At 75.0% G+C, this 54,379-nt stretch carries 55 protein-coding genes and 1 pseudogene (1 of these 56 cut by a window edge); 25 read left to right on the forward strand and 31 right to left on the reverse strand.

What is annotated here, in order from left to right:
• Positions 1-292: 292 nt before the first annotated feature.
• The 3 genes from ACZ34W_RS22260 to ACZ34W_RS22270 form a co-directional block, all read right to left on the reverse strand.
• Entirely contained in the window at positions 293-2,545 is a 2,253-nt protein-coding gene (locus ACZ34W_RS22260) for a restriction endonuclease (protein ID WP_465606686.1), read from the reverse strand.
• A gap of 554 nt (positions 2,546-3,099) precedes the next feature.
• Entirely contained in the window at positions 3,100-3,786 is a 687-nt protein-coding gene (locus ACZ34W_RS22265) for a hypothetical protein (RefSeq protein WP_465606417.1), read from the reverse strand.
• Between the two features lie 65 nt (positions 3,787-3,851).
• Positions 3,852-4,103, reverse strand: a complete 252-nt coding sequence (locus tag ACZ34W_RS22270; protein ID WP_329486008.1) for a hypothetical protein — start codon at positions 4,101-4,103, stop codon at positions 3,852-3,854.
• Between the two features lie 224 nt (positions 4,104-4,327).
• Here ACZ34W_RS22270 and ACZ34W_RS22275 point away from each other — a divergent pair, with 224 nt between their 5' ends.
• Positions 4,328-5,254: a hypothetical protein gene (locus ACZ34W_RS22275; RefSeq protein ID WP_465606420.1), complete on the forward strand. Its 927-nt coding sequence runs from the start codon at positions 4,328-4,330 to the stop codon at positions 5,252-5,254.
• Between the two features lie 83 nt (positions 5,255-5,337).
• Here ACZ34W_RS22275 and ACZ34W_RS22280 read toward each other — a convergent pair whose 3' ends face one another.
• From ACZ34W_RS22280 to ACZ34W_RS22300, 5 genes are all read right to left on the reverse strand, one after another.
• Positions 5,338-5,640, reverse strand: coding sequence for a hypothetical protein (locus ACZ34W_RS22280; RefSeq protein ID WP_329486006.1), 303 nt, complete (start codon positions 5,638-5,640; stop codon positions 5,338-5,340).
• Positions 5,637-5,801 (reverse strand): hypothetical protein, encoded by a 165-nt coding sequence (locus ACZ34W_RS22285; RefSeq protein WP_329486005.1) that lies wholly within the window; start codon positions 5,799-5,801, stop codon positions 5,637-5,639. Before ACZ34W_RS22285 ends, ACZ34W_RS22280 begins: the two co-directional genes overlap by 4 nt.
• A gap of 162 nt (positions 5,802-5,963) precedes the next feature.
• Positions 5,964-6,701 carry a succinate dehydrogenase/fumarate reductase iron-sulfur subunit gene (locus ACZ34W_RS22290; protein ID WP_329486004.1) on the reverse strand — a complete coding sequence of 246 codons (738 nt, stop codon included), beginning with the start codon at positions 6,699-6,701 and terminating at the stop codon, positions 5,964-5,966.
• Positions 6,698-8,641, reverse strand: a complete 1,944-nt coding sequence (locus ACZ34W_RS22295) for a fumarate reductase/succinate dehydrogenase flavoprotein subunit (protein WP_465606688.1) — start codon at positions 8,639-8,641, stop codon at positions 6,698-6,700. Before ACZ34W_RS22295 ends, ACZ34W_RS22290 begins: the two co-directional genes overlap by 4 nt.
• Positions 8,641-9,345: a succinate dehydrogenase cytochrome b subunit gene (locus tag ACZ34W_RS22300; protein ID WP_465606423.1), complete on the reverse strand. Its 705-nt coding sequence runs from the start codon at positions 9,343-9,345 to the stop codon at positions 8,641-8,643. The genes ACZ34W_RS22295 and ACZ34W_RS22300 overlap by 1 nt, the downstream gene beginning before the upstream one ends.
• 107 nt (positions 9,346-9,452) lie before the next feature.
• On the opposite strand from ACZ34W_RS22300, the gene ACZ34W_RS22305 reads away from it, so the two are divergent.
• The 3 genes from ACZ34W_RS22305 to ACZ34W_RS22315 all read left to right on the forward strand — a co-directional run bounded on the left by ACZ34W_RS22305 (position 9,453) and on the right by ACZ34W_RS22315 (position 13,558).
• Positions 9,453-10,385, forward strand: a complete 933-nt coding sequence (locus tag ACZ34W_RS22305) for a LysR family transcriptional regulator (protein ID WP_465606425.1) — start codon at positions 9,453-9,455, stop codon at positions 10,383-10,385.
• A 330-nt stretch (positions 10,386-10,715) separates the two neighbouring features.
• A complete protein-coding gene (locus tag ACZ34W_RS22310; protein WP_465606428.1) occupies positions 10,716-12,518 on the forward strand; it encodes a protein kinase domain-containing protein in 1,803 nt (600 codons plus the stop codon).
• Positions 12,519-12,613: 95 nt separating this feature from the next.
• Positions 12,614-13,558, forward strand: coding sequence for a hypothetical protein (locus ACZ34W_RS22315; RefSeq protein WP_465606430.1), 945 nt, complete (start codon positions 12,614-12,616; stop codon positions 13,556-13,558).
• A 21-nt stretch (positions 13,559-13,579) separates the two neighbouring features.
• On the opposite strand, the gene ACZ34W_RS22320 is transcribed toward ACZ34W_RS22315, so the two are convergent.
• Positions 13,580-14,257, reverse strand: coding sequence for a TetR/AcrR family transcriptional regulator C-terminal domain-containing protein (locus ACZ34W_RS22320; RefSeq protein WP_465606432.1), 678 nt, complete (start codon positions 14,255-14,257; stop codon positions 13,580-13,582).
• Between the two features lie 81 nt (positions 14,258-14,338).
• Between ACZ34W_RS22320 and ACZ34W_RS22325 the strand changes: the two genes are divergently transcribed.
• Positions 14,339-15,112, forward strand: coding sequence for a DUF4386 domain-containing protein (locus tag ACZ34W_RS22325; RefSeq protein ID WP_465606434.1), 774 nt, complete (start codon positions 14,339-14,341; stop codon positions 15,110-15,112).
• Here ACZ34W_RS22325 and ACZ34W_RS22330 read toward each other — a convergent pair.
• Positions 15,100-15,468, reverse strand: a pseudogene (locus ACZ34W_RS22330) (hypothetical protein); the annotation flags it as partial. The gene ACZ34W_RS22325 and the pseudogene ACZ34W_RS22330 sit on opposite strands and share 13 nt — an antisense overlap.
• Before the next feature lie 187 nt (positions 15,469-15,655).
• Between ACZ34W_RS22330 and sigJ the strand changes: the two are divergent.
• Complete coding sequence (gene sigJ, locus ACZ34W_RS22335) at positions 15,656-16,591, forward strand: RNA polymerase sigma factor SigJ (protein ID WP_465606436.1); 936 nt, start codon at positions 15,656-15,658, stop codon at positions 16,589-16,591.
• A gap of 66 nt (positions 16,592-16,657) precedes the next feature.
• Here sigJ and ACZ34W_RS22340 read toward each other — a convergent pair whose 3' ends face one another.
• From ACZ34W_RS22340 to gcl, 3 genes are all read right to left on the reverse strand, one after another.
• Positions 16,658-17,146, reverse strand: coding sequence for a glutathione peroxidase (locus ACZ34W_RS22340; RefSeq protein WP_329485994.1), 489 nt, complete (start codon positions 17,144-17,146; stop codon positions 16,658-16,660).
• A gap of 41 nt (positions 17,147-17,187) precedes the next feature.
• Positions 17,188-17,769, reverse strand: coding sequence for a pyridoxamine 5'-phosphate oxidase family protein (locus tag ACZ34W_RS22345; protein ID WP_465606439.1), 582 nt, complete (start codon positions 17,767-17,769; stop codon positions 17,188-17,190).
• 232 nt (positions 17,770-18,001) lie between these two features.
• Positions 18,002-19,780, reverse strand: coding sequence for a glyoxylate carboligase (gene gcl / locus ACZ34W_RS22350; protein ID WP_329492016.1), 1,779 nt, complete (start codon positions 19,778-19,780; stop codon positions 18,002-18,004).
• A gap of 1,040 nt (positions 19,781-20,820) precedes the next feature.
• On the opposite strand from gcl, the gene ACZ34W_RS22355 reads away from it, so the two are divergent.
• Both ACZ34W_RS22355 and ACZ34W_RS22360 read left to right on the forward strand, forming a co-directional pair.
• Complete coding sequence (locus ACZ34W_RS22355) at positions 20,821-22,443, forward strand: SulP family inorganic anion transporter (protein WP_465606441.1); 1,623 nt, start codon at positions 20,821-20,823, stop codon at positions 22,441-22,443.
• Between the two features lie 151 nt (positions 22,444-22,594).
• A complete protein-coding gene (locus tag ACZ34W_RS22360; protein ID WP_329485991.1) occupies positions 22,595-22,891 on the forward strand; it encodes an MTH1187 family thiamine-binding protein in 297 nt (98 codons plus the stop codon).
• A gap of 66 nt (positions 22,892-22,957) precedes the next feature.
• Here ACZ34W_RS22360 and ACZ34W_RS22365 read toward each other — a convergent pair whose 3' ends face one another.
• Positions 22,958-23,434, reverse strand: coding sequence for a DoxX family protein (locus ACZ34W_RS22365; RefSeq protein ID WP_329485990.1), 477 nt, complete (start codon positions 23,432-23,434; stop codon positions 22,958-22,960).
• 242 nt (positions 23,435-23,676) lie between these two features.
• On the opposite strand from ACZ34W_RS22365, the gene ACZ34W_RS22370 reads away from it, so the two are divergent.
• On the forward strand, positions 23,677-24,267 hold the full coding sequence (locus ACZ34W_RS22370; RefSeq protein WP_329485989.1) for a TetR/AcrR family transcriptional regulator: 591 nt from the start codon (positions 23,677-23,679) through the stop codon (positions 24,265-24,267).
• Between the two features lie 104 nt (positions 24,268-24,371).
• Here ACZ34W_RS22370 and ACZ34W_RS22375 read toward each other — a convergent pair whose 3' ends face one another.
• Positions 24,372-24,563, reverse strand: a complete 192-nt coding sequence (locus ACZ34W_RS22375) for a hypothetical protein (RefSeq protein WP_329485988.1) — start codon at positions 24,561-24,563, stop codon at positions 24,372-24,374.
• Between ACZ34W_RS22375 and ACZ34W_RS22380 the strand changes: the two genes are divergently transcribed.
• Positions 24,562-25,887 carry an MFS transporter gene (locus tag ACZ34W_RS22380; RefSeq protein ID WP_465606444.1) on the forward strand — a complete coding sequence of 442 codons (1,326 nt, stop codon included), beginning with the start codon at positions 24,562-24,564 and terminating at the stop codon, positions 25,885-25,887. The two genes, ACZ34W_RS22375 and ACZ34W_RS22380, sit on opposite strands and share 2 nt — an antisense overlap.
• Entirely contained in the window at positions 25,884-26,645 is a 762-nt protein-coding gene (locus ACZ34W_RS22385) for an SDR family NAD(P)-dependent oxidoreductase (RefSeq protein WP_465606446.1), read from the forward strand. Before ACZ34W_RS22380 ends, ACZ34W_RS22385 begins: the two co-directional genes overlap by 4 nt.
• Positions 26,646-26,737: 92 nt before the next feature.
• On the opposite strand, the gene ACZ34W_RS22390 is transcribed toward ACZ34W_RS22385, so the two are convergent.
• Positions 26,738-27,007, reverse strand: coding sequence for a helix-turn-helix domain-containing protein (locus ACZ34W_RS22390; protein WP_329485985.1), 270 nt, complete (start codon positions 27,005-27,007; stop codon positions 26,738-26,740).
• 78 nt (positions 27,008-27,085) lie between these two features.
• Between ACZ34W_RS22390 and map the strand changes: the two genes are divergently transcribed.
• Entirely contained in the window at positions 27,086-27,853 is a 768-nt protein-coding gene (map, locus tag ACZ34W_RS22395; protein ID WP_465606691.1) for a type I methionyl aminopeptidase, read from the forward strand.
• Between the two features lie 33 nt (positions 27,854-27,886).
• On the opposite strand, the gene ACZ34W_RS22400 is transcribed toward map, so the two are convergent.
• Together ACZ34W_RS22400 and ACZ34W_RS22405 are read right to left on the reverse strand one after the other, a co-directional pair.
• Positions 27,887-28,888, reverse strand: coding sequence for a hypothetical protein (locus tag ACZ34W_RS22400; RefSeq protein ID WP_465606449.1), 1,002 nt, complete (start codon positions 28,886-28,888; stop codon positions 27,887-27,889).
• The gene (locus ACZ34W_RS22405; protein ID WP_329485983.1) at positions 28,885-29,892 is read right to left on the reverse strand and encodes an SPFH domain-containing protein; all 1,008 of its coding nucleotides are present in this window, start codon (positions 29,890-29,892) and stop codon (positions 28,885-28,887) included. Before ACZ34W_RS22405 ends, ACZ34W_RS22400 begins: the two co-directional genes overlap by 4 nt.
• Positions 29,893-30,073: 181 nt before the next feature.
• Here ACZ34W_RS22405 and ACZ34W_RS22410 point away from each other — a divergent pair, with 181 nt between their 5' ends.
• Together ACZ34W_RS22410 and ACZ34W_RS22415 are read left to right on the forward strand one after the other, a co-directional pair.
• On the forward strand, positions 30,074-31,114 hold the full coding sequence (locus ACZ34W_RS22410) for a hypothetical protein (protein ID WP_465606692.1): 1,041 nt from the start codon (positions 30,074-30,076) through the stop codon (positions 31,112-31,114).
• Between the two features lie 210 nt (positions 31,115-31,324).
• On the forward strand, positions 31,325-33,682 hold the full coding sequence (locus ACZ34W_RS22415; RefSeq protein WP_465606451.1) for a transglycosylase domain-containing protein: 2,358 nt from the start codon (positions 31,325-31,327) through the stop codon (positions 33,680-33,682).
• 71 nt (positions 33,683-33,753) lie between these two features.
• On the opposite strand, the gene ACZ34W_RS22420 is transcribed toward ACZ34W_RS22415, so the two are convergent.
• The 3 genes from ACZ34W_RS22420 to ACZ34W_RS22430 all read right to left on the reverse strand — a co-directional run bounded on the left by ACZ34W_RS22420 (position 33,754) and on the right by ACZ34W_RS22430 (position 36,163).
• A complete protein-coding gene (locus ACZ34W_RS22420; RefSeq protein ID WP_465606454.1) occupies positions 33,754-35,025 on the reverse strand; it encodes a glycerophosphodiester phosphodiesterase in 1,272 nt (423 codons plus the stop codon).
• 187 nt (positions 35,026-35,212) lie between these two features.
• Positions 35,213-35,488, reverse strand: a complete 276-nt coding sequence (locus tag ACZ34W_RS22425) for a hypothetical protein (RefSeq protein WP_329485980.1) — start codon at positions 35,486-35,488, stop codon at positions 35,213-35,215.
• A 126-nt stretch (positions 35,489-35,614) separates the two neighbouring features.
• Positions 35,615-36,163, reverse strand: a complete 549-nt coding sequence (locus ACZ34W_RS22430) for an RBBP9/YdeN family alpha/beta hydrolase (protein ID WP_465606456.1) — start codon at positions 36,161-36,163, stop codon at positions 35,615-35,617.
• Positions 36,164-36,420: 257 nt separating this feature from the next.
• Between ACZ34W_RS22430 and ACZ34W_RS22435 the strand changes: the two genes are divergently transcribed.
• The 3 genes from ACZ34W_RS22435 to ACZ34W_RS22445 all read left to right on the forward strand — a co-directional run bounded on the left by ACZ34W_RS22435 (position 36,421) and on the right by ACZ34W_RS22445 (position 39,210).
• Positions 36,421-36,987 carry a DJ-1/PfpI family protein gene (locus tag ACZ34W_RS22435; protein WP_465606458.1) on the forward strand — a complete coding sequence of 189 codons (567 nt, stop codon included), beginning with the start codon at positions 36,421-36,423 and terminating at the stop codon, positions 36,985-36,987.
• 340 nt (positions 36,988-37,327) lie between these two features.
• Complete coding sequence (locus tag ACZ34W_RS22440; RefSeq protein ID WP_465606460.1) at positions 37,328-38,569, forward strand: serine hydrolase domain-containing protein; 1,242 nt, start codon at positions 37,328-37,330, stop codon at positions 38,567-38,569.
• A gap of 98 nt (positions 38,570-38,667) precedes the next feature.
• Positions 38,668-39,210 (forward strand): gamma carbonic anhydrase family protein, encoded by a 543-nt coding sequence (locus ACZ34W_RS22445; RefSeq protein WP_359809896.1) that lies wholly within the window; start codon positions 38,668-38,670, stop codon positions 39,208-39,210.
• Positions 39,211-39,273: 63 nt separating this feature from the next.
• Here ACZ34W_RS22445 and ACZ34W_RS22450 read toward each other — a convergent pair whose 3' ends face one another.
• Positions 39,274-40,494: an MFS transporter gene (locus ACZ34W_RS22450; protein WP_465606463.1), complete on the reverse strand. Its 1,221-nt coding sequence runs from the start codon at positions 40,492-40,494 to the stop codon at positions 39,274-39,276.
• Between the two features lie 268 nt (positions 40,495-40,762).
• On the opposite strand from ACZ34W_RS22450, the gene ACZ34W_RS22455 reads away from it, so the two are divergent.
• From ACZ34W_RS22455 to ACZ34W_RS22470, 4 genes are all read left to right on the forward strand, one after another.
• Entirely contained in the window at positions 40,763-40,999 is a 237-nt protein-coding gene (locus ACZ34W_RS22455) for a DUF2277 domain-containing protein (RefSeq protein WP_329485973.1), read from the forward strand.
• Positions 41,000-41,097: 98 nt separating this feature from the next.
• Positions 41,098-41,334, forward strand: coding sequence for a DUF6296 family protein (locus ACZ34W_RS22460; RefSeq protein WP_329485972.1), 237 nt, complete (start codon positions 41,098-41,100; stop codon positions 41,332-41,334).
• A gap of 103 nt (positions 41,335-41,437) precedes the next feature.
• Positions 41,438-41,722 (forward strand): DUF427 domain-containing protein, encoded by a 285-nt coding sequence (locus tag ACZ34W_RS22465; protein WP_465606466.1) that lies wholly within the window; start codon positions 41,438-41,440, stop codon positions 41,720-41,722.
• A 36-nt stretch (positions 41,723-41,758) separates the two neighbouring features.
• Positions 41,759-42,652, forward strand: coding sequence for a hypothetical protein (locus ACZ34W_RS22470; protein ID WP_465606468.1), 894 nt, complete (start codon positions 41,759-41,761; stop codon positions 42,650-42,652).
• Between the two features lie 79 nt (positions 42,653-42,731).
• Here ACZ34W_RS22470 and ACZ34W_RS22475 read toward each other — a convergent pair whose 3' ends face one another.
• From ACZ34W_RS22475 to ACZ34W_RS22495, 5 genes are all read right to left on the reverse strand, one after another.
• Complete coding sequence (locus ACZ34W_RS22475; RefSeq protein ID WP_465606470.1) at positions 42,732-43,088, reverse strand: hypothetical protein; 357 nt, start codon at positions 43,086-43,088, stop codon at positions 42,732-42,734.
• Between the two features lie 108 nt (positions 43,089-43,196).
• A complete protein-coding gene (locus ACZ34W_RS22480) occupies positions 43,197-43,358 on the reverse strand; it encodes a hypothetical protein (RefSeq protein WP_329485968.1) in 162 nt (53 codons plus the stop codon).
• 286 nt (positions 43,359-43,644) lie between these two features.
• Positions 43,645-44,865 carry a cytochrome P450 gene (locus ACZ34W_RS22485; RefSeq protein ID WP_465606472.1) on the reverse strand — a complete coding sequence of 407 codons (1,221 nt, stop codon included), beginning with the start codon at positions 44,863-44,865 and terminating at the stop codon, positions 43,645-43,647.
• A gap of 281 nt (positions 44,866-45,146) precedes the next feature.
• On the reverse strand, positions 45,147-45,386 hold the full coding sequence (locus tag ACZ34W_RS22490) for a ferredoxin (RefSeq protein WP_465606474.1): 240 nt from the start codon (positions 45,384-45,386) through the stop codon (positions 45,147-45,149).
• A 178-nt stretch (positions 45,387-45,564) separates the two neighbouring features.
• Positions 45,565-47,136 carry an ATP-dependent DNA ligase gene (locus ACZ34W_RS22495; RefSeq protein WP_465606476.1) on the reverse strand — a complete coding sequence of 524 codons (1,572 nt, stop codon included), beginning with the start codon at positions 47,134-47,136 and terminating at the stop codon, positions 45,565-45,567.
• A gap of 321 nt (positions 47,137-47,457) precedes the next feature.
• On the opposite strand from ACZ34W_RS22495, the gene ACZ34W_RS22500 reads away from it, so the two are divergent.
• From ACZ34W_RS22500 to ACZ34W_RS22510, 3 genes are all read left to right on the forward strand, one after another.
• Positions 47,458-47,625, forward strand: coding sequence for a hypothetical protein (locus ACZ34W_RS22500; RefSeq protein WP_465606478.1), 168 nt, complete (start codon positions 47,458-47,460; stop codon positions 47,623-47,625).
• 151 nt (positions 47,626-47,776) lie between these two features.
• Complete coding sequence (locus ACZ34W_RS22505; protein WP_465606480.1) at positions 47,777-48,769, forward strand: CAP domain-containing protein; 993 nt, start codon at positions 47,777-47,779, stop codon at positions 48,767-48,769.
• 121 nt (positions 48,770-48,890) lie between these two features.
• On the forward strand, positions 48,891-50,492 hold the full coding sequence (locus ACZ34W_RS22510; RefSeq protein WP_329485962.1) for a sigma-70 family RNA polymerase sigma factor: 1,602 nt from the start codon (positions 48,891-48,893) through the stop codon (positions 50,490-50,492).
• 49 nt (positions 50,493-50,541) lie between these two features.
• On the opposite strand, the gene ACZ34W_RS22515 is transcribed toward ACZ34W_RS22510, so the two are convergent.
• Together ACZ34W_RS22515 and ACZ34W_RS22520 are read right to left on the reverse strand one after the other, a co-directional pair.
• Positions 50,542-50,793, reverse strand: coding sequence for a hypothetical protein (locus tag ACZ34W_RS22515; protein WP_329485961.1), 252 nt, complete (start codon positions 50,791-50,793; stop codon positions 50,542-50,544).
• Between the two features lie 50 nt (positions 50,794-50,843).
• Entirely contained in the window at positions 50,844-51,056 is a 213-nt protein-coding gene (locus ACZ34W_RS22520) for a hypothetical protein (RefSeq protein WP_329485960.1), read from the reverse strand.
• 408 nt (positions 51,057-51,464) lie between these two features.
• Here ACZ34W_RS22520 and ACZ34W_RS22525 point away from each other — a divergent pair, with 408 nt between their 5' ends.
• Entirely contained in the window at positions 51,465-52,565 is a 1,101-nt protein-coding gene (locus ACZ34W_RS22525; protein ID WP_465606483.1) for a baeRF3 domain-containing protein, read from the forward strand.
• 481 nt (positions 52,566-53,046) lie between these two features.
• On the opposite strand, the gene ACZ34W_RS22530 is transcribed toward ACZ34W_RS22525, so the two are convergent.
• Positions 53,047-53,979 carry a hypothetical protein gene (locus tag ACZ34W_RS22530; protein ID WP_465606485.1) on the reverse strand — a complete coding sequence of 311 codons (933 nt, stop codon included), beginning with the start codon at positions 53,977-53,979 and terminating at the stop codon, positions 53,047-53,049.
• Positions 53,966-54,379: the 3' portion of a SigE family RNA polymerase sigma factor gene (locus ACZ34W_RS22535; protein WP_465606487.1), read on the reverse strand. Its footprint extends 108 nt past the window's final position; the window shows 414 of its 522 coding nt (coding positions 109-522); the start codon falls outside the window, past its right edge; the stop codon is at positions 53,966-53,968. Before ACZ34W_RS22535 ends, ACZ34W_RS22530 begins: the two co-directional genes overlap by 14 nt.

Below are 54,379 nucleotides of genomic sequence, written 5' to 3' on the forward strand. Positions count from 1 at the left end.
GTCGAGCGCGACGACGCGGGTCTCCCCGTCCCCGTAGACCTTGTTGAGGCCGGTGGCGCGGGCGGCCGCCCGGCCGGTACGGACGGCGGTTGCGGACATCGTCACGGGGAACTCCTGCGGGGACGGAACGGGATGATCGGGTTCCGTTCAATCCTCCCAATCCGTTCCGGTCCGAAGTGTCGCCCGCGGGTACGGCCGCCCCCCGCCGTCCCGACGGTCCGGCGGGGGGCCCGCTCCTCCTCAGGTATGACCTCGGTCCCTGAGGCGCCCGGGCGCCCCGCCGTCCGGCGGATCACTCGACCGCGACGCCCCAGTGCTGGGCGAGCCCGGCCAGGCCGCCCGCCACCGCTGTCCCGGCCGGGGTGAACTGCCAGTCGCCGCCCTTGCGGTGGAACGAGCCGATCACCAGGGCGCTTTCCGACACCCCGCCGGTGACGGCCGCCCAGTGCGCCGGGCCCTCGGCGCCGGGACCGAACGAGGCGGTCAGGGCCAGCCCGTGCACGTAGCCGAGCGGCAGCGCGGGCGACTCCTCCTCCTCGGTGGAGACCGCGACCACCACTTCGTCCACCCCCGCCGCCACCCGGCCCAGGTGCAGGCTGAGTTCGGCCTCCCGGGCGGGCTCGCCGGGGACCGAGCGGGTGGGATGCAGACGGACCGCGCCGTCCGGGTCCTGCGGGTTGTTGAAGAAGACGAAGTGCTCGTCGTCGAGCACCCGTCCGTCGGCGCAGAGGAAGGCGGAGACGTCGAGCTCCACGGCGTCCCCGCCGGCCGTGCGGCTCTGCCAGGAGAGCCGCAGGAGGGTCGGACGCTCGTCCGGCTCGGCGCCGTCGGCCGGGGCGGGTGAGCCGTGGCCGGCTGCCCGACCGGCCCCGGGACGGCCGCCGTTCGCGCCGCCGCCGTTGCCGCCGCCGTTCGCGTCACCGCCGTCACCGCCGCCGTTGCCCTCGCCGTTCGCGCCGCCGCCGAGCCGGCCGCGCAGGCCCTGCTCGGCCAGCAGCTCGACCAGCTCCGGCCCGCTCACCAGCGTCAGCGGCTTGTTGCGGATGTACTCGTAGGAGCCGGGGCCGAAACCGGCCGTGGTCACCAGGATCCCCTTGATCGCACCGTGGTGGCGCACGGTGGAGTCGAGGTCCCGGACGGCGGTGGGGGAGACCGTCGAGCGGTAGCGCTTGGCCTGGATGACGATCCGTCCGCCGGTCACCGGGTCGAGGTCCTCGGCGACCACGTCCACCCCGGCGTCCCCGCTGCGTGCCGTGGTCATCACCCGGAAGCCGCGCAGCCGGAACAGCTCGGCGATCAGCTCCTCGAACTCGATCGGGTCCATCTCGAAGAGGTCCGGCTCGTCCTCGCCGCCCTGACCGGCGACGTTGCCGCCGACCGTCTCCGGCAGCCGGTCCGGCCGGACCTCGTCCAGCCGCTCCGGCCGGGCGGACAGCACGCCGCCGAGCCCCTGGAAGCACTCCACGGCGGCCACCCGGTCCAGCGCCAGACCCGCGAACTCGGACCGGTCCACGGTCACCGTCGACAGGAAGCGCTCGGCCTCCCGGCCGGTCGCCGGGTCGATGCCGCGCACGAAGCCGTTCAGCACCACCGACGCCAACGTGCCGTCCGCGTCCGCCCGGAACAGCTCGGCCACCACCCGCAGCGCGCTCTGCGCCAGCACCTCGCGGTAGAGCGCCTTGCGCTCGGTGGCCGGCCGGGCCACCTCGGCCTCCCGGTCGTCCGACTTCACGTACCGCACCCGGCCGGCGGCCGGGACGACGTCCGGGCCGGGCAGCTCCCAGTTGACGACCAGTTGGCGGGTCGACGCCTCCCAGGCCGCGACCAGCCGGTGCGGGAACCCCTCCGGCCAGCCCGCCGAGGCGTACAGCACGGCGGTGAAGTACTCCTGCACCGCGTCCGGTTCGCCGTCGCGCAGCCGGCGCAGCAACTCCTGCGTCCGGGAAGCCCGGTCCTCGTCCTGGCGGCGGTGCTGGGCCGCCCAGTCGAGGTACTGCCGGTGGTACTCGGCGAGCCGGCGCTGCCGGTCCGCCTCGGCCGCCTGCGCCGCGTACCAGTCCTGCTCGAACCGGGTCCGGGCCTGCGCCACGTACTGCTCGTACTGCTGGCGGACCCCCGGGTTGCGGGCCTGGGCGGGGGTCGGCGGCGGCACCTGGTAGTCCGCCTGATCGGGCATCGGCACCGGCTCGCCGAGCCGGCCCGGTTCGAAGGGCGGCAGCGCGGCGGGTGCCAGCAGGGCCTGCGGGCTGAACGCCGGCCGCCCCAGGCCTGCTGCCAGCAGTCCCTTCAACTCCTCGACCCGGTCGTCGAGTTCCGCCGTCCGGCGGGCCGCCTCCGCCTCCCGCGACTGCTGGTACGCCCGCACCGCCTCGCGCTCGCCCCGGGCGGCCGCCCGCTGGATCTCGCGCTCCTCGCGTTCGCGCCGCCGCTGCTCGGCCGTCTGGGCGCGCCACCGGGCTTCCTCCCGGCGCTGTTCCTGTCGCTGCGTCTCCGCCCAGACCGCCAGTACCCCGTCGTTCCGCCGCCCCGCCACCGTCCACCCCATTCGCTTCACGCCCGGCCGCGCCCGCGCGCCGCCTCCCGGCCGCGTCGTCGCCGCGCCCGCCACAATAGAACGTGGACGGGTGAACCGGCCAAGCGCCCATGACCTGCGACGGCGTCCGGCGGGGCCCGGCGTCGTCCGGCCACCCGGACGACGGCCCTTGCGACGGCGTCGCGGGCGAGGAAGTGCCGGTGGGCGTCCGGTACTCGCCGAAGCCGAACTCCCGCCCGGCCGCCGGGCGCAGCCCGTGGTCCGACCGGGCACAGCATCGCCTCCGGGCCGGTGCGGCTGCCGACGAAGTCCCGGTGGATGGCCGCCGGTGACCCCGCTTCCACGTCGTCGGCTACCCCGCGTACGCCTCGCCGGCGCTCCGCGGCTCGGCGGGCTGCTCGGAGACGACCCGGAGCGGCACGATGCCCCCGTGCGGCGCGCCGGGGCGGACCGATCGGTCGACGGTGGCCGGACCGTGGGCCTCGACCACCTCGGCGCCGGTGTCTCCGGTCGGCTGCCGGCTCCGTGCGCGGCGCCGACCCCCGGCGGGGAGTGACGTGGTGGGGCTACCCGCCCGGGCGGACCGTCGCGTCCCAGCGCCAGTCGGTGCGCCGGGGGCGGCCGGGGAGGTCGCCGCGCCCGGTGGCCCAGAGCAGGGTCGGCCACGGTCCGGCGGCGCCGTCGGCCGGCACGTCGGGGAAGAGCCGGGCGAGGGTGCGCCGGCAGACGTCCGCCGGAGGCTCCCAGGCGAGGCCGAGCCCCTCGGCGACGTCGTGCAGGTGGACCAGCGTCTCCACCAGGCTCATCGCGGTGAACCCGGCCGGGTCGGCGAGGCCCCACGGGTGGTAGGCGCGGGTGTCCGGCGGGGCGGTGCGCGCCATCGCGACCATCAGCGCGCCGCTCGCCTCCAGCACCTGGACCAGCCCGTCCGGGCCGCTCTCGGGCTGCGCGTAGACGAAGCTGTTCGGCGCGCCCGGGGACAGCCGGACCGACCGGAACGGCACGTAGCGGCCCCGCGGCGGGTCCTGGGGGCCGAGCTGGGCCGCGTAGGCCAGCAGGTCGTCGGCCAGGTGCTCGACGGTGGCCCAGCAGTCCCAGCTGAGCGTTCCGGCGGGCCGGGACCAGTCGGCGTCCTCCGGCACGCCGCGCAGGGTGGCGGCGGCGAGCCGGAGGACGAGCGCGAGGTCGTCGGCGGTGACCGGGCCGGGGGCCGGGTCGGGGGCGGGGTTCGGCCCGTGGGCGCTGTCGATCATGGCGCCGACCGTACCCCGTGGCGCGGTCCCGCTGGCCCGTGCCCGGGTGCCCGCGGGGAGCCCCGTCAGGCCGTGAGGGCGTCGGTGAGCCCGGCCAGGACGGCGCACACGTCCCGGGCGGCGGCCCGCATCTCCTCGCTCTCGCCGGGCCGCCGCACGAGGTCGGCCAGGATCAGCAGAGCGGCCCGCACGGCGCCCACGGGGACCTCGACGGTGCGTAGCGCGTCCAGTGCGTCGGCGGCCCGCTCCGCCGCGCTGCTGTCCCACGACTGCGTCAGTTCCACGGCCCGCGGGGTGCCTTCGGGGGGAGTGGACACGACGTGCAGGGCACGGGGCGGGTTCGTATGGCTCATGCCCGGAGCAACGACGGCGGGGCCCGGCCGGATGCCACGCGTACGGGTGATCACCGCCCCGGGCGCCGGGGCGGGTCGCCCCGAGGGGGCCGTCGTCGGCGCGCACGGGCGGACTGTCGGAGGGAGCGGGTAGCCTCGCTGGTTCGGACGGATGGACGGACGGGTGAGCCGGTGACGGGAGGGTGAGCGTGAAGGTGCCGCAGCAGGCGGGCGGCGGGTGGGTCTCCACCGGCCTGCACTGGCGCGACGGGCGGCCGGTGCTCCGCGCGGTCCACGGGCACCGGGTGCACGAGCGGGTGGTGGTGCCCGGGGCGGAGATCGGCTGGCTGATCGGCGGGCCGCGCCGCTGCACCGGCGCCCTGCTGGTGGGGGCCACCGAGCGCACGCCGTGCCCGCACCACGCCGTCATCGACCCGGACGGCGGCGCCGTGCAGTGCGCCGCCTGCCAGAGCGTCGACCGCGGGCTGGCGCTCGCCCGGGACCAGATCCTCGACGACGGGCGCACCTACCGCCTCTACCTCGCCTGGTTCGGCGAGGGGCTGCTGAAGGTGGGCCTGACCGGGGAGTCGCGCGGCACCGCCCGGCTGCTCGAACAGGGCGCGCTCGCCTGGACGTTCGCCGCCCGCGGCGCGCTGCCCGCCGTCCGCCGGTCCGAGCTGACCGTCGCCGCCTCGGGGATGGCCCGGGAACGCTTCACGGGCCGGGTGAAGACGGCGCACTGGTGGCGGCACGGCGACGCGGAGTACCGCCGCGCGCTGCTGACCGGAGCCCGCGCCGCGGCCCACCGGCTGCTGGACGGGCACGCGGTGGAGCTGCTGCCCGACCACCCGGTCGTGGACCAGGTCGGGATCTTCGGGCTGGCCGACGGCGCGCCGGTGTCCTACGGGCACATCGACGCGCTCGCCCCCGGCGCGGTGGTGGCCGGTACGCTCCGCCCGCCGATCGGGCGCCATCTGCTGCTCGACCAGCCGGGCGGCGCCGAACCGCTGCTGCTCGACACCCGCAGACTCACCGGGTGGACGCTCGCCCCGGCGGCGGGCCGCCCGGTGTCGGGCCTGGTGGTGAGCCCCCGGACGCGCCCCGAGGAGCCGGACACCCAGGAGGCGCTGTTCTGATCCGACCGCGGCCAGTTCCGACCGCCGCCTGTGCTGACCCGCGGCCAACGGCCTGTTCCGATCGTGACCGAGGAGGGCCCGGCTCAGGCCAGCTTGCCGCGCACCCCGCCCGGCCCGGACCGGGCCCGGCGCGACAGCGGCGGCCTGGACGGCCGGATGTCGGCGCGCGTCGCCCCGGTGTCCTCGGTGGCGCGGTGGGCCAGTGCGGCCCGGGCGCCGGCCAGCGCCATCCGCGCCAGCAGCGGGTCCTCACGCAGGCCCGCCGCCCGCTTCGCGGCCTGGCAGTGCGCGCACCAGAGCGCCGAGGCGGGCCCGTCGGGGTACGCCATGGTCTCCGGCGGCAGGTAGTGGCCGCCGCATTCGACACACTCGAAGACCAGCCTCATCCGACGATCACCGTCCCGGATCCGTGGCATCGACTGCACGGCGACCAGAAGGTGTTGAGCTTCGGCACCATGCTCCCTTCCTCGTCCAGTTCCACCGTGGCCTCGGTCTTCTCGGTCCCCCCGGACCCGCCGCACCCGGCGCAGGACTGAACCTCGGGCATATGACCCTCCTTGGCGCGGGGACCACCGTAGCGCGAATTCCCGGAGTACAGCAGCGGTCCTGACGAACCACCACCCGCACGGGGCGCGTGCGCCCGCCCGCGCGCCCCGGCCGTCCCGGCGGCACCCGGCGGGGAGCGGCGGCGGGACGGCCGGCGGGGTGCTCAGCCCGCCGCGCTGCGCAGGAACTCGCGGTTCATCGCGGCGATGCTGGGCAGCGGGATGCCCTTGGGGCAGGCGGTGGCGCACTCGCCGGTGTTGGTGCAGCCGCCGAAGCCCTCGGCGTCCATCGTGGCGACCATGTCGCGCACCCGGGAGCGGCGTTCGGGCGCGCCCTGCGGCAGCACGTTGAGGTGGACGACCTTGGCGGAGGTGAAGAGCATCGCCGAGCCGTTGGGGCAGGCGGCGACGCAGGCGCCGCAGCCGATGCACTCCGCGTGCTCGAAGGCGGTGTCGGCGGCCTCCTTGGGCACCGGGGTGGCGTGGGCGTCGGGCGCGCTGCCGGTGGGGGCGGTGATGTAGCCGCCGGAGCCGATGATCCGGTCGAACGCGGAGCGGTCCACCACCAGGTCCTTGACGACCGGGAAGGCGGCGGCCCGCCAGGGCTCGACGTCGATCGTGTCGCCGTCGGCGAAATGCCGCATGTGCAGCTGGCAGGTGGTGGTCCGCTCGGGGCCGTGGGCCTGGCCGTTGATGACCATGCCGCAGGCGCCGCAGATGCCCTCGCGGCAGTCGTGGTCGAAGGCCACCGGGGTGTCGCCGCGGGTGATCAGTTCCTCGTTGAGGGTGTCGAGCATCTCCAGGAAGGACATGTCCGGGCTGATCCCGGTGACCTGGTAGGTGGTCATCGAGCCGGGGGTGTCCGGGCCCGCCTGGCGCCAGATCCGAAGGGTGAGGTTCACGCGTAGCTCCGCTGGGTGGGGTGGACGTGCTCGAAGTCGAGGTGCTCGCGGTGCAGGACGGGGGCGCTGCCGGTGTCGGTGAACTCCCAGGCGGCGGCGTAGGAGAAGGCGTCGTCGCGGCGGGCCGCCTCGCCGTCCTCGGTCTGGCTCTCGGTCCGGAAGTGGCCGCCGCAGGACTCGGCGCGGTGCAGCGCGTCCAGGCACATGAGCTCGGCCAGTTCGAAGTAGTCGACCAGCCGGTTGGCCTTCTCCAGCGACTGGTTGAGCTCCTGCCCGGTGCCGGGCACCCGGATCCGGCGCCAGAACTCCTCGCGCAGCTGCGGTATCCGGGTCAGGGCGCGGCGCAGTCCGGCCTCGTCGCGGGCCATCCCGCACTCGTCCCAGAGGAGTTCGCCGAGTTCGCGGTGGAAGGAGTCCGGCGTCCGGTCGCCGCCGACCGCCAGGATCAGGTTCAGCCGGTCGGTCACCTCGGCCTCCACCGAGGCGATCTCGGCGTGGTCGGCCGGGACGGCGGGCAGCGGGTTGCGGGCCAGGTAGTCGTTGAGGGTCGGCGGGAGGACGAAGTAGCCGTCGGCGAGGCCCTGCATCAGGGCGCTGGCACCGAGCCGGTTGGCGCCGTGGTCGGAGAAGTTGGCCTCGCCGACCGCGAACAGGCCCGGGACGGTGGTCTGCAGGTCGTAGTCGACCCAGAGTCCGCCCATCGTGTAGTGGATCGCCGGGTAGATCCGCATCGGCACCCGGTACGGGTCCTCGGCGGTGATCCGCTCGTACATCTCGAACAGGTTGCCGTACTTGGCGGCCACCGCGTCGCGGCCCAGCCGTCGGATGGCGTCCGCGAAGTCCAGGTATACGCCCTGGCCGCCGGGGCCGACGCCGCGCCCCTCGTCACAGACGTTCTTGGCGGCCCGGGAGGCGATGTCGCGCGGCACCAGGTTGCCGAAGGAGGGGTAGATCCGCTCCAGGTAGTAGTCCCGCTCGTCCTCGGGGATCTCGCCCGGCGCCCGGGTGTCGCCCTCGGCCTTCGGCACCCAGATCCGGCCGTCGTTGCGCAGCGACTCGCTCATCAGGGTGAGCTTGGACTGGTGCTCGCCGGAGCGCGGGATGCAGGTCGGGTGGATCTGGGTGAAGCACGGGTTGGCGAACCAGGCACCGCGCCGGTGGGCGCGCCAGATCGCCGTCGCGTTGGAGTTCTTGGCGTTGGTGGAGAGGTAGAAGACGTTGCCGTAGCCGCCGGTGGCGAGCACCACGGCGTCGGCGGTGTGGGTGCTGATCTCACCGGTCACCAGGTCGCGGGCGACGATGCCGCGGGCCCGCCCGTCGATCACCAGCAGGTCGAGCATCTCGGTGCGGGCGTGCATCTCCACGTTGCCGGCCGCGATCTGGCGCGACAGCGCCTGGTACGCGCCGAGCAGCAGCTGCTGGCCGGTCTGGCCGCGGGCGTAGAAGGTGCGGGAGACCTGCACGCCGCCGAAGGAGCGGGTGTCCAGCAGGCCGCCGTACTCGCGGGCGAACGGGACGCCCTGGGCCACGCACTGGTCGATGATCTCCACCGAGACCTGGGCCAGCCGGTGGACGTTGGACTCGCGGGCGCGGAAGTCGCCGCCCTTGACGGTGTCGTAGAACAGCCGGCGCACGGAGTCGCCGTCGTTGCGGTAGTTCTTGGCGGCGTTGATGCCGCCCTGGGCGGCGATCGAGTGGGCCCGGCGCGGGGAGTCCTGGAAGCAGAACTGGACGACGTGGTAGCCCTGTTCGGCCAGTGTGGCGCCGGCCGCGCCGCCGGCCAGGCCGGTGCCGACCACGATCACGGTGTGCTTGCGCCGGTTCGCCGGGTTGACCAGCTTGGCCTCGAACCGCCGCTGGTCCCAGCGCTGTTCGATCGGCCCGCCGGGGGCCCGGGTGTCGGCGACCGGATCGCCGACGCTGTACTCGCTGTAGGGGATCAACTCACCACTCCGGTCATCACGGCCACGGGGACGGACAGGAAGCCGACGGTCAGCACCAGCGCCAGGCCGTTGGCGGTCAGCTTCAACGCGCGGTCACGGCGGGCGTTGTTGGCGCCGAGGGTCTGCGCGGCGCTCCAGAAGCCGTGCCGGATGTGCAGGCCGACGGCCAGCATCGCGACGATGTAGATCACGCAGCTGTACCAGTTCGAGAAGGAGGCCACGATGTTCCGGTACGGGTGCCCGTGCTCGGCGGCCGGGTTCACGGTGAGCGTGGTCAGGTCCAGGATGTGCCAGACGATGAACAGGGCCAGGATCACCCCGCCCCAGCGCATCGTCCGGGTCGCGTAACCGGCCCGCCGTCGCTGGTGCACGTACTTGCTGGGGCGCGCCCTGAGGTCGCGCCGGCTCAGCTGGTACGCGGCCACGCCGTGCAGCCCGACGGCCGCCAGCAGGCCGAACCGGGCGATCCACAGGAACCACTCGTAGTGCAGGACGGGTTGGCCGAGGGTGCGCAGCCAGTGCGCGTAGCCGTTCAGGTCGTCCGGGCCGAAGAAGACCTTCAGGTTGCCCAGCATGTGCGCGACCAGGTACAGCAGCATGACCAGTCCGCTGACGGCCATGACCGCCTTCTTGCCGACGGTCGACCGCCACAGGGTCACCAGGGTGGACGGATGCCGGGCCGTCCGAGTCGCGGTTGTCATGGCGACCACGGTAGGGACGGGCCCGACGGTACGTCCAAGACATGCCACGGCTCACCGTGATAGCCGCAGGCTATGGTCCGCGCTGGGGAGCGGCCTATCCTGGCCGGGTGCAGCTGCAGCAACTCCGCTACTTCCTCGCCGTCGCCGAGACCCGCCACTTCACCCGGGCGGCCGAGGCGGCGCATGTGGCACAGCCGTCCCTCTCCCAGCAGATCCGCGCCCTGGAGCGGGAGTTGGGCGCCGAACTGTTCCACCGCACCCGCGGCAACATCGCCCTCACCGACGCCGGGGACGCCCTGCTACCGCTGGCCCGGCGCATCCTCGCGGACACCGAGAGCGCCCGGCTGGCCGTCCAGGAGACGGTGCAGCTGCGCCGCGGCCGGGTCCGGCTGGGGGCGCCGCCGAGCCTGTGCACCAGCCTGGTCCCGGACGTCCTGCGGGTCTTCCGGGACCGCTACCCGGCAGTGGCGCTGGTGGTCCGCGAGGGCGGGTCGCGCGACCTGGTCCGGACGCTGGCGGCGGGTGAGCTGGACGTCGCGCTGATCATCACCCCGCCGAGCGGGGAGGCGGCGCCGGCCCTCGCCGTCACCGAGCTGCTGCACGAGGAGCTGGTGCTGGTGGCCCGGGCCGCCACCGCCGCCCGGCGCCGGCGGGTGCGGGTGGCCGAGCTGCGCGGCCGGCCGCTGGTGATGTTCCGGGAGGGCTACGACGTGCGGGAGGCGACCCTGGCGGCCTGCCGGGAGGCCGGCTTCGAGCCGGAGTTCGCGGTGGAGGGCGGGGAGATGGACGCGGTGCTGGGATTCGTCCGGGCCGGGCTCGGGCCGGCCGTGGTGCCGGGCATGGTGGCGGCCCGTTCGGGCCTGGCGGTCACCCCGTTCGCCGGGCCGGGCCTGGGGCGGACGATCGCCGTCGCGCACGGGCACGAGGTGCCGCTGACCCGGGCGGCGGCCGCGCTGCGCGAGACGCTGCTGCGGCACCTGCGCGACGCGGCCCGGGCGGGCGAGCTGCCGCCGGGCACCCGGCTGCTGCTGGAGCCGTGACCGGGCCGGACGGGCTCGGTGGTTGGCACGGTGTGCGAAGCACCCGAATCGTGACCCGGCGGCTCCGGGGCGCCGGAACCCGCTGTTCTCGGGCCGCGTCCCAGGCGGTAGCCGCGGTGTCGTAGGGTGCGACGCCGCAGGAGCGGCCGGGCAGTCACGGGGAGAGAGCGCACGATGGACAGCGGGAAGCAACAGGGCGGCAGACCGACCGGGAGCGGCGACGCTCCCACCGGTGGGGCGGCGGGTGCGCAGGAGCCGAGCCCGGGGGATCCGCGGGGCGGGTCTCCGGCGGGTTCCCGGGGCCGGGCCCCGGAGGGTCCGCGGGACCGGGTGCCGGGGATCGAGGACGCGCGCCCCTGGGAGCTCCCCGACTACCTGCACGACCGGGAGCTCGGCGCCGGCGCGAGCGGCCGGGTCGTGCTCGCCCACCACCGGGTGACCGGCACCCCCGTCGCGATCAAGTACCTGCACGACTCCCTCGGCACCCCCGCCCTGCGGGAGGAGGCGCTGGTCCTCGCGGCCGTCGACTCCCCGCACGTCACCCGCCTCTACGAGTACGTGGAGGGCGAGCGGGGCGCCGCCATCGTGATGGAGCTGGTGGACGGCATCGCGCTGCGCGACCTGCTCCGCGCGGAGGGCGCCACCACCCCGCAGGCGGCCCTGGTCGTGCTGAAGGGTTCGCTGCTGGGCCTGGCGGCCGCCCACGAGGCCGGTGTGGTGCACCGCGACTACAAGCCGGGCAACGTCCTGGTCGACCTCGCAGGTACCTCCAAGCTGGTCGACTTCGGCATCGCCGTGCCGAGCGGCGACGACCGCGACGTCTCCGGCACCCCCGCCTACATGCCGCCCGAGCAGTGGGCGGGGCGGCCCGCCTCCCCGGCCGGTGACGTCTACGCCGCCACCGTGACCTTCTTCGAGTGCCTCACCGGCAGCCGCCCGTACGACGGGGTGACGTTCGCCGAACTCGCCGTCCAGCACACCGAGGCCCCGATCCCGGCCGAGCTGGCGCCCGACCCGGTCCGGCCGCTGATCCTGGCGGGCCTGGCCAAGGACCCGCGGGCCCGCCCGGGGAGCGCGGCCGAGCTGGTCGAGGAGCTGGAGGCCGTCGCGGCGGCCGGGTACGGGCCGCAGTGGGAGGAGAAGGGACGGCTGGACCTCACGGCGCTGGTGGCGCTGCTCGGGCTGCTGCTGCCCGGCACCGGCGGCGCGGCGGGCGGCACCTCGCTGGCCCACACCGCCCTGCCCGGCGGCAGCGGCTCGGCCACCCTGGTGCGGCAGACCCCGGCCCGGCTCTCCCCGGTCCGGCGCGGGGCCCGGCTCGGCAGCCGCGGAAAGGCGCTCGTCGGGGTCGCGGCCGGCGCGCTGACCCTGGCCACGCTGGCCGGTATGGCGATCGCCGGGGCGGCCGACGGCGGTGCCCGTACGGTGGTCGGCGGCGCCTCCCCGGATGCCACCACCACGCTCGGCGCGCCCGGCCCGGCGGCCGGTCCGTCGTCCGACGCGGGCGGTGCCACCGGCACCCCGGACGCCGGTCCGTCCGATCCGGCGGCCACACCGGCCGCGTCGCCCTCGCCGTCGGCGACCTCGGGCGTTCCGAGCACCTCGCCCGCGGCCACGCCGACCGGCAGGCCGCCGACCGGCAAGGCGACCCCGCCCGCGACGGGCGCGCCCACCCCCGGTGCGCCGTCGATACCGCCCGGCGGCGCGACTCCCACGGCCGCGCCGCCGTCGGCCCCGCCCGCCACCACCGCCCCGCCGTCGGCGCCGCCCACCCCGAGCCCGACGGCCACCGTCGCCCCGGCGACCCTCGCGGTGACCACGGTGAACCTGGACTCGCTGACCTGCAGCGGCCGGTGGAGCCTGACCGCCACGGTCACGGTGGTCGCCCAGGGCGCGGGAACCGGCACCCTGACGCTGAACTGGTACCACAGCTCGGGCGGCCGGTCGATCACCGTCGCGACGGAGACCGTAGTGCTCCGCGACGGCCGAGCCACCGTCACCCGGCCGCACGACTTCGGTTCGGCGGACACCTTCCCGACCTGGGGCGTCCGGGTCTCCACCACCCCGGCGGCGGCGAAGCCGGGCAAGACCTCGGCCGAGGTGGCCGCCTACCTGTGCGACCCGCCGCGCTGATCCGCCACCGCTGACCGCTACCGCCGAGCCCCTGCGGCCGAACCCCTGCCGCCGGCCCCGCACCGCCCTTCCCGTCGCGTTCCCCTGGAGCAGCCATGTCCACGCCCCGCCCCGACTCCACCCCGGACTCCGCCCCGGCACCGGGCGCGGCCGCGGACCGGACCGTTCCGCTCGCCGCGGGCGCGCGGAGCGCCGACCGGACGGTCCGCCTCGGGCCCGACCCCGAGGCCACCGTCCGGACGCGGCCCGACGCGGAGCAGCCGGTGCGGCTCGACGGGACCGCAGCCGACCGTACGGTCGCGGCCGGGCCCGACCCCGAGGCCACCGTCCGGCTCGACGAGACCGGGGCCGCGAGCGCGACCTTCCTGGACCCCCGGGTCTGGGGTGGCGCACCGGCGCCGGGGGAGACCGCCACGCTGGTCGGCACACCCACGCGGGGGGAGACCGCCACGCTCCCCGGCGCACCGGAGCCCGGCGAGACCGGGACCCCGTCGTACGGCACCCCTTCGCACGGTGCCCCGGTGTCCGGAGTACCGGCGGAACAGCCGCTCGCCCCGGGGGAGTTGCGGCGGTTCGGCCCCGGTGTCCCGCCGCAGGCCGCCGCCGTCTGGCACGGTGCCGCCCTCCCGGAGGCGGAGCGGCCGCCCCGCCGGCGCCGGGTGTGGCGCGTGCTGGTCCCGGTGCTGCTGCTGGCCCTCCTGGCCTTCCTGTTCTGGCGCTTCACCATGCCGGCCCTGGCGGTCACCGGGGTCGGTGCGAGCACCGACCCCGCGGGCCCCGGCTGCGGCGGCACCGCGGTGATCACGGCCGCGGTGGAGACCAACGGCGCCGCGGGCACCCTCCGCTACCGCTGGCTGCGCAGCGACGGCACCACTTCGGGCGAGCTGGCGCAGGAGGTCGGCTCCGGCACGCACCGCACCGAGCTGGTGCTGCGCTGGAGCTTCGAGGGCCAGGGCTCGCTCCCGTCCACCGCCACCCTGGAGCTGCTCTCCCCGGGCCCCCGGAGCGTCTCCGTCTCGTTCCCCTACCACTGCCCCTGAGCCGTCACCGCTCCTGAGCCGTCACCGCTCCTGAGCCACCTGCTCTGCGGCCCGTAGCCGTTCGAGCCCGTCCAGCAGCAGGTCCAGCGCGAACTCGAACTCGGCCTGGTCGTCGCAGCCGCCGACCGTCGACGCCTCGTCGTGTCCGGCGGCGCCGGCGATTTCCGCGATGTGGGGGTAGGCGCGTGCCAGTTGCCGCAGCACCGCCGGGTCGGGGGTGGCGGCGGTGTCGTCGAACAGTTCCTGGCTGAAGCCCAGCAGCCGGCTGCCCATGGCGTGCATCGCGTGGTGCGTGAGGCCGACCGAGAAACCGCCGGTCCGGAACAGGCCGGCCATCGAGTCGAGGTAGCCGAGGACCGCCGGGGTGGGGCTGGTGCGGGACTGGATCACGCCCGCGGCCCAGGGGTGCCGCAGTAGGACCCGGCGTGCGGCGAGGACGCGTGCGCGCATCGTGGGCTGCCAGTCGCCCTCGCCGGGCGGGCCGATCTCGCCGACGACGAGGTCCACCATGCCGTCGAGGAGTTCGTCCTTGTTGGCCACGTGCTTGTAGAGCGCCATCGGCACCACGCCCAGCTCCTGGGCGAGCTTGCGCATGCTGATCGCGTCCGTCCCGGCGCCGTCGGCGAACGCCACCGCCGCTCGCAGGACCCGTTCCCGGCTGAGCGGCGCCCGCCGCGTTCCGTCCGCTGACTGCTTCATCTTGACGAGTGTACGGCGTACGCCTATCGTCATCGACAGGTGTACGCCGTACACCTCTGCTACTGGGTGGGGAGTTCCGCAATGGACACAGACAGACGCAAGGGCATCGCGGCGGGCGTGCTGTTCCTGGTGACCGAGGTCGCCGCCGTGGCCGGGCTGACGCTGTACCGACCGCTGCTGGACGGCACGGACTACGTGCTGGGCGCGGGTGCCGACAACAGGGTCCTGCTCGGGGCGCTGTGCGAGGTGGTCCTGGCCCTGGCGGTGGTGGGCACCGGGGTGACGCTCTTTCCGGTCCTCCGGCGCCGGCACGAAGGGCTCGCGCTCGGCTATGTGTGCGTCCGGCTGCTGGAGGCGGTCGTCATCGTCCTCGGGCTGGTCAGCGTGCTCGCGGTGGTGACGCTGCGCCGGGAGGCACCGGCGGCCTCCGACGCCGGTGCCTCCTCCTTCGCCGTGGCGGCCAAGGCGCTCATCGCCGTCCACGACTGGACCTTCCTGCTCGGGCCCAATCTGGTCCTCGGCGTCAACACCCTGATGCTGGCCGTGCTCCTGCACCGGACCGGGGCCGTGCCGCGGGTGATCACCGTGCTGGGCCTGGTGGGCGGGCCGCTGATCTGCGCCTCCGCGGTGGCCGTGCTGTTCGGCCGCTACGCTCAGCTCTCCGGGCCCGGCACGGCCGCGGCCGTCCCGGTCTTCGCCTGGGAGCTCTCCCTCGCCGGCTGGCTCGTGCTCCGCGGCTTCCGCGGAGCGTCCGTCGGAGCCGGCGAATTCGCCGCACCGGCGCTCGACGCCGAAGCCGGACCCGAAACCGGCGCCGCCGGCCGGAGGTGGCCCGCCGTCGCCCGGCCCAGCTGAAGCAGGCTCAGCCCGAACATCAGGACGCCCAGCGGGACGTGCAGGCTCGCCACGTGCTGGACGCCCAGGACCACCTGCGCCGACGCGAGGACGAGGAATCCGGTCGAGTGGAGGACGGGCCGGGGCGAACCGCCGCCCGGCCGCCACCTCAGGACCGAGGCGAGGACGTACAGCATCGTCGTGGCGTACATCCCGCGGGCCCCGCCGCTGTGCAGCGGTTCTCCGTAGGACGTGGACAGCAACAGCCCGGCGGTGACCGCCTGGAAGAAGATGGCCGCGGTCTGCAGGGCGATCGCGACCCGCAGGAGCGCGGAGAGCCTGGGACTGTGCTGCGGTGCCGTCTTACGGGTGGGCATGAGGGCCCCTTCCTTCTGTTGCTCGACTCTGCTTCTTCTCGACCGTGTCCGAGGGCCGGTGAACCGGCCGCTCATCGGTCCGACGACACAGCCACCGGAAACGTCAGGCGCCACCCCGGCCCGGGCCCACCGGGACGACCTGTGGATCATGGTGCGGTCAGGCCCGAACGAGGGAGTCGTCACGACCATGACCAGTCGAACCGAGCCCGGACCGGACCGGCCCGACCCGGGCCTGAGCGTGCTCGTGGGCGAGCGCCGGCAGCTGATCGACATCGCCTACCGGCTGCTCGGCTCGCTGGCCGAGGCCGAGGACGCCGTCCAGGAGGCCTGCGCCCGCTGGTACGCGATGTCCCGGCAGCAGCGGGAGGCCGTCGAGTCCCCCGGGGCGTGGCTGACGACGGTGGCCAGTCGGATCTGTCTCGACGTGCTCGGCTCGGCGCGGGCACGGCGCGAGCGGTACGTGGGCGAGTGGATCCCGGAGCCGCTGCCGGACGGCACGCAGTGGCTGCACGGCCGGCCGGGCGCCGGCGGCGACCCGGCGGACCTGGTCACCCTGGACGAGTCCGTCGACATGGCGTTCCTCGTCGTGCTCGAATCGATGACCCCGGCCGAACGGGTCGCCTTCGTCCTGCACGACGTCTTCCAGTACCCCTTCGCCGACGTGGCCGCGATCGTCGGGCGGACGCCGGCGGCCTGCCGACAGCTGGCCTCCTCGGGCCGCCGCCGGATCCGCGCCGCCCGGCCGCCGGTGGCACCGCGCGTGCGGGAAGAAGAAGCCCGCATCATCAGGGAGTTCAAGCAGGCCTGGGAGGCCAAGGACATCGCCGCGCTGGTCGGCCTGCTCGACCCCGACGCCACGATGACCGCCGACGGCGGCGGGCTGGCCGGCGCCGCGCTGCGCCCGGTCACGGGCGCCGAGCGGATCGCCCGCTACGTCGTCGGGATCGGCGACCTGGCGCCGGGCATGGAGCTGCTGGAGCGCTCGGTCAACGGCCGCCCCGGACTGGCGGCCCGGCGGGGCGGGGTCACCGTGACGGTGGCCGCGTTCGGCCTCTCCGGCGAGCGGATCGCGCAGATCTGGGCGGTGCGCAACCCGGAGAAGCTCGGGCGCTGGGGCGGGTGATGCCGGGGGCGGGCGCGGAGGAGCCCCGGGGCGGCTGCCCCGGGGCTCCTCCGGCGGTGGTGCGGATCAGGCCGGCAGGACGGCCTCGATCGCGGTGATCACCTCGGCCGACTCCGGCTCGGTGCGGGGCCGGATCCGGGCGGCCACGGTGCCGTCCGGCGAGACCAGGAACTTCTCGAAGTTCCAGGACACGTCACCGGCCTGGCCCTCGGCGTCGGCGGTCCGGGTCAGCGCCGCGTACAGCGGGTGCTGGTCGGCGCCGTTGACGTCCGTCTTCTCGAACAGCGGGAAGGACACGCCGTAGGTGGTGGAGCAGAAGGTCTGGATCTCCTCGGCGCTGCCCGGCTCCTGCCCGGCGAACTGGTTCGACGGGAAGCCCAGCACGGTGAAGCCGCGCTCGGCGTAGCGCGCCTGGAGCCGCTCCAGGCCGGCGTACTGGGGCGTCAGGCCGCACTTGGAGGCGACGTTGACGATCAGCAGTGCCTTGCCCTTGTAGTCGGCCAGCGAGGCGGTCTCGCCGGACAGGGTGCGCAGCGGGATGTCGTACAGGCTCACGGAAGTCCCCTTCGGATGGTCGGATATCGGTGCAGCACTCGTCACGGAACGGTAGCCGCCCCGCCCCGGTCAACCACGACCGGGCTCCGGGTGTTCCGCCCCTGTTCCGCTCCCGTCCGGCCGGACCGGGCGTCGGAGCGGGCCTCGGGCCGGCCGTCGGTCCGGGCCTCGGTCCGCGCGTCGAAGCGGGCGGCGACGGCGGCGAAGTCGGCGCTGAGCCAGCGTTCGGGGCGCATCCGGATGGCGATGTCGGCGGTCAGCTGCTCGGTGGTGGCGGCGAGGTAGGCGCGGGCGGTGGCGGGCGGCATGTAGCGGTGGGCCATCGCGGCGCGCTCGGCCGGGTCGACCCCGTCCTCGATCGCGACCACCGGGCCCTCCACGCTCACGTAGCGGCACGGCGGCTCCTCCTGCTGGGCACAGAGCGCGAACCGCCCGCTGGCGCGGATCCGGCGGGCCTTGGCGGAGTCCCGGCCGGTCAGGATGGTGAGGACGCCGCCCGGCCGGTAGGAGTACCAGATCGGGACGGCCAGCAGGCGCCCGGCCGGTTGGGCGCCGTCGTCGCCGACGGCCAGGACGCCGACGTGCGGGCCCGCCAGGACGGCCTCGCGCTCGGACAAGCTCATGGTGAAGGGCACGGAGTGGCCTCCCGGGCTACGGAAGCCCGCGCGCTGCGGTCGCGTGCGGGCGGTACACCGGTACGTACCCGGACGACCGGCGTGCCGAACGCGGTCGCGCCGGACGGGGCAGCTCGCCGCCGGGCGGGCGCCGTGGTGCGCCCGGCGCGGCCCGGGGGTGCCGGCCCGCGCGCCCGGGGGCGCAGGCCCGGCGCCGGTGGGGGCGCCGGACCCGCGCGGCTCAGAGCGCCAGCGGCTTGATGGCCGTGGGGGCGTGCTCGGGCAGGGTGGCGAGCTCCTCGAACTCGGTCACGTCGCTCATGTCGACGGTCCGGCTCATCGAGATGTTGGTGATGCGCTCCAGGATGGCCTCGACCACGACCGGGACGCTGTGCTCGGCGGCGAGCTTCTTGGCCTCCTCGAAGGCGGCGCCCAGCTGGTCGGGGTCGGTGACGCGGATGGCCTTGACCCCGAGGCCCTCGGCGACCTTGACGTGGTCGACGCCGTAGACGCCGAGCTCCGGGGTGTTGATGTTCTCGAACTCCAGATTGACCTGGAAGTTGATGTCCAGTCCGATCTGCGCCTGGCGGATCAGGCCCAGGTAGGCGTTGTTCACCAGGACGTGGATGTAGGGGACCTTGTGCTGGGCGGCGACCGCCAGCTCCTCGATCATGAACTGGAAGTCGTAGTCGCCCGAGAGCGCGACGATCGGGGTGCCCGGGTCGGCGGTGGCGGCGCCGATCGCGGCCGGGATGGTCCAGCCGAGCGGGCCGGCCTGGCCGCAGTTGATCCAGTGCCGCGGCCGGTAGACGTGCAGCATCTGCGCGCCGGCGATCTGCGAGAGGCCGATCGTGGTGACGTAGCGGGTCTCCGGGCCGAAGGCCTTGTTCATCTCCTCGTAGACGCGCTGCGGCTTCATCGGGATGTTGTCGAAGTGGGTGCGGCGCTGGAGGGTGGCCTTGCGCTCCTGGGCGGACCCGGCCCACGCGGTGAAGTCGGGCAGCCGGCCCTCGGCCTTGAGCTCCTTGGCGACCTCGACGAAGAGCTCCAGCGCGGCCTTGGCGTCGGAGGCGATGCCGTAGTCCGGGGCGAAGATCTTGCCGATCTGGGTGGGCTCGATGTCGACGTGGACGAACGTGCGGCCCTTGGTGTACGCCTCCAGGTTGTACCCGGTGTGGCGGTTGGCCCAGCGGTTGCCGATGCCGAGGACGAAGTCCGACTCCAGGAAGGTCGCGTTCCCGTAGCGGTGTGAGGTCTGGACGCCGACCATGCCGGCGCTCAGCGGGTGGTCGTCGGGGATGGTGCCCCAGCCCATCAGGGTGGAGATGACCGGGACGCCGGTCAGCTCGGCGAACTCGACCAGCAGGTCGCAGGCGTCGGCGTTGATGATGCCGCCGCCGGCGACGATCAGCGGGCGCTCGGACTCCAGCAGGAAGCGGATCGCCTTCTCGGCCTGGGCGCGGCTGGCCCGCGGCTGGTAGACCGGCAGCGGCTGGTAGGTCTCGGGGTCGAACTCGATCTCGGTCAGCTGGACGTCGATCGGCAGGTCGATGAGGACCGGGCCCGGACGGCCGGAGCGCATCAGGTGGAAGGCCTCCTGGAAGACGCCCGGGACCTGGGCGGCCTCCAGCACGGTGGTGGCCTTCTTGGTGACCGGCTTGGCGATCGAGGAGATGTCGACGGCCTGGAAGTCCTCCTTGTGCAGCTTGGAGACCGGCGCCTGGCCGGTGATGCACAGGATCGGGATCGAGTCGGCGATCGCCGAGTAGAGGCCGGTGATCATGTCGGTGCCGGCCGGGCCGGAGGTGCCGATGCAGACACCGATGTTGCCGGCCTTGGCGCGCGTGTAGCCCTCCGCCATGTGGGAGGCGCCCTCGACGTGCCGGGCCAGCGTGTGCCGGATGCCGCCGCCCTCCTTGAGAGCCCGGTAGAACGGGTTGATCGCTGCGCCCGGCACGCCGAACGCGACCTCAACGCCTTCGAGCTTGAGGATCTCCACTGCCGCGCGGGCGGCTGTCATACGAGGCATCGGGTATCTCCTGCATCGGCCCGCAGTGGGTCGGAGGGCTCATCTCCAGAATTCCACCATACGGAAGAACGGTTTCTGCATGCGGAAACAAAGTAAGGCGGGTCCGTCGGGGCGTCAAGAGGGCTTTCAACAGAATGTGGAAGTGGGTCGCGCCGCGGGGATGGCGGGAAACCGCAGGTGGCGGGCGCGGGGAGGTGGCGGGCGCGGGGAGGGGGTGGGCCAGCCGTCCGGCCAGGCTGTCACGGCGGGCGCGGCCGGACCATCGCCCGTTCCTCCAGTCCGCCGGGCCCGGGCGGGCCCGGCGGTCGTCCCTTCGTGCAAAGCGCGCGCTTCCGGCACCGGTCTCGTTCGTGTGCCAGTCCACGGGCCGAACGCGCGTACCCGGCCGGAGCCCCGAGGCGGCGCGGAAAGCGGCGTCGGTGTGCGGCTCGTGTGAAGATTCGGTGGGCGAGGTCGGCCCCGCGCGAGGCTCTGGGTACCGTCGGTGGCACGCCGGACCCGTCATGGTTGCCATGTTCAACTCGGGCCGCGGCAGGGGGATTGGGGATCGACCGGGGAGCGGGGGAGCTCCGGCCGTCGGGTCCCGTTCCCGGACCGGGCCCGCCCGGTCCGCGCGCAGCCGACCGAGGCACCGCCCCCTGACCGCACCCGCTCCGCCCCGACACCCATCGCCGCCGCCCGCCACGGCCGCCCGGCCCGCCCGGACGGCCGCCCGTACCGACGCCGCCCGCGCCGTACGCGCCGTGGAGGCCGCCGGGTGCCCCGCCGAGGTCGCGCCCGGTGCGCCGATGCGGTGTGCGTCCATCGGCGCGCGACCCGTTCGCCCGCCAGGTCCGTCCTCGCCGTCCGCCCGCCAGGTCCGCCCGCTCCGGCGTCGACCGCCCGCCCGGCCCGCCCGCCCCGGCGTCCGCCCGTCCGGACGCACCCAGCAGCGCGTCCGCCCGTCGGCGGGTGCGCGGAAGGAACGTACCCATGCTCCGACCCGCCTGCCGTCCCCTCGTCCGCCCCGGCACCGCTGCGGCGGTGGCCCGATGAGCGCCCCGTCCGGTCGGTCCGAGAGTCCGCCGGGCCGTTCCGGCGAGGGCGCCCCGCCGGGCCGGGCCCGTCGCGGTCCCGTCCGTGCCGTGCGCGCCGTGCCCTGGCGCTTCGACCTGCCGGCCTCCCTGGTGGTCTTCCTGGTCGCCCTGCCGCTCTGCGTCGGCGTGGCCGTCGCCTCCGGGGTGCCCGCCGAGCTCGGCCTGGTCACCGGGATCGTCGGCGGCCTGGTGGTCGGTGCGCTGCCGGGCAGCAGCCTCCAGGTCAGCGGCCCGGCAGCCGGGCTCACCGTCCTGGTCTACGAGGCCGTCCAGGAGTACGGCGCCGGCGCGCTGGGCTTCCTGGTGCTCGCCACCGGCCTGCTCCAACTGGCCATGGGCGCCCTGCGGCTGGGCCGCTGGTTCCGTGCGATGTCCGCGTCCGTGGTCCACGGCATGCTGGCGGGCATCGGCCTGACCCTGCTGTTCGGCCAGCTCTACGCGCTCGCCGACCGCAGGGCGCCCTCGACCGGGCCCGAGAAGATCGCCGGCCTGCCGGCGCTGCTGCGCGACGCCGTCACCGGTGCGGCGACGCCGGCCGCAGTCGCCCTCGGCGTCGCCACCCTGCTGGTGCTGGCCTTCTGGAAGTACCTGCCCGCCCGGGTGGCCCGGACGGTGCCCGCACCGCTCGCCGCCGTCGGCCTCGCGGCCGCCGTCACGGCCTCCGCCGACCTGCCGGTCGCCCGGATCCGGGTCTCCGGCCTGCTGGACGTGGTCCGGCTGCCGGAGCGCGACGCGCTGGGCGGGCTGGCGAGCACGGCGGGCGTCGGTACCGTCCTCGCCTTCACCCTGATCGCCTCGGCCGAGACGCTGTTCAGCGCCGCCGCGGTGGACCGGATGCACCACGGCCCGCGGACCGACTACGACCGTGAGCTGACCGCGCAGGGCGTCGGCAACACGCTCTGCGGCCTGCTCGGGGCGCTCCCGATGACGGCGGTGATCGTCCGCAGCGCGACGAACGTCCAGGCCGGCGCCCGCACCAAGGCCTCCCGCGTCCTGCACGGGCTCTGGCTGCTGCTGTTCACCGCGCTGCTGCCGGGGGTGCTCGGCCTGGTCCCGCTCACCGCGCTGGCCGCCGTCCTGGTGCACGCGGGCGCCAAGCTCGTTCCGGTCCGGCGGATCGTCGGGCTCTGCCGCGAACACCGCGGCGAGGCGGTGGTGCTCGCGGTGACGGCGGTCTCGATCATCACCACCGACCTGTTCGAGGGCGTGCTGATCGGGATCGGCCTGGCCGTGGTCAAGTCGGCCTGGCAGACCTCGCACCTGCAGATCGCGGTGGAGGAACTGCCGCCCCCGGAGGCCCCGGAGCCCGTTGCCGCCGCCGGCGGGGCCGCCGGCCCGGAGCTCACCCGGGCACCGCTGCGGGTCCGCCTGAGCGGCAACGCGACCTTCCTGCGGCTGCCCCGGCTGCTGGACGCCCTGGAGCGGCTGCCGGCGGACCGCCCGGTCGAGCTGGACTGGTCGGGGCTGCGCCACCTGGACCACGCCTGCACGGTGGCGCTCAGCACCTGGGCCGAGCAGCACCGGGCCCGCAGCTCCGCGCCGCTGGCGGTCGAACCGCCGCTGCCGACGGTGGCCTGACGGGACGTCCGACCTGCCGGGCAGACCGGCTCGGCAGGGTGCCGGGTCGTCGGCCGGTCCGGCCGGGCCGGGCGGCTAGCCTGGTCGCGGTGCCGGGACGCCCGACGGACCGGGCACCGGGACAGCGCCGAGCCGGAGGAGGAGCAGAGCCGTGATCGCAGCGTTTTCGGTCACCCCGCTGGGGGTCGGCGAGGAGGTGGGGGAGGCGGTCGCCGCCGCCGTCCGGGTGGTCCGCGCGAGCGGGCTGCCGAACCGCACGGACGCGATGTTCACCAGCGTCGAGGGGGAGTGGGACGAGGTGATGCCGGTGATCCGGGCGGCGATCGAGGCCGTGAAGGCCTACAGCGGACGGGTCAGCACCGTCATCAAGATCGACGACCGGGCCGGGGTCACGGACGGGCTCACCGCCAAGGTGGCCTCGGTGGAACGCCACCTCGCCGAGGGGTGAGCCCCGGTCGGCCCTGCGGTGAGGCCCGGCCCGCCGACCCGAGCGGGCCGGCGGGCCGGGCTTCGGTCAGCGTGCCGCGGTGGGCTGGGTGCTCTGCTCCGCCGACGCGGAGCCGTAGGCCCGGTCGGCCGTCCACCGGGGGAGCAGCCGGTCCACCGCGAACGGTCCGGAGCCGAGCGCGGCTATCGCGAGGAACGCCCAGCAGAACAGCACCGAGGCCTCGCCGCCGTTCTGCAGCGGCAGCAGGGCGTGCTCCTGGTGGACGGTGAAGTACGCGTAGGCCATCGAGCCGGAGCAGAGCAGGGCGGCGGTCCGGGTGCCGAGTCCGGCCAGGACCAGGACACCGCCGACGAGCTGGATCAGTGCGGCCCACCAGCCGGGCCACTGGCCGACCGGGACGGAGCCGCCGCCCTTGGCGCCGCCGAAGACGCCGAAGAGCGAGGCGGCGCCGTGGCAGGCGAAGAGCAGCCCGACGACGACGCGAAAGACCGTCAGGACGAGGGGGCGGACGGTGTCGACCGCTTGCTGGGGAGTAGCGGGCATGGACGTCTCCTGGAGGGAGGGGGTGGGGGACGGGCGGCGGTAAGGGTACCCTTATCTGGAATCGCCTGACAACACTCTGTCAAGTCCACCGTGTTCGAATTTGTTCACCGTCCGTCGTTCGCATGTCAACCGTCCGCTGTCGGCCCGCCCTCTGGCCCGGTGCGCCCGGTATCCGGTGCTCGCTGTGGCGGTCGCTCTCCTCTTTCTTGACCGATCGGTCTGAATATGACTAAGGTTCAGACATGGCACGGACCAAGGAATTCGACCCCGACGCGGCGCTCCAGGCGGCCCTGGAGCTGTTCTGGCGGCGCGGCTACGAGGCCACCTCGATGGCGGAGCTGGTCGAGGAGCTCGGGATCGCCCGTGCCAGCATCTACGCCACCTTCGGCAGTAAGCACGAGCTCTACCTGCGGGCGCTGGAGCGCTACGGCGAGCAGCACAATCCGGTGCTGCTGGCCGAGCTCTCGCAGCCCGGCCCGGTGCTGCCGGCCGTCCGCGGCCTGGTCCGGCGCTTCGCGCGGGAGGCCGGCGAGGACGGCGCGGGCGGCCCCAGGCGCGGCTGTTTCGTCACCAACACCGCCGTCGAGCTCGCTCCGCACGACCCGGACGCGGCCCGGCGGGTGTCCGCCAGTCTCGACCACCTGGAGACGGTGCTCACGGCCGCGCTGGTCCGGGCCGAGGCGCAGCGGGAACTGCCCGCGGGGCGCGACCCCGTGGCGCTGGCGCGGATGCTGCTGGTGCTGATGCAGGGCATGCGGGTGATCGGCAAGGCCGGTGACGGCGAGGCCCGTCTGCGGGCCGCCGCCGAGCAGGCGCTCGGCCTGCTGGACTGAGCGCGCCGCCCGGGCCGGCGCCAGGGCCCGGCCCGGGGGCTTCGGGCGGCCTCGCGACCGGCGCACTGTGCTGTCCAAATTCTGGACCGAACGGTCATTATCAACTAGGGGGATTCGATGGCACAGGGGGTTTCGACACCCGCACGGGTGGACTCGCCGGTTTCTCGGCCTGCGCCCGCCCGCGCCACCGCGCGGGCGCCTTCGCGGCCGGCTCCGTCGGCCCCGTCGCCGGCGTCACCGCGGTCGGGGTTCGCCCTGCTCGGTGCCGTGCAGGCGACGCTGATCTTCACGATCATGATCCTCTCCGTCCCGCTGCCCTTGGTGGGCCGGGAGTTCGGCCTCGGCCCGTCCGGCATCCTGCTGCTCAGCGCCGCGTACGGACTCTCCTTCAGCTCCCTGCTGCTGCTCGGCGGCAGGCTCGCCGACCGGCACGGCGGCCGCCGGATGCTGCGGGTCAGCCTCGTCCTGCTGGCCGTCGCCTCGGTGGCCGGCGCGCTCGCCCCCACCTTCGCCGTCCTGCTGGTGACGCGCTTCGCCCAGGGCGTCGGCGCCGCGCTCGCCGCTCCGGCGGCGGTCGCGGTGGTGCGGTCGCTCTTCCCCCGGTCCGCCGACTACGGCCGGGCGATGGCCACCTGGGGCGGCCTCTCGGCGCTCGGTGCCACCGGTGGCAGCCTGCTCTCCGGCGTAGTCACCGCCTGGGTCTCCTGGCGCTGGATGTTCGCCGTGCCGGTCCTGGTGGCGCTGGCCGGGCTCGCCCTCTCCGGTCGCCTGCTCCCTGCTGCCGAGCCGGCCCCCGGCGCACCCCCGGCGCTCGACCTGCGGGGTGCGGCGCTCGCCACCGCCGGTGTCTCCGCGGTCAGTTGCGGCCTGGTCGGGTCCGGGGAGCACACCTGGGGCGAACCCGTGGTGCTCCTTCCGCTGGTGCTCGGCGCCGCCCTGCTGCTCGCCTTCGCCGCCGCCGAACGGCGCACCGCCGACCCGCTGCTGCCGCCCGGCTTCCTCGCCGACCGCCGCCGGGCCGCCGCCCTGGTCGCCGTCATGGCGACCGCCGCGGGCACCGCGCTGGTCTTCCTGATCCTCCCGCTCTACCTCCAACAGGTCCGCGGCTGGGGCGTGCTGGCGACCTCGGCGGCCTTCCTCCCGTATGCGGCGGTCCTGCTGGCCGCCGGCCGGCTGGCCGGACCGCTGATCGCCCGCCACGGACCGGCCGCCGTCACCGCCGGGGGCCTGGCGGTGGCCGCCGGAGGCCTGGCGCTGCTGGCCGGCGTAGGCCCCGCCACTTCCTTCGCCACCGGACTGCTGCCCGGTCTGCTCCTGCTGCCCGCCGGGGCCGGCCCCGCCTTCGCCGGCTCGGCCGTCCTCGCCACCGGGGGCGTCCGGCCCGGGCGCGCCGGTCTTGCCGCGGGCGTCCTGAACACCGCGATGGAGCTGGGCCCCACCGCCGGCGTCGCCGCCCTGATGGCGCTCGCCGCCACCCGTCCCACCGCCGTCGGCGGCTACGCCGCCGCCCTCGCGGCGGCCGCCGCGGGCCTCGCGCTGACCGCCGCGGCGGTCACCCTGCTGGCCCGCTCCCGACCCGCACGACCCCCGTTCACCCACACCGAGGAGTACTCAGCATGACCACGCGCTTCGCCGACAAGTCCGTCCTGGTCACCGGCGGCGGCACCGGCATCGGCCGGGGCATCGCCCTCGCGTTCGCCCGGGAGGGGGCCCGCGTCGCGGTCGCCGGCCGCACCGAGGACCCGCTGGCCGAGACCGTCCGGCTGATCGAGGAGGAGGGCGGCAAGGCCGTCGCCCTCGTCGGGGACGTCGCGGACGCCGCCGACGCCGCCCGGCTCGTCCGGGAGACCGTCGCCCGGCTCGGCGCCCTGGACATCGCCGTCAACAACGCCGGCATCCTGGGCGCGGTGGCACCGATCGCGGACCTCGCCGAGGAGGACTGGCAGCGGGTCGTCGACACCAACCTGACCGGCACCTGGCTCGCCATGAAGCACGAGATCGCCCACATGCGGACCCAGGGCGGCGGCGCCATCGTCAACATCGCCTCCAACCTCGGCGTCCACATGCGGCTCCCGGGCCTCGGCGCCTACGCGGTCACCAAGGCCGCCGTCAGCGCCCTGACCCGCAGCGCGGCCCGCGACCACATAGCCGAGGGCGTGCGGATCAACTCGGTCAGCCCCGGGCCGGTGGAGACCCCGATGTCCAGCCGCCCGGGCGAGAGCGCCGCCGACAAGGCGGACCGGATGAAGTCGGACGTCCCGGTCGGCCGGGCCGGCTCCGTCGAGGAGATCGCCGCCGCCGTCCTCCACCTCGCCTCGCCCGAGTCCGCCTACACCGTCGGCGCCGACCTCGTCCTCGACGGCGGCATCACCGCCTGACACCCGCCCCGCCTGACGCTCGCCCCCCGTGAACGGCCGACCGGTTTCCGGTCGGCCGTTCACGTCCGTCCGGCCCCGCCCGGTGTGCCGTCCTAGGCGGACAGGGCTTCGCCGTCGTGCGGGAGGGCGCAGGCGGCGGCCAGGTCGTCGAGGGAGAGGTCGAGCGCGTAGGCCAGTGCCACGACCGTGAAGAAGGCCGGTGTGGGGGCACGGCCGGTCTCGATCTTGCGGAGGGTCTCCGAGGAGATCCCCGCCACCGCCGCGATCTCGACCATGCTGCGCGTGCCGCGGGCCGCGCGCAGCAGGGCGCCGAAGCGCTCGCCGCGTTCGCGTTCCCGGGGGGTCAGCGGAGTCCTCACCATGCGCCGATCCTAGACCCGACTGGACCGTGATAGATATACCGGTATAAGAATTGGGTGGAGATGCGGGAGGGCACGGCCATGGTGGAACTCAAGAACGACACGGCGCTGGCGGCGATGCGGGAGGCCGGGCGGGTGGTCGGCGAGGCGCTGGCCGCCGTCGAGCGGGCGGCCGCGGTGGGGGTGAGCCTGCTGGAGCTGGACGAGGTGGCCCGCGGGGTGCTGAGCGGGGCGGGCGCGGTGTCGCCGTTCCTCGGGTACCGGCCGTCCTTCGCGCCCGTGCCGTTCCCGGCGGTGATCTGCGCCTCCGTCAACGACGCCGTGGTGCACGGCATCCCGGACGGCTACCGGCTGCGCGACGGTGACCTGGTCAGCATCGACTGCGGGGCGGTGCTGGACGGCTGGGCGGGCGACGCCGCCGTCAGCTTCGTCGTCGGGACGCCCCGCGCGGAGGACGCCGCGCTGATCGACGCCACCCGGCGGGCGCTCGAAGCCGGGATCGCCGCTGCCGTGGTCGGCAACCGGACCGGTGACATCGGGCACGCGATCGCCGCGGTCGCGCGGCGGGCCCGCCGGGGGGTGCCGGAGGGGTTCGGCGGGCACGGCATCGGGCGCCGGATGCACGAGGAGCCGTCGGTGCCCAACGAGGGCCGCCCGGGCCGGGGTTACCCGCTCAAGCCGGGGCTGGTGCTCGCCATCGAACCGATGCTGACCGGCGGCGGCCGGTCCGACTACCTGACCGACGAGGACGGCTGGACCCTGCGGACCACCGACGGCAGCCGGGCCGCGCACTTCGAGCACACCGTGGCGATCACCGAGGAGGGACCGCGCATCCTGACCCTGCCGTAGCGCCCTCCCGGGGCCGTCGTCGCCACGCCCCGCTCAGCCGAGCAGCCGTAGGCGGGTCGCGGCCACACCGAGCCGGATGCTCTGCCCCCAGGTCAGCTCCAGCGCGTCCGTCTCGATGCCGTCGCCGAAGGCGACCAGCCGGTCCGACTCGACGGTCAGCACCAGCCGCCGGCCGCCGTCGAGCACCCCGTGCACCCGGCTGGTGCCGGTGGCGGGGGAGGGCCAGGCCTCCCGGACGAACCAGGCCAGCGCGGGCGCGGCGGCCTCCGGCAGGGTCAGCGGGCCGCCGCGCTCCAGCCAGGCGGAGCGGCACCAGCCGGTGGCGCCCGTACCGGTGCCGACCAGCACGCCCGAGGAGGCCTGCGGCTCGGGCGGGGCGGACCGCGGGCGGTCGGCCGTGCTCGACGGGACGGACCGGCTCGAACTCCGGCCGGTCGTATCCCGGCCCCCGCCCCCGTCCGGCTCGCCCTCGCCCGGCTCGCCCTCGACGGCCAGCCGGTACCGGGCCGTCTGGTGCCCGGGCTGTCCGACGTACACCTCGTTGAGGGCCAGCAGCCGCTGGGTGTCGTCCGCGACCGCCTCGACCATGGTGCGCTCCTCCAGGTGCCGGGCGCCCGAGCGGGCGACGGCGGCCGGCAGCAGGGCGGGCAGCGCGTCGGCGCGGTGGCGGACCAGGACGCCGGGGTTGCGGCCGGGGTCGGCGTCCACGCCGATCACCGGCTGGCCGTCCAGGTACTTGGCGACGTTGGCGACCAGCCCGTCCTGGCCGACCACGACCACCACGTCCTCGGGCTCGAACAGGAAGCGCGGCAGGTCCGCCCGCTCGACCCGGCTGCGCCGCCACTCCAGCGGCACCGCGGCCGCCGCCCGGGCGAGCGCGTCGGCCTGCCGGCGGTGGCGCTCCTCGGCCTCGGCCATCGACCGGCCGCGGGCGGCGAGGAAGAACGAGGCCTGGCCGGGCGTGCCGTGGTGGGCCAGGAGCTCCTCGTACTCGGTGCGGCGGTGCACCAGGACGGCCCGGGGTGCGAGGGTCACTGGTCGCCCGCGCTCTGGGAGAGTCGGCTGAGCAGCCCGGTGAGCAGGTCCGGTGTGACGGTCATGTTCTCGATCCGGGGCAGGTGCTCGGCCAGCCGCATCAGGGCGAGTGCCCGCAGCACGGCCGGGTCGGCCTGCTGGTGGGCGGTGAGCCAGGCGGCCTCGGCGGCGGCCCGGGCCTCGCCCAGCGCCCGGGCGGCGTCCGCCTCGGCGGTGGCGAGCCTGGTCCGGCGCTCCGCCTCGGCCTCGGCGCGGACCCGGTCGGCGACCGCCTCGTCCTCGGCCTGGAGGCGCCGGTTCGCGCCCTGCTGGGTCAGCAACTGCTTCTCTCGCCGGGCCAGCTCGATTCGGTTGGCCAGCTCGTTCTCGGCGATGCCGCGCTCGTGCTCGACGGCGACCGCGCGCCGTTCGAAGGTGGCCCGGTCGGCCTCCTGCTGGACGAGTTCACGGGCGGGGGTGCGCAGCGCGCGCTCCACCTCGGGCTCGGGGCGCAGCGCGACCACCCGGACGGCGATCACGGCGAGCCCGGTCTCGGTGATCCGCGGTTCGGCGGCGAGCCCCTCGGCCATCCGGTCGCGGACGGCGCTGACGCCGTCGGCCAGCGCGGCCGCGAGCGGGGTGCGGGCGAGCAGGCCGAGCGCGTGCTGCTGGGCGGTCTCGGTGAGCAGGGTGGCGAGCTGGTCGAGCGGGGCGGCGCGCCAGGCGCCGCTGTCGGGGTCGAGGCCGAAGTCGACGCGGGCGGCGGCGACGGCGGGTTCGGTGATCCGGTAGGTGAGGGTGGCCTGGACGGTGACGTCCTGGAAGTCGGAGGTCCGGGCGTGGAACAGCATGGCCAGCTCGCGGTCGTCCACCGGCACCTCGGAGAGGGCGGCGGTGAGCGGCCGGAACCAGAACGCCAGGCCCGGGCCGTCGTGGACGACCTTGCCGCGGTTCAGGTGCCGGATGTGGGCGGTGGGGACGGCGCGCAGGTGGCGCAGTCCGAAACGCTTGGTGATGTCGGCCATGGGAGGTCCCTTTCCCCTTTTCGTCACTCCGACGATATTCGGCGGCGGTTGATCTCGTCAAGATGACGAGAAGAAGGGAAGGCGCCTGGCCCGACTGTCGTGGGAGGATCGCCGGGTGCTGAGGACGCGAACGAAAACGCGGCGGGGTCCGGGCCGGGGGGCGGCCCGCGCCGCGGCGGCGCTGCTCGCACCCGCCCTGGCGACCGCCGCCGCCCTCGGGACCGCCGTGGTCGCCGCACCGCCCGCCCGCGCGGCCGACCGGCCCGGGCAGGCGTTCACCATCTCCGACCCGCGCATCACCGAGTCCAGCGGCCTCGCCGCCAGCCACGCCCACCCCGGCGTCTACTGGACGCACAACGACAGCGACGACGGCCCCTACGTCTACGCGGTGGACTCGCAGGGGCGCACCGTCGCCACCGTCACGCTGCGCGGCATCGAGCCGCGTGACGTGGAGGCGATCTCGATCGGCCCGGACGGCCGGATCTACGTCGGGGACATCGGCGACAACCTCGGCGGCAAGTGGCCCGAGGTCTGGATCTACGCCTTCGCCGAGCCCGCCGAACTGCGCGACCAGACCGTGGAGACGGTCCGCTACCGGGTGCGCTACGAGGACGGCCCGCGCGACGCCGAGGCGCTGATGGTCCATCCGGTCACCGGCCGGGCCTACATCGCCAGCAAGAAGCAGGGCGGCGGCGGCCTCTACCAGGGGCCGGAGAAGCTCTCCACCGCCGGGGTGAACACCTTCCGGCGGATGGTCGACGTCCCCTGGATCACCGACGGGGCGTTCTCCCCGGACGGCACCCGGCTCGTCCTGCGCGGCTACTTCGACGCCACCCTCTACCGCTGGAAGGACGGCGCGCCCGTCAAGCTCGGCCCGCTCTCCACGCCCTTCCAGCGCCAGGGCGAGTCGGTCACCTTCACGGTGGACGGCCGGGCGCTGCTCTACGGCACCGAGGGCAAGGACAGTCCGGTCTGGCGCTCGCCGCTCGACGACGACCAACTCCCGGACACCGTCCAGCCGCTGCCCTCGGCCGCGCCCTCCTCCGGTGCGGCCGCGCCGCCGTCCGGGTCGGCGGCCGCGGGCGGGGCCGACGGGTCGTCGTCCTCGTCGTCCTCGTCCTCCTCGTCCGAGGGGCCGTCGGACCGGACGCTCGGCGTCCTGTTCCTCCTCGCCGTGGTGGGGGCTGTGTTCGGCCTGCGGAAGAAGCGCCGCGGCGACTGACGGGCGGAGCCGGCGGGTGTGTCGGGGTCCGGACCCCGGGGGCGGCCGGCGAGACGGAATCACCGTGGACGAACGGTCCTTCGGGCTTCGGGGCGCCGGCGGGGCCGGGTGGCCGACCGGCTCCGACGGGGTGAATCTGTCGCCGATTTGTGACAAAGCTTGGCCAACACCCGTCCCATGCAGGGTTTTCGTGGACGTAGTGTTCCGCCTATGTCACGGAAGAGTCGCCGTATCTCCTCCCCCGACCCGGGCGACACCTGGGTCCCGCGCACCCGGCGCCGCGAGAGTCCGCTCGCCATGGCGGGTCACGCGGTGAAGTTCCTCGGCTACAGCACGCTGGCCGGCGTCCTGCTGGCGGGCGTGGCCCTGCCGGCGGCCGGCGCGCTCGGGCTGACCGCCAAGAACACCGCGGACAACTTCGACAGCATCCCGGACGACTTCAAGACCCCGCCGCTCAGCCAGGCTTCGCAGATCTTCGACGCGAAGGGCGGCCTGATCGCCAAGGTGTACGAGCGCGACCGCACCGTCATACCCGCCGACCAGATGTCACCGCTGATACGGCAGGCCCAGGTGGACATCGAGGACGCGCGCTTCTACGAGCACGGCGCGGTCGACCTCAAGGGTGTGCTCCGGGCCGCCACCAAGAACGCCGAGAGCGGCACCACCGTCCAGGGCGCCTCGACGCTGACCCAGCAGTACGTGAAGAACGTCAACGTCGAGAAGGCCGGCGACGACCAGGCCGCCGTCCTGGAGGCCCAGCGCAAGACCCTCGGCCGCAAGATCCAGGAACTCAAGTACGCCATCAAGCTGGAGGAGGACCTGACCAAGGACCAGATCCTCACCAACTACCTGAACATCACCTTCTACGGCCACCAGGCGTACGGCATCCAGGCGGCCTCGCAGCGGTACTTCAGCAAGGACGCCAAGGACCTCACCGTCCCCGAGGCCGCGATGCTCGCGGGTCTGGTGCAGAACCCGTCCCAGTACGACCCCAAGCTGCACCCCGTCGCCGCCCAGAAGCGCCGCGACACCGTCATCGACAAGATGGTGGAGAACAAGCACCTCACCGCCGCGCAGGCCCGGGACGCCAAGGCGACCCCGCTGGGGCTGAAGTACAAGGACCCGCAGAACGGCTGCATCACCGCCAACGCCGGGATGGGCTTCTTCTGCGACTACGTCCGGCACGTGGTCAAGCAGGACCCGGTGTTCGGCAAGAGCGCCGCCGAGCGCAAGAAGCTGTGGGACCAGGGCGGCCTGAACATCTCCACCACCCTCGACCCGGACAAGCAGGCCGCCGCCCAGAACGCCGTCACCAAGAAGGTCTACGTGACGGACCCGGTCTCGGCGGCGATCACCATGGTCGAACCGGGCAGCGGCAAGATCCTGGCGATGGCCCAGACCCGCCCCTACGGCCTGGATCCGGACAAGAACCAGACCGTCGTCAACTACAACGCGGACGCGGGGATGGGCGGCGGCAACGGCTTCCAGCCGGGCTCCAACTTCAAGCCGATCGTCGCCGCCGCGGCGCTGGAGGCCGGCCTGCCGGCGACCCAGATCTACCCGGCGCCAAACCGGATGGACTGGCCGACGATGAAGACCTGCGACGGCACCTGGAAGAACCTGGAGAAGGGCAAGAAGGGCGGCTCGATCCCCAACGAGTCCGAGAAGGAGTCCGGCCCGTACGACCTGAAGCAGGCGATGGCCCTCTCGGTCAACACCTACTTCGTCCAGATGGAGCAGGAGATCGGCCTCTGCGCGGTCAAGCAGATGGCCAACAAGCTGGGCGTGGCGACCAAGGCCAGCGGCGATCCGCTCCAGGAACTGCCCGCGCTGGGGCTCGGCACCCAGGAGGTGAGCCCGCTGGTGATGGCCAACGTCTACGCGACCTTCGCCGCCGAGGGCACCTACTGCGCGCCGCTCGCGATCAACCGGATCACCACGGTGGACGGCAAGGACGTCCCGGTCGTCCCCGCCAAGTGCGAGCGGGTGATGTCCGAGGACACCGCCGACGTCATCAACACCGTGCTGCTCGGGGTGACGGAGAAGGGCACCGCGCGCGAGCTCGGGCTGGACGGCGACCGGCAGATCGCGGGCAAGACCGGTACCACCGACGAGAAGAAGTCGGCCTGGTTCAGCGGCTACACCGCCAACCTGGCGGCCTCGGTCTGGCTCGGCGGCCCGGCCAAGGGTGTGCCGATGAAGAACATCCGGATCGGGGGCAAGTACTACCAGGAGATCTTCGGAGCCACCGGCCCGGGCCCGATCTGGCAGCTGGCGATGAACCAGGCGCTGAAGGGCATGCCGCGGGACACCTTCGACACCGTGTACATCCCGGACCCGCCCAAGCGTGATCCGAACCCGAGCGGGAGCCCGAGCGGCTCCGGCACGGCCTCGCCGGGCACCGCCCCGACCGGTGCGGGCGCGCCCGGCGGCCGGACGGCGGACCCGGGGCGGCCGCGCTCGACCCAGCCCGCCGAGCAGCACACCGACCAGCAGACCGAGCAGCACACCGAGCAGACCGGCCGGGGCGACGGCGACCGGCCGGACGGCTCGCAGAACGACGGCTGACCGGACCGGCCGACGGCGGTGCCCCGGACCGCCCTACGGTCCGGGGCACCGCCGGGTTCGGGGGCGGTCGGTCAGTGGACGCCGTTCGCGGCCCAGAAGTCCTGCCGGGCCAGCACGCTGGTGTCGGTCTGGTCGGTGAAGAAGCCGTCCACGCCCAGCTCGTAGAGGTGGCGTGCCCACCCGATGGCGTCGCCGTAGGCGTTCGGGTCGGTGCCGCGGCGGTAGTCCAGCGGGAGGAAGGCGTTCTCGTTGCGGACGGTGTACGGGTGCAGCAGCAGGTTGGCGGCGTGCGCGTCGCGGACCAGCGTGGTCGGCGGCAGGAGCTTGCCGCTCCCGTCCACCGGTGCGATCAGCTGGGTGGTCGGGCCGATGCCGTGGGCGAAGCCGGCCATCCAGCGCAGCCCCGCCGGGGTCACCAGGTCGGCCACCGTGCGCCGGTCCCCGGACAGCACGAAGTCGTACGGCTGGGTGGTCGCGCCGCCCAGCAGCTGGATCCGCGGGTTGTCGACCAGCTTGGCCAGCCGCTGCAGGCTGCTCGGCTCGAAGGACTGCAGGATCGCCCGCCCGCGCCGGCCGGCCAGGCCCGCGCGGCGCAGCTCGTCGGCGAGCCGCTCCTCCAGGGGCAGACCGATCGAGCGGAAGTAGCTTGGGTGCTTGGTCTCCGGGTAGAGCCAGACCTCGCGGCCGAGCTCGCGTCCGCGCTTCCTGGCGAAGTCCGCCAGCTCGCGGAAGGTGAGCACCGGCCACCGGCCGTCGTACAGGGTGTTGCGCTGGCGCTGCTGCGGGAGGCGCTCCTTGGCGCGCAGGGTGCGCAGCTCGGCGAGCGTGAAGTCCTCGGTGAACCAGCCGGTCTGCGGCAGGCCGTCGATGGTCTTGGTGGTCTTCCGGCCCGCGAACTCGGGGTGGTCGGCGACGTCCGTCGTCTCCCCGATGTTGTTCTCGTGCCGGATCACCAGGTGGCCGTCCTTGGTGGGGACGAGGTCCGGCTCGATGACGTCCGCACCGAGCTCCAGGGCGAGCTCGTAGGAGCCGAGGGTCTCCTCGGGGCGGTAGCCGGGCGCGCCGCGGTGGCCGATGACCAGCGGGTGCGGCAGCCGGTCCAGGCCGGTACCGGTGCGGACCGGGGAGCGGGTGCCGGCCGTCGCTCCGGCGTCCGCGCGCCCCTCGGCGGCGTCCGGCTGCTCGTCGGCCGGGGCCGCGAACGCCTCGCCCGCGGTCGCCGCGAACGCGGCCGCACCGAGGCCGGCGGCGCCGGTCGCACGCAGGAACCGGCGGCGCGAGGAGGCCGTGCCGGGTGCGGAGGAATCTGTCGAGCTGCTGCCGTCGAGCGGACGGTTCGTCATGGAGGCTCCTGGCTCGCGCTGGGGGCGGGACGCTGATGGTCGTCGCCCGCAGACTAGGAGCAGCGGCGCCCGGCCGGGTGGCGTTCGGGCGAACTGCGGGCGAAGATCCGCCGTGCACCCGTCAGGAACGCACCCGAGGCGCACCCGGTGCGGGCCGGGTGCGCCCTCGGACGGAGCGGGGGCCGGGTCAGCCGTTGACCTGGCAGAGGGCGTAGGACTTCTCCGCGTGCAGCATCGACTCCAGTTCCGGGTAGCCCTGGGTGCGGTAGCTGTAGTACGCGACGGTGTACTCGACATCACACCGGTTGGCGGCGGACAACTGGCTGTCGGGCTGGTCGGCCACCGTCAGCGGACCGTGGGCCGGGAGGTCGACGCCGGCGGCCTGGGCGGCCCCGGCCCCGCCGGCCAGAACGGCGGCGACGGCGAGCGCGGCGACTGCGAGCGGGCGGGACAGGCGGTTCATCAACTGAGTGTCCTTCCAGAGGAGTCGGTGTGCCCCCGATTCTGCTCCGGAGGGTGATCACGGTCCTATCCCAGAACGGTGGGGGGAGCGCCCGGCTCCCCCCACCTCCCGCCCCTCAGTCCTTGTTCAGAGCTCGGCGAGCAGCTTCCGGCCGTCCGGCCAGTCACCGAGCCCGGAGTCGGCGTTGAGATGTCCGTGGGCGCCGGGCTCCACGTACCGGGCGCCCCACGCCTCGGCGAAGGCGCGGGCACGCTCCGGCGTGACCCAGGGGTCGTCGGTGCTGGAGACCACCAGCGAGGGGAAGGGCAGCCGCTCCAGGGTCACCGGGCGGAAGCCCGCGAGCGCCGGGACGTCGGCGTTGTCGATGTCGGCGGGTGCGACCAGCAACGCACCCCGGACGGCGGCGGTCCGTCCGGCGGCGGCCGCGGCCGCCCAGCGGGCCACCGCGACGCACCCGAGGCTGTGTGCCACCAGGACGACCGGCCCGCCGGCCGCCGCGGTGGCGATCGCGGCATCGAGGGCGGCCACCCAGGCGTCCGGCTCCGGGAAGTCCCAGTCCTCCTGCTGGACGCGCCGGAAGGCCGCCGGGTCGGCCTCCTCCCACCGGGTCTGCCAGTGGGCGGGCCCGGAACCCTGGTAGCCGGGCAGGACGAGGTAGCTGGTGCGGTCCGACATCGTGCGGACTCCCTTCGGGGGCTGACCTGGGCACCAGGGAGTCTAGGGGCCGCCCGGGAAGGGGCGCGTAGGCCCTGGCGACGGCGCACACGGCTCGCCCATGGCGCGTGTCACGCGTCACGCGCCGGGTGTGCGAGCGGTGTGCCCCGTTGCGTCGGCGCGGCCGGGTGCGGGAGGTTGTTCCCGGCCCGCCCCGGCCGCCACCGGCGCGGGCCAGCACCATGTCTGACGACCGATCACATGGAGGGATGTCGGCGATGACATCGAAGGTCCTGCTCGTCACCGGTGATGCCGCGGAGTCGCTGGAGGTGTTCTACCCCTACCAGCGGCTGCTGGAGGAGGGCTACGAGGTCGACATCGCGGCGCCGACGAAGAAGCGGCTCCAGTTCGTGGTCCACGACTTCGTCGACGGCTACGACACCTACACGGAGAAGCCCGGTTACACCTGGCCCGCCGACCTCGCCGTCGCGGACGTGGACCCGGCCGAGTACGTCGCCCTGGTCATCCCCGGCGGCCGTGCCCCCGAGTACCTGCGGAACAACACCGACGTGCAGCGGATCGTCCGGCACTTCTTCGACGCCGACAAGCCGGTGGCGCAGATCTGCCACGGCCCGCTGATCACCGCGGCCGCCGGCGTGCTCTCCGGCCGCCGCAGCGCCGCCTACCCGGCCCTGGAGCCCGACGTGGCCGCCGCGGGCGCCGAGTACGTCGACGGCGAGGCGGTCGTCGACGGCGTGGTCGTCTCGGCCCGCGCCTGGCCCGACCACCCCGCCTGGATCCGCGCCTTCATCGAGGTCCTCCGGGTCAAGGCCCCGCTGGCCTGACCCTGACGGACCCAGGGGCACCCCTCCGCCCCAAGGCGGAGGGGTGCCCCTCAGCCTGTCAGGGTCCTGTTCCGCCGGTGGGTGGAGCGACACGCCGACGGAAGATCGGACCAGCGGTGGAGAGGCTCGGGACCTGGGTCGGACGTGTACGTCTCCCCCCGCTGTCAGAGTGTCAGTCGACAGGACCGGGGCGGATGTTGTGGAAGGTCCGCCCGTTCGGACACCGGAGGGCGGCGGCATGACGGGAACGACGAGGGATCGGGCGGGCCGGGCGGAGTGGACGGGCCCGGAAGGCGGGCGGGACCGGGGGCGGCGACGGCGGGGGCTGGCCGTACGGGCGGTGGCGGTCGCGCTGGCCGGCGCCGGTCTGGTGGGTGCCCTCGCCCCCGTCGCGGGTGCCCAGGGCGCGGCGCCCGGGTCCGGCCGGCCGGTGGCCGACGGCGGCGCCGACCGGGTCGACCGGGCGGCGCTGGACGCGGCCGTGCGCGGGCCGGTGGCCCAGGGCGGCGCCTCCGCCGCGCTGGGGCTGGTCGCCGAGCGCGGACGCACGGTCTGGAAGGGCGCGGCCGGGACGGCCGACTTCGCCACCGGCGCCCCGGCCACCGCCGACGGCCGGTTCCGGATCGGCAGCGTCACCAAGACCTTCGTGGCGACGGTGGTCCTGCAGCTCGTGGCGGAGCACCGGGTCGGCCTGGACGACCCGGTGGAGAGCCGCCTGCCCGGCGTGGTGCCGAACGGCGGGCAGATCACCGTCCGCCAACTGCTGAACCACACCAGCGGCCTGTTCAACTACACCGAGGACCCGTCCTTCTCCTTCGACGAGGACCCCGCCGCCCTGCAGCAGTGGCTCGACGTCGGCCGCTGGCGCCCGTACGCGCCGGGGGAGCTCGTCGGCCTCGCCGCCCAGCACCCCCCGTACTTCGCCCCCGGGCAGGGCTGGCACTACTCCAACACCAACTACGTGGTGATCGGGATGCTGATCGAGCGTCTCACCGGCCGCGGCTGGGCCGACGAGGTCCAGCGCCGGATCATCCGCCCGCTCGGCCTGACCGGTACCTCGATGCCGCTCAACTCGCCCTTCGTCCCCGGCCCGCACGCCCACGGCTACTACAAGCTCGCCTCCGGACCGGCGGACGTCACCCTGCTCGACCCGAGCATGGCCGGTGCGTCGGGGGCCGGGATCTCCACCACCACCGACCTCGCCCGGTTCGTCTCCGCCCTGCTCGGCGGGCGGCTGCTCGCCCCGGCCCAACTCGCCGAGATGAAGCGGACCACCCCGCAGAGCGGTCCCGCCGAGTACGGCCTCGGCCTCCAGCGGACGTCGACGGCCTGCGGCGAGTACTGGGGCCACAGCGGCGGAATCCCGGGCTACACCACCCTGATGTACGGGGCCTCGGACGGCCGGCGGCAGTTCACGGCCTCCGTCAACCCGTACGACCTCTCCGACCTCCCGGCGGCCAACGCCACCGTCGAAGCCCTGGTCGCCACCGCCCTCTGCGACACCCACCCGGCCACCGCGGCCACCCCGCCCACCCCGCCCACGGCGACCGGCACCCTCGCGGCCACCGGCGTGGTCCGGTGACCTCCCCGGCACGATCACCGGGGTGCTGGGGGCGGTCCACGACCGGGGTGCCATCATGACCGGCACATGACGGTCGATTGTCGCCAGGAGGACGAGACATGGCAGAGCCGCTGATCGCCGCAGTCGGGGGCCGGGTGCCCGACATCGACCCGACCGCCTTCGTCGCACCCAACGCTGTCGTGGTCGGGTCGGTCACGGTCGGCGCCGGGGCGAGCGTCTGGTACGGCGCGGTGATCCGCGGCGACGCCGAGGCGATCACGGTCGGCGCGGGCAGCAACATCCAGGACAACTGCACGCTGCACGCGGACCTGGGCTTCCCGCTGGTGATCGGCGAGCGGATCTCGGTCGGCCACAACGCCGTCCTGCACGGCTGCGTGATCGAGGACGACGTGCTGGTCGGGATGAACTCCACGGTGCTGAACGGCGCCCGGATCGGGGCCGGTTCGCTGGTCGCGGCCGGGGCCGTGGTCCCGCAGGGCATGGAGGTGCCGGCGGGCTCCCTGGTCGCCGGGGTGCCGGCCAGGATCCGGCGCGAGCTGACCGAGGAGGAGCGGGCGGGCGTCACCTTCAACGGCGAGGGCTACCGCCTCCTGGCCGACGCCCACCGGAAGATCGAGCCGGTGGAGCGTCGGACGGCGTAGGCGGTCGAACGGGGCGAGGCCATCGGGTGCGGCGCACCGCCCGGCGCGCCCCCGCCCGGCCGGTCAGGTGCGGGCGACTGCCTCGGCGGTGGACAGGGGGTGACCGAGGGCCGGGACCGGTACCGGGGCGGCCGTCCCGGGGCGGCGGCGGTCGGCGGCCCAGGCGATCACCGCGATCACCGCACCCGAGGCGGCGAGGCCCGAGCCGACCAGGGTCGGCGACGTCCAGCCGAGCCCGGCGTCCAGGGCCAGGCCGCCGAAGTACGCGCCCTGGGCGTTGGCCAGGTTGAACGCGCCCTGCACGGTCGCCGAGGCGAGGGTCGGGGCGTTGCGGGCCTTCTGCAGCACCAGGGTCTGCACGGCCGGGACGATCGCGAAGCCGAAGAGCCCGACCAGCACCACCGTCAGGGCGGCCGACCACTCGGTGCGGGCGGTCACCCCGAAGAGCGCCAGGGTGGCGGCGAGCAGCAGGAAGGCGGCGCAGACGGTCGGCCGCAGCGCGCGGTCGGCGGCGATGCCGCCCAGCACGTTGCCGATCGTCATGCCCACCCCGAACAGCGCCAGCACCAGCGTCACCGATCCGGTGGCGTAGCCGGAGACCTCGGTGAGCAGGGGGGTGATGTAGCTGTAGCAGGCGAAGAATCCCCCGCAGCCGAACACCACCGTGCCGAGGGCCAGCCAGAGCTGTCCGCTGCGGAACGCCCCCAGCTCGTGCCGGAGGCCGGACTGCGCGGGCGTGGGCAGCTGGGGTACCAGCCGCGCGATGGCGACGGTGCCGAGCGCGCCGATCGCGACCACCACCAGCATGGTGGCCCGCCAGCCGAGGTGCTGGCCGAGCAGGGTCGCGGCCGGGACCCCGACGATGTTGGCGACGGTCAGGCCCGAGAACATCACGGCGACCGCCCGGGCCCGCCGCTGCGGGGCGACCAGCTCGGCGGCCGCGACCGCCCCGGCGCCGAAGAACGCCCCGTGCGGCAGCCCGGTGATCAACCGGGCCGCCGCCAGCGACCAGAAGTCGGGCGCGATCGCGCAGAGCAGGTTGCCGGTCGCGAAGAGGCCGGCCAGCGCGACCAGCACGGGCTTGCGAGGCCGTCCGGCGGCGAGCGCGGTGAGCAGCGGTGCGCCGATCACCACGCCGATGGCGTAGGCGGAGATCAGCCACCCCGCCTGGGGGATGGAGACGTGGAGGTTCTCGGCGACCTGGGGCAGCAACCCCATGGCGGCGAATTCGGTGGTGCCGATGGCGAACGCGGTGACGGCCAGGGCGACCAGCGCGAGTGGCAAGGGGGACTCCGGGGTGACGCCCGGGCGGGAGCCGGGCAGGGGGTCCGGCACGGTCGTCGGGCCGGTGCAGACAGGTGACCGGGCGGGGCGACCCGGTGGGGGAGCGGGGTGGGGGAGCGGGGTGGGGGAGCGGGGCGGCGCGGGGATGACGGGCAATTCGTCTGGGCGAAATCCTAATCCGATCGGATGACCCCACCAGGTGCCGCCCATGGCCGGACGGTGACACATGGGGGTCGCCAGCGGCGCCCCCGCGCGCGAGACTGGGGTCATGTGCCGCAGTATCAAGACGTTGAGACCGCCCGTGACGCCGGACGCCTCCGATGAGGACTTCCACGCGGCCGCCCTCCAGTACGTGCGGAAGGTGTCGGGGTTCCGCGCCCCGGCGGCGCACAACCAGGAGGCCTTCGACCGCGCCGTGGAAGCCGTCGCCGAGGCCACCGCCCGATTGCTCGACGAGTTGGAGGTCCGCGGCGCTCCCGCCCGGACCACGGGGGCCGCCGCCTGATCCGACGGCGGGAAGCCGCCGGCCGGCCCGGCGCAGACCTGTAGGGGCAGCATGGGCGCCAGGGACAGCTGGGACCAGGTGGACCGAGGAGATCGGCGATGAACCCCGCGAACCGTTACGTACTGACCTTCCCGGGCACGCCCGGCACCCAGGCCCCGCAGGACGTGGTCGTGGTCTCCCGCACCAGTACGACCGGTCCCGGCGGCCACCCCGTCTACGAGGACGCCACGGGCATCGTCCGGGCCGAGATCAGCGACTCGGGCGAGGTCCGGATGCTCGCCAGCGGGGGGCACCAGTCCCCGCACTTCCCGGTGCACGCCGAACCACTGCCGTAGCGGGCAGCCCTCCGCCGCCGGCGCGGCCCACCGGACCGCGCCGGCGGCGGGCCGGGTCACGCCCGGCCGGTTGTCCCCTCGCGGCCTCGGGCAGAATCGGCTCATGACTACAGCGAGTTGGCAGGGCACGGTCGTCGCCGAGAGCGACGACACCACCGTGGTCGAGGGCAACCACTACTTCCCGGCCGAATCCGTGCGCGCGGAGTACCTGCGCCCGTCCGACACCACCACCGTCTGCGGCTGGAAGGGCACCGCCGAGTACTACACGCTGGACATCGGCGGCAAGCTCAACCCCGACGCGGCCTGGTACTACCGCGACCCGCTGCCGGACGCCGAGCACGTCCGCGGCCGGGTGGCCTTCTGGCGCGGGGTGGAGATCACCGAATAGCGCGTACCTCCGCGGTTCACCGGGTACCCGCAGAGCATGGCAATCTTCAGGAGACCGGGACGCTCCCGGCAGCCGGAGCCCGCCCCCGAACAGGTCGCCGAGGAACTGGCGGACCTCGTCGAACAACTGGAACGGCCCGCCCCCGGCGTCGAGGGCGGGCCCGCCGGGCAGCTCGCCGAGTACCGCGCGGAGCGCGACAAGCGCCGGGCCACGGCCCTGCTCGGGTCCGTCTCCCGGCGGCTCGGCAGCGGCGGCCTGGCCGCCGCGAAGGGTGCCGCCTACGGCGGCCGGGCCCTCGCCGACCAGCTGGTGCAGGCCGCGCCGCGCATCCCGGTCCGGAGCCTGACCACCCTGCGCGCCCAGCACCCGGACGCGGCCGACCCCGAGCGGCTGGCCGACCTGCTGGTCAGCGGCGCCAGCCGCGCCTCCGGCGCGCTCGGCGCGGGCGTCGGGGCCGCGGCGATGCTGCCCGTGCCGCCGGCGATGGCGCTGGAGATCGCCGCCGAGACGCTCGCCGTGGCGGCCGTCGAGATCAAGCTGATCGCCGAACTGCACGAGGTGTACGGCCTCGCGGCCCAGGGCACGGCCACCCAGCGGGCCTCCGCCTACGTGGCGGCCTGGGCCAACCGCCGGGGCATCGACGCGACGCTGCTGGTGAAGCCGGCCGGGTTCGCCGCGATGGCGCTCGGCTCCGAGGTCCGTCAGCAAGTCCGCAAACGGCTCACCCGCAGTACGCTGCGCCGCCTGCCCTCGCTGATCCCACTGCTGGTGGGGGCAGGCATCGGCGCCACCGTCAACCGGCGTGACACCCGCAAGCTCGCCAAGGAGGTCCGGGAGGACCTCAGGCACCGGCGCAGCACGGCGGACCGCGCGTACTGGGCCGCCGCGGCCCCGCCGCTGAAGGGCGAGCGGGGCGAGCCGCGGCCCTGAGCGACTCGCGTCGGGGAACGCCACACGGGGGTGACCCCGCTCCCGGGCACCCGGGAGCGGGGTCACCCCCGTGTGCGCCTCAGACGCCGGGCGCCTGCGGGGCGGAGGCCCCGCGCCCGGTCTTCACGGTGTTGACCATGGCCTGGTGGATCGCCCGCGCCGTGATCTCGTCCGTCGCCGGCACGGGGCTGCCGGCCACGGTGTACCAGTCCAGCGCCCCGGTGTACTGCACGGTCAGCCGGGCCTCGCCGTCCACCCACGTGGTGTGCACGGTGAGGTCGCCGGAGATCGGGCCGACCTCGGCGGTGGTGACTCCGCCCGGTCCGCTGATGATCGACTGAGTGGTCCAGGTGGCCCAGGACGCCCGCGGGTCCCCGGGCCTCCCGGTCGGCCGTCCGCCCCGCGCCGCCGATGCGCTCTGCTGCTGCTCGCTCATGCGCCCATCCTTCCCCGCCGGGCCGCCGCCGAGCGGGCAGCGACACCCGCGGTCGCGGAGGCCGCCCGTCCGGCGGGCGGCCTCGTGGAGATCCTTCGTCCTGGAAGGTCAGCTGTACGCCTCGGGCTCCTCCGGAGGTGCGCCCTCCGCCTGCGAGGTGTCCTGCGCGTGCTGGTTCTGCATCGAGGTGATGCCCTCCTCGGGGTCGGCCGCGCGGATGTCCTCCTCCCGATCGACGCTCACCTCGGACCGTGCGCTCATATCGGTCATCACGGGCTCCGTCTCCTCGGCCGGCCGGGGTCGCCCGAGAGCACCACAGCCTGCCGTGGTGCGGGCCGGCCGCCGGGCCGGGCTCCTGCTTCGCCCCTCCAGCCTGCCTCGGTGCCCGCGCCGCGGCCAACTGAGCCCGGGAGCCCCGTGCGCCGGGGCCGACCGGGCTCCGCGGTCGCGGCCGACCGGATCGGCCGGACCGGACGGGTGCCTGCGTCACCCCTTCTGCCCGGCCGCGCCCGCGTCATGCCCGTTCCGGGGCGCGGATCCGCTCCGGTGGCGGGTCTCACCAGGCGATCGGCAGCGCCTTCAGGCCGTAGATGAACGCGTCCGAACGGAAGGTGAGCTCGCTCTCCGGCACGGCGAGCCGCAGCCCGGGCAGCCGGTGGAAGAGCGTGGCGAGGGCGATCTGGAGCTCCGCCCGGGCCAGCGGCTGGCCCAGGCACTGGTGCACGCCGAAGCCGAACGCGAGGTGGCGCCGGGCGTCCCGGTCCACGTCCAGCTCGTCGGCGGGGAGGTGGCCGGGGGCGCCGAAGAGCTCCTCGTCCCGGTTGGCGGTGGAGAGCATCGCGACCACCCCGTCGCCGGCCCGGATCCGGACGCCGCCCAGCTCGACGTCCTCCAGCGCCAGTCGGGGCAGCCCCATGTGGATGATGGTGAGGTGGCGCAGCAGCTCCTCGACCGCGCCGGGGACGGCCGCCGGGTCGGTCAGCCGCGCGGCCTGCCCGGGGTGGCGCAGCAGCAGGAGGGTGGAGAGCCCGATCATGTTGGCGGTGGTCTCGTGGCCGGCGACCAGCAGCAGCATGCCGGTGGCGGCGATCTCGCGGAGGCTGAGGTCGTCGCGGGCGGCGAGCCGGCTGAGGATGTCGTCGCCGGGGCGGCGCCGCTTCTGCGCGGCGAGGCCGCCGAGGTAGTCGAGCAGCTCGGTCTGGGCCCGGCGCACCTCGGCCTCCTCCACCGTGGTGCTGACCAGGACGCGGCTGAGCTCCTGGAACATCTGCCGGTCCTCGTACGGGACGCCCAGCAGCAGGCAGATCACCAGGGAGGGCACCGGCAGCGCGAAGTCGCCGACCAGGTCGGCGGGGCCACCGGACGCGGTCATGCTGTCGAGGGCCTCGTCGACGATCTGCTGGACCTCGGGGCGCATCGCCTCGACCCGCTTGACCAGGAAGTCCCCGGTGACCATGCGGCGCAGCCGGGAGTGCTCGGGGTCGTCGAGGCGGAGGAAGTTGGGGTTGGCGGCGAGGATCGCCCGCCGGCCGGGGGTGAAGGACGGGAACTCCGGACGGCGGACGTCCGCGCTGAAACGGCGGTCGGAGAGCAGCGAGCGGACCTCGTGGTAGCCGGTCACCAGCCAGCAGGAGGAGCCGTCCAGCAGCGCGGCGCGGGTGACGGTGCCCGCGCGGGCGGCCTCGGTGTAGACGGGGGGCGGGCTGAACGGGCAGACGCCGTCGTGCGGGGCGGGCAGCAGCGGGGCGGGGGCGGGGGCGGTGGGCGTGCTCGTCAAGGTGGGGTCTCCTCGCGTGGCGGAGCGATGGGCGGCAGGGGCGGGCGGCAGCGGACGGACGGCGGGCCCCGGGGGGTGGACACGCGGGCCCGTCCGGCGGCCGGGAACCGGATGCCGGGTGACGTGGGGAAGGCCGCCGTGGGCGGCGGCCGGTGGGGGCGCCGGACCGGTCGGGCCCGGCGGGTGGTCAAGGAGGACGACGGAAGCTCAAGGAGGGCGGACGCTCAAGGAGGACGGCGGGCGGCCCGGGGCGGGCGGGAGCACCGGCCCGGCGGCGGCCCCTAACCGGCCGCGGGGCCCGTCCGCTCCCGGTCTCTCTCCGGAGCCTCCTCGGCGACGGTGATCGCGCCGCCCGGGCAGAGCTCGGAGGCCAGCCGCACGTCGGCGAACCGCGCCGGCGGCAGAACGGTCAGACGGAGCCTCACCAGGCCGTCTTGGTCGTCCTGTTCGAAGACCTCCGGCGCCGTGAGGACGCACTGGCCGGAGCTGCAGCAGCGGTCCTGGTCGATGCTCACCTGCATGTACGGACACCTCTCAGTGGTGTGGCACCGGATCGCCCGGGCCGGCCGCCCCCCGCCGTCCACGCCAACGTAGCCGTCGCTCTGTCGCACACGAAGGGTGCGTCGCCATACTCGTGCAGAATGGCCGATTCCACGCTCAACCCGAACAAAGCTCTGGCAAAGGCGGTTTGACCGACCGTCATGACCCTTCCGAGGCGGGTCCGGCCTCGCTGAGCCCCTCCGCCGCGGCGATCTCCCGGACGGTGGCCACGGTGTCCGCCTCGTCCGCGCTCTTGTCGGGCCGGTAGCGCAGCACCCGGGCGAACCGCAGGGCCAGCCCGGCGGGATAGCGGGGGCTGCGCTGGACGCCGTCGAAGGCGATCTCCACGACGAGTTCCGGCCGTACCCGCACGGTGTACGAGTCCCGTTCGACCTCCCGGGCGAGGAGTTCGGTGGTCTGGCGGGCGAGCGTCTCGTCGGTCAGGCCCTTGAAGGTCTTGCCGAGCATCACCCAGGGCCCGAGGCCGGGCTCGCCGGCGGCCCGGGCGCCGAGGTGCAGGTTGCTGAGGAAGCCGCGCCGCCGGCCGCTGCCCCACTCGGCGGCGAGCACCACGAGGTCCAGGGTGTGCCGGGGCTTGACCTTGATCCACCCGGCTCCGCGCCGGCCGGCCGCGTAGCCGGCCGCGGGGTCCTTGGCCAGCACGCCCTCGTGGCCCAGCGCCAGCGTGTCCCGGAAGAAGGCCAGGGCGGCCTCGCGGTCCGCCGTCCCGGTGCGCGCCACCCGCAGGGCGGCCGGCACCGACTCGTCGAGGGCCGCCCAGCGGTCCAGCCCCGGCCGGTCCACGAAGTCCACGCCGTCGCGGTGCAGCAGGTCGAAGAAGTAGGCGTTGAGCGGCACTTCGGCGCGCAGCCGGTCCGGGTCCTGCCGGGAGGCGGTCCGCGCGGCGGTCTCCTGGAACGGCCGGGGGCGGCCGTCGGGGTCGAGCGCGATCGCCTCGCCGTCCAGCACCGCCGAGCGGACCGGCAGGGCGAGGGCCGCCTCGACCACCTCGGGCACCCGGGCGGTGATGTCGTCCAGGCTCCGGGTGAACACCGCGACGTCCCGGCCGTCCCGGTGCACCTGGATCCGGATGCCGTCCAGCTTCCACTCCAGCGTGGCCGGGCCGATCCGGTCGAGCGCGGCGGCGACGTCCGGTGCCGAGGCGGCCAGCATCGGCCGGACCGGGCGGCCGACCTCCAGCCGGAACGCCTCCAGGGCGGGCACGCCGCCGGTCAGCGCGGCCTCGGCCACCGCGCGGGCCGAACCCCGGAACATCAGCGCCCGCCGCACCGCCGCCGCCGGGACGCCGGCGGCCTGGGCGACGGCGTCGGCCACCACCGCGTCCAGCGCGCCCTGACGCAGCTCGCCGACCAGCACCGCCCGCAGGAACGCCTGCTCGACCTCGGTGGCCCGCCCGAACAGCTCGGCCAGCAGCCGCTGCCGCTCGGCCCTGGCGCCCGGGCCGTGCACCGCGGCGATGGTCTCCAGGGCCTGCTCGGTCTCCCGGACGCCCCAGGACGGCTCGGCGACGGCGGGCGGCAGGTCGCGCAGGGCCGCCGGTCCGATGCCGGTGCGCAACCGGTGGGCCTCTCCGGAGAGCAGGGCCACCGCCGCCGGGGCCTCGGCCGGGCCGAGCTCGCGCAGGCAGTCCGCCAGCAGCGTGGTCTTGGCCCGGCGGCCGGGCTCGCCCGCCACGGCGCGGGAGGTCAGGGCCAGGTGCCGGAGCAGCATGGGGGCTCCTCGATGGGGGCTCGGCGCCGGCCGGACCCGAGAACCCGCCGGACCCGAGTGCCGGCCGGACCCGAGAGCGGGCCGGACGCGGTATCGGGGCCGACCGGGACGCGGGAGGCGCGGATCGGACCGGCGAACGGATCGGGCGGGCAGGCTCCAGCATCCGCGACGCGGCCCGTTCCGGATCGCAGGACACGCCCCGGGCGCGGCCGGGAGGGATTGCGCCACCGCGTGGTGCGCCGGCCGGGGCTCTTGGCCGTACCGTCCAGTGGAAGGGATCCGACGGCCCGTCATGCCGCGGACGTCCGGGTCGGCGCTGCGGTGGACGCGCCGCTCGCCCGGCTCAGGGCGACCGCCGCCGGGCGCGGCCGGCACGCCGTCCGCTGGAGCACCGCCGACGACGGCCACCGGGCCCGCGGCACGGACGGCCAGGTCCCCCACCGGACCGTGCTCGTGACCTACGCCATGGCGCCGGACGCCGCCGGCTGACAGGCTCCGGAGGCCTCGGTCTCCCCGGTCCGACCGGCCACCGGCCGGAGCATCGGAAATTCGTTCGTACTTTCTGTTATCGGCGCGCCGCCGGGGGGTCTCCCAGGTGTCGGCACCCGTACCGGCCGGCCCGAACAGGAAGTGTGCCCAGGTGAACAGCGAAGACAGGACGACGATCCTCCCCGCCGTCGGGGGCCCGGACGCCTCCGACGGCGGCCGCGCGGCACGGCGCGCGGCCGACCGCCACCGGGGGCGCGGCCGTCGGGGCCGCCGCCGTCGCAGCGTCGGCCCGGTGGTGGCGGTGGTCGCCGCGGTGGCCGGCACCGGGGTGATCGCCGCGCTGGCCGGCGCCGGGTACGGCTACTACCACGGGTCCGCCGACCGGGACGGGCAGTGGACGGTGGCCCTGGACCCGCAGATCGCGGCGGAGGCCGGGGACCACAACGGGATCCAGATCCCCGGGTCCGGTGTCATCGACCCGGCGCTGAAGCCCTCGCCCACCGACAGCCCGTCCGCCGCCGACCCGGCCCACGCCGCCACCGCGACCCCGGCGCCGTCCGACTCGGCCGCCGCGGGCCAGAGCCCCTCGGCCGGTGCCGCCGCGACGACCGCGTCCGCCCCGGCCACGGCCTCGGCGACCGCCAAGCCGACCTCCACCGCGAGCGCGGGCACCGCCCCGAAGGCCTCGACGAGCGCGGCCGCGACGCCGCCCCGGACCACCGCGGCCCCCGCGAGCGGCGCCCCCGCGGGCGGCACCGCGGCCCAGTACGCCCAGCAGGTCGTGGACCTGGTCAACGCCCAGCGCGCCCAGAACGGGTGCGGACCGCTCACCGCCGACTCCCGGCTGGCCACTGCCGCCCAGGGCCACAGCGAGGACATGGCGGCCCGCAACTACTTCGACCACGCCAGCCCCGAGGGCCGGCACGCGGACTACCGGATCGAGGCGACCGGCTACCGCTGGAGCAGCTGGGGCGAGAACATCGCCCGCGGTCAGAAGGACCCGGCGGCCGTGATGGACGCCTGGATGAACAGCCCCGGCCACCGCGCCAACATCCTGAACTGCTCCTTCAAGCAGATCGGCGTCGGTGTGAAGACCGGCTCCGGCGGCCCCTGGTGGACCCAGGTCTTCGCCTCCCCGTCCTGATCTCCGGCCCCGCTCGAACCCCCGTTTCCGAATCCGCGCGAATTGTTGTTATCTGAGCACTTCCCCGAGGTCTCCCAGGAGGCAACGGCGGACGGATGACGGCAAGACGGAGTGCGTACCCATGAACGTTGACGTGCAGAGCAGGACCGGGACGACCCTGGTGCTGGCGGCCCAGTCCGGCGACCGGCAGGCCCAGGAGGCGCTGGTCGCCGCCTGGTTGCCGCTGGTCTACAACGTCGCCGGCCGTGCGTTGAACGGCCACGCCGACGTCGACGACGTGGCCCAGGAGACCATGATCCGGGCGCTGGACGGCCTGGACGGGCTGCGCGACCCCGAGTCCTTCCGCTCCTGGCTGGTCGCGATCACCATGAACCAGGTCCGCCGGCGCTTCACCGGCCAGCAGCAGAGCACCGTCGGCGGCCTCGACGAGGCCTGGGAGCTCGCCGACCCGCGGGCCGACTTCACCGACCTCACCATCCTGCGGCTGGGGCTGTCCGGCCAGCGCCGCGAGGTCGCCGAGGCCACCCGCTGGCTGGACCCGGACGACCGGGAGCTGCTCGCGCTCTGGTGGCTGGAGGCCTGCGGCGAACTCAGCCGGGCCGAACTCGCCGAGGCGCTCGACCTGACGCCGCAGCACACCGCGGTCCGGGTCCAGCGGATGAAGAAGCAGCTGGAGGCGGGCCGGGTGGTGGTCCGGGCGCTCACCGCCTACCCGCGCTGCGCGGAGCTGGTCGAGCTGACGGCGGGCTGGGACGGCACCCCGGACTCGGTGTGGCGCAAGCGCATCGCCCGGCACATCCGGGGCTGCGCCGGCTGCGACGGGCTCGGCCGGGACCTCTTCCCCGCCGAGGGCCTGCTGGCCGGCCTGGCGCTGGTGCCGATCCCGCTGGACTCGCCCACCGGGCTGCAGCTCCAGGCCGCGGCCGCCGCGGCCGGCTCCACCCCGCCGCCGGGCTCCGCCGGCGGGCCGGGGGGCGGTGCCACGGGCTCCGGGGGAGCGTCCGGACCGGGGGGAGCGCAGGGCCGGTTCGGCCCGATCCGGCGTCGGACGGCCGTCGCGGGCGGTACGGCGGCGGTGCTGGCCGTCGCGACCCTCGCCCTGGTCTGGCCGCATCCGCGACCCGAGCACGCCGCGCCCGAACCGACCACCCCGAGCGCCGCGCCCGACACCCTGCCCGACAGCCTGCCGGTGCCTGCGATACCCGTGCAGTCCGTACCGGAACCGCCCGTCACCGAGACCCCGGCGGCCCCGCCGGCGCCGACCTCGACACCCACCGAGCCGCCGGTGGCCGTCACTGCGCCGCCGTCCCCGGTGACCGCGCGCCCGGCCACGCCGCCCAGCCCGGAGCGCCAGCTGGTGGACCTCGTCAACGCCGAGCGTGCCAAGGTCGGCTGCGCCCCGCTGCGGATCGACCCCAAGCTGCACGCGGCGGCGCAGAAGCACTCGGACGACATGGTGGCCCGGAGCTACTTCGACCACGTCAACCCCGACGGCGCCCGCGCGGACGCCCGGCTGTCGGCGGCCGGCTACCGCTGGTCCCAGTGGGGCGAGAACCTCGACCGGGGCCCGACCGCCCCCGCCACCGTGGTCTCCCGTTGGATGGACGGCGGGATCCACCAGTCGAACATGCTGGACTGCGGCTTCAAGGACGTGGGCATCGGCGTGACCACCGGGCCCGGCGGCCTCTACTGGACCCAGGACCTCGGCGCCCCGCTCGGCTGACCACCGAGCGCCGGTACCGCCGGGACGGCCGCTACCGCCCGGACTGGCGTCAGGACGGCAGGCCGATCAGGCCGTCCGCCTGACCGGTCACGTGACCGGTGGCCTCGCCGAGCACCCCGCCGGCGTCGCCGACCTGCCCCGGCAGGGCGTCGGGCGCGGCGTTCAGCGTGCCGCCCTGCTGGAGCGGGCCGGACAGGTCCCCCCGGCCGCCGATCGCGCCCGCGTGCGCGCTGGGAGCGGTGAGGGAGGCCACGACACCCACGGCGAGCGAGGCGACGGCGAGCAAGCTGCGCTTCTTCATGCCCCGCCCAACGACACTGCGCCACCCGGGTTACGGCCGGGCCACCGGCTTCACCCGTCCTCGTCACGCGGGCGGGGGCCGAGCCGGGCGAGCGCGGCGTCGATCGGTACCAGCCGGGGGTGCTCCGGGCCGAGCCGGGCGGCCAGCACCGCCCGTGCCTCGACGAACAACCCGCGGGCCCGCGCGTCCTGTCCGGCGGCCGCCACCACCCGGCCCAGCCGCCACCGGTTCTCCGCCCACGCGGGGTGGTCGTGGCCGTGCACCCGCCGGTGCAGCTCCGCCGGCCTCGGCCAGGGCCCGCGGCGCGCCGCCGTGCCGGCCGCGCGCCGCGAGCAGCATGCCGGACACGTCCAGCGCGGTGGCCGGCCGGTGCGCGCGGCAGCGCTCAGCGTAGGAGCCGGGCCCGCCGTACGACATAACTATCCGACGATCAGGGGGTTCTGATGGCGTCTCAGCTGAGCGGCGGATCTTCCGTGGGCGGGGGCGGTCCTCCCGCTGGGTCCGGTGCGCCCGGTCCCACCGTGGATACGGACACCTTTTCGGTGGCGCCGGGCATAGGAGCGGGTTTGGATGGGGAGGGGTGGAGAGGCAAATCCGGCAAAGCTGGCAAACCATAAGAGAATCTGATTCTGCCGAGCATGTCGAGGCAACCGCGACAAGAAGGGCATCCGATGCACGCAGCCGAGCTCACGCCTGCCGTCCTCGCCGAACTGCGCCGCCCCCGGCGCTACCCGGCCGTCTCCATCCTGCTGCCCACCCACCGAAGCGAGCCCGACAACGCCCAGGACCCGGTGCGCCTGCGCAATCTGATCGCGGAGGCCAAGAACCGGCTGCACGCGGACGAGGCCGTGTCCCGGGCGGACCGGCTGGACGTGGTGGAGCAGTTGGACCGGGCCCTGCGGGAGATCGACCTGGTGCACGCCGAGGACGGTCTGGCGATCTTCGTGGCGCCCGGTGAGCACCAGGTCTGGTCGCTGCCGCGGAGCGTCGCCGCCCGGGTGGTGTTCTCCGAAACCTTCCTGACCCGCAACCTCGTCTCCGCCTACGCGGCCGGCGCGCCGTACTGGGTGCTGACGGTCGCCGCCGACCGGGTCGCGCTGTTCGGCGGTACGGCGTCGCGGCTGTCCGAGCACATGGCGGGCGCCTTCCCCCTGGACCAGGTCGGCCCGGACTGGGACGTCGAGCGCAAGGAGCGGATCGGCGACGTGCCGAGCACCTTCCGCGACGAGGAGACCAGGCGATTCCTGCGGGACGCGGACACCGCGCTGGCCGCGGTCCTGGAGGCCGACGCGCGCCCGCTGTACGTGCTCGGCGAGGCCGCCGCGCTCGCCCTGCTGGACGAGGTCGGCACCGCCGTGAAGCGGGCCGCCGCCCAGGTGCCGCGCGGCGGCCTGGGGCACGCCTCGGCCGCGGCCGTCGCCGAGGCCGTCCGCCCCATCGTCGCGAAGCAGGAGCAGCAGGCCGTCGCCGAACTCCACGCGCGGCTCGACTCGGCCCAGAGCGTCAAGGCGCTGGCCGCCGGCATCGACGAGGTCTGGCAGAACGTGAACGAGGGCCGGGCGGCGCTGCTGGCGGTCGAGGAGGACTACTGGGAGCCGGTGCGGGTCACGGACAGCCACCTGGTGCCCACCACCGCCGACGAGCCGGACGTCCGCGACGACATGGTCGACGAGATCGTCGAGCGTGCCCTGGACACCGGCGCCAAGGTGCAGTTCGTCCCCTCCGGCGAGCTCGCCGGCCGCGACCGGATCGCCGCCGTGCTGCGCTACTGACCACCGTCCGCCCCGGGCCCGGTCGGTCACCCCGGCCGGGCCCGGGGCTGTCTGCCGCCCGCGACCCGCGGTCCCGCCGCCGTCGGAGGACGGATGTCCGGCCCGCCGCCGAGGACGTCGAGGGGCGGGCGGCCGTCAGCGGGATCCTTCGCCCGGCGGCGGCGTTCCGCTCACCACCAGGGCCTGCCGGGCCGCCGCGGTGAGCCGCCCCGGTCGGGGGCCGGCCCGGCGGCCCGGCAGGCCCGCCGGGGCCGGTTCGCGGGGTGCCGGCGGCGCCGGGTGCACCGGGGCGGGGGCTCGGCCGCGTCCCGGGTCGCCGGGGATCCGGGACGCGGCGGCGCGGACGGGGCGGCCGCCGAGCCCGCGGTGGCGGGCGCGCAGCCCAGCAGGAGCAGCATCAGGCCGACGAGGGTGCGACGGGGCAGGGCCATGGTGGGACCGCCTTCGGGATGCGGGGTGGGCGGAGCGGGGCCGGGCGGGTTCAGTCGACCAGGCTGCCGTCGGCGACCCCCGAGGCGCCGCCGGTGATCCGGACGGAGTCGACGATCTTCTGGACCAGGCCCAGGGTCCGGGTGGACGCGTGGTTCAGGCAGGCGGTCAGCTCGACCACCGCCACCGCGTCGCCCAGGGCGATGGTCCGGTACCCGGTGAGCTGGCTGGTGCCGCCGCGGAGGCCGCACTCCTTGTCGATCGTGGAGTCCTGCACGGCCATCGTGCTCCCCGCGATCTTCCCGAGGTAGGCCGGGTCCCTGAGCAGGGTCATGCTGACGAGTGCGCCGTCGGTCGCCAGGGCGGTGAGGGGCGTGCAGTAGCCCGGCTCGGGTGCGCACTCGGGCCCGCCCGCCAGCGGTTGGCTGGCCGTGTACCCGGTCGCGCGCAGCGGGTCGGGGGAGCGCACGACCAGGGTGGACCAGCCAGGCGGCACCCGGATGACCACACTGTTGAGTTCCGGGTACCGGACGGCCTGCCAGTCGTCCTCGGCGACGGGCAGGGAGCTCGGGGAGACGCTCGGCGCCGGGCCCGCGCCCTCCGGTGGCAGGCTCGGTGACGGGGCCCCGTTCCCGGGTGCGTCGGCGGCCGGTCCGCCCGCCGAGGGGCGCAGGGCGGTGTGCGTCGGCGCGGGGGCGATGGCCGGGGCAGCGGCCAGCGCGGCGGCGAGCAGGCCCCCGGTCAGCCCGGCCCCGAGCCCGGCCGCCCGGCGCCGGCGGCGGTTGCGGGCGGCGAGTTCGCGGATCCGGTCCATCCGGTCGGCGGGCGCGGGCAGGTGCGGGGCGGCCCGCTGCAGCAGCACGCGCAGCTCGTCCTCCACCTCGGCGTCCGCCATCGAGAGGCCGTCGGGGGCGCCGAGCACGGGGTCGCCGAACCCGGGGTGTCCGGGCCGGCGGTCGGGGCGGTCGGGGTCAGACCAGGTCACGGCGTCCCCCCTCCAGCAGCAGCTCCCGGGTGGGCATCGTGCCGCGCAGGGCCTGCAGCGCCCGGTGCGTCTGGCTCTTGACCGTGCCCGTGGTACAGCCGAGTGCCTCGGCGGTCTCCTCGACGCTCAGGTCCTCGAAATACCGCAGCACGACCACCGCGCGCTGCCGCGGCGGGAGTGCCCGGACGGCGGCGGCCACCACCTCGCCGACCACCAGCTCCTCGAACGGGTCCGAGGTCACGGGCTGCTCCGGCAGTTCGCCGTGCGGCAGTTCCCCGTGCCAACGGCGCCGCCACCAGGAGACGTGCGAGTTCACCAGCACCCGCCGGACGTACGCCTCCGGCCGGTCGATCGCGATCTTCTCCCACCGGGGCCAGACCTTGGCGAGCGCCGTCTGCAG

This window comes from Kitasatospora sp. NPDC022856, assembly GCF_055561235.1.

Excerpts from the sequence above, each read along its gene's own strand:
- ACZ34W_RS22260 (WP_465606686.1), bottom strand. The coding sequence starts at position 2,545 with ATGGGGTGGACGGTGGCGGGGCGGCGGAACGACGGGGTACTGGCGGTC.
- ACZ34W_RS22265 (WP_465606417.1), bottom strand. The coding sequence starts at position 3,786 with ATGATCGACAGCGCCCACGGGCCGAACCCCGCCCCCGACCCGGCCCCC.
- ACZ34W_RS22280 (WP_329486006.1), bottom strand. The coding sequence starts at position 5,640 with ATGAGGCTGGTCTTCGAGTGTGTCGAATGCGGCGGCCACTACCTGCCG.
- ACZ34W_RS22285 (WP_329486005.1), bottom strand. The coding sequence starts at position 5,801 with ATGCCCGAGGTTCAGTCCTGCGCCGGGTGCGGCGGGTCCGGGGGGACC.
- ACZ34W_RS22300 (WP_465606423.1), bottom strand. The coding sequence starts at position 9,345 with ATGACAACCGCGACTCGGACGGCCCGGCATCCGTCCACCCTGGTGACC.
- ACZ34W_RS22315 (WP_465606430.1), top strand. The coding sequence starts at position 12,614 with ATGTCCACGCCCCGCCCCGACTCCACCCCGGACTCCGCCCCGGCACCG.
- ACZ34W_RS22320 (WP_465606432.1), bottom strand. The coding sequence starts at position 14,257 with ATGAAGCAGTCAGCGGACGGAACGCGGCGGGCGCCGCTCAGCCGGGAA.
- ACZ34W_RS22325 (WP_465606434.1), top strand. The coding sequence starts at position 14,339 with ATGGACACAGACAGACGCAAGGGCATCGCGGCGGGCGTGCTGTTCCTG.
- sigJ (WP_465606436.1), top strand. The coding sequence starts at position 15,656 with ATGACCAGTCGAACCGAGCCCGGACCGGACCGGCCCGACCCGGGCCTG.
- ACZ34W_RS22345 (WP_465606439.1), bottom strand. The coding sequence starts at position 17,769 with ATGAGCTTGTCCGAGCGCGAGGCCGTCCTGGCGGGCCCGCACGTCGGC.
- gcl (WP_329492016.1), bottom strand. The coding sequence starts at position 19,780 with ATGACAGCCGCCCGCGCGGCAGTGGAGATCCTCAAGCTCGAAGGCGTT.
- ACZ34W_RS22355 (WP_465606441.1), top strand. The coding sequence starts at position 20,821 with ATGAGCGCCCCGTCCGGTCGGTCCGAGAGTCCGCCGGGCCGTTCCGGC.
- ACZ34W_RS22365 (WP_329485990.1), bottom strand. The coding sequence starts at position 23,434 with ATGCCCGCTACTCCCCAGCAAGCGGTCGACACCGTCCGCCCCCTCGTC.
- ACZ34W_RS22370 (WP_329485989.1), top strand. The coding sequence starts at position 23,677 with ATGGCACGGACCAAGGAATTCGACCCCGACGCGGCGCTCCAGGCGGCC.
- ACZ34W_RS22380 (WP_465606444.1), top strand. The coding sequence starts at position 24,562 with ATGATCCTCTCCGTCCCGCTGCCCTTGGTGGGCCGGGAGTTCGGCCTC.
- ACZ34W_RS22375 (WP_329485988.1), bottom strand. The coding sequence starts at position 24,563 with ATGATCGTGAAGATCAGCGTCGCCTGCACGGCACCGAGCAGGGCGAAC.
- ACZ34W_RS22385 (WP_465606446.1), top strand. The coding sequence starts at position 25,884 with ATGACCACGCGCTTCGCCGACAAGTCCGTCCTGGTCACCGGCGGCGGC.
- ACZ34W_RS22390 (WP_329485985.1), bottom strand. The coding sequence starts at position 27,007 with ATGGTGAGGACTCCGCTGACCCCCCGGGAACGCGAACGCGGCGAGCGC.
- map (WP_465606691.1), top strand. The coding sequence starts at position 27,086 with ATGGTGGAACTCAAGAACGACACGGCGCTGGCGGCGATGCGGGAGGCC.
- ACZ34W_RS22405 (WP_329485983.1), bottom strand. The coding sequence starts at position 29,892 with ATGGCCGACATCACCAAGCGTTTCGGACTGCGCCACCTGCGCGCCGTC.
- ACZ34W_RS22415 (WP_465606451.1), top strand. The coding sequence starts at position 31,325 with ATGTCACGGAAGAGTCGCCGTATCTCCTCCCCCGACCCGGGCGACACC.
- ACZ34W_RS22420 (WP_465606454.1), bottom strand. The coding sequence starts at position 35,025 with ATGACGAACCGTCCGCTCGACGGCAGCAGCTCGACAGATTCCTCCGCA.
- ACZ34W_RS22425 (WP_329485980.1), bottom strand. The coding sequence starts at position 35,488 with ATGAACCGCCTGTCCCGCCCGCTCGCAGTCGCCGCGCTCGCCGTCGCC.
- ACZ34W_RS22430 (WP_465606456.1), bottom strand. The coding sequence starts at position 36,163 with ATGTCGGACCGCACCAGCTACCTCGTCCTGCCCGGCTACCAGGGTTCC.
- ACZ34W_RS22435 (WP_465606458.1), top strand. The coding sequence starts at position 36,421 with ATGACATCGAAGGTCCTGCTCGTCACCGGTGATGCCGCGGAGTCGCTG.
- ACZ34W_RS22445 (WP_359809896.1), top strand. The coding sequence starts at position 38,668 with ATGGCAGAGCCGCTGATCGCCGCAGTCGGGGGCCGGGTGCCCGACATC.
- ACZ34W_RS22455 (WP_329485973.1), top strand. The coding sequence starts at position 40,763 with ATGTGCCGCAGTATCAAGACGTTGAGACCGCCCGTGACGCCGGACGCC.
- ACZ34W_RS22460 (WP_329485972.1), top strand. The coding sequence starts at position 41,098 with ATGAACCCCGCGAACCGTTACGTACTGACCTTCCCGGGCACGCCCGGC.
- ACZ34W_RS22465 (WP_465606466.1), top strand. The coding sequence starts at position 41,438 with ATGACTACAGCGAGTTGGCAGGGCACGGTCGTCGCCGAGAGCGACGAC.
- ACZ34W_RS22470 (WP_465606468.1), top strand. The coding sequence starts at position 41,759 with ATGGCAATCTTCAGGAGACCGGGACGCTCCCGGCAGCCGGAGCCCGCC.
- ACZ34W_RS22475 (WP_465606470.1), bottom strand. The coding sequence starts at position 43,088 with ATGAGCGAGCAGCAGCAGAGCGCATCGGCGGCGCGGGGCGGACGGCCG.
- ACZ34W_RS22480 (WP_329485968.1), bottom strand. The coding sequence starts at position 43,358 with ATGACCGATATGAGCGCACGGTCCGAGGTGAGCGTCGATCGGGAGGAG.
- ACZ34W_RS22490 (WP_465606474.1), bottom strand. The coding sequence starts at position 45,386 with ATGCAGGTGAGCATCGACCAGGACCGCTGCTGCAGCTCCGGCCAGTGC.
- ACZ34W_RS22495 (WP_465606476.1), bottom strand. The coding sequence starts at position 47,136 with ATGCTGCTCCGGCACCTGGCCCTGACCTCCCGCGCCGTGGCGGGCGAG.
- ACZ34W_RS22510 (WP_329485962.1), top strand. The coding sequence starts at position 48,891 with ATGAACGTTGACGTGCAGAGCAGGACCGGGACGACCCTGGTGCTGGCG.
- ACZ34W_RS22515 (WP_329485961.1), bottom strand. The coding sequence starts at position 50,793 with ATGAAGAAGCGCAGCTTGCTCGCCGTCGCCTCGCTCGCCGTGGGTGTC.
- ACZ34W_RS22525 (WP_465606483.1), top strand. The coding sequence starts at position 51,465 with ATGCACGCAGCCGAGCTCACGCCTGCCGTCCTCGCCGAACTGCGCCGC.